This is a genomic window from Flavobacterium sp. ABG (genome assembly GCF_001027725.1).
Classification (GTDB): Bacteria; Bacteroidota; Bacteroidia; order Flavobacteriales; family Flavobacteriaceae; genus Flavobacterium; species Flavobacterium cupriresistens.
In genome coordinates this window covers 57,672-115,342 of the sequence record NZ_LEKS01000001.1, presented here as the reverse complement: position 1 = coordinate 115,342, position 57,671 = coordinate 57,672, and the positions used below count along the sequence as shown (strand labels likewise).

General features: G+C 34.8%; 50 protein-coding genes and 2 riboswitches (2 of these 52 cut by a window edge). Of the genes, 16 read left to right on the top strand and 34 right to left on the bottom strand.

Going from position 1 to position 57,671, the window contains the following annotated elements:
• The 10 genes from AB674_RS00500 to AB674_RS00450 all read right to left on the bottom strand — a co-directional run.
• A protein-coding gene (locus AB674_RS00500) for a homocysteine S-methyltransferase family protein (RefSeq protein ID WP_047772888.1) crosses the window boundary here: on the bottom strand, positions 1 to 780 show its 5' portion. It extends 222 nt beyond the left edge of the window; 780 of the gene's 1,002 nt are visible here — the first part of the coding sequence; it begins with the start codon at positions 778 to 780; its stop codon lies beyond the left edge, outside the window.
• Between the two features lie 271 nt (positions 781 to 1,051).
• Positions 1,052 to 1,168, bottom strand: a riboswitch (SAM riboswitch).
• 657 nt (positions 1,169 to 1,825) lie between these two features.
• The gene (locus tag AB674_RS00490) at positions 1,826 to 2,053 is read right to left on the bottom strand and encodes a hypothetical protein (RefSeq protein ID WP_047772886.1); all 228 of its coding nucleotides are present in this window, start codon (positions 2,051 to 2,053) and stop codon (positions 1,826 to 1,828) included.
• Positions 2,054 to 2,188: 135 nt separating this feature from the next.
• Positions 2,189 to 3,241: an NAD(P)/FAD-dependent oxidoreductase gene (locus AB674_RS00485; RefSeq protein ID WP_047773255.1), complete on the bottom strand. Its 1,053-nt coding sequence runs from the start codon at positions 3,239 to 3,241 to the stop codon at positions 2,189 to 2,191.
• A gap of 94 nt (positions 3,242 to 3,335) precedes the next feature.
• Positions 3,336 to 3,917, bottom strand: a complete 582-nt coding sequence (locus AB674_RS00480; RefSeq protein ID WP_047773254.1) for a bifunctional precorrin-2 dehydrogenase/sirohydrochlorin ferrochelatase — start codon at positions 3,915 to 3,917, stop codon at positions 3,336 to 3,338.
• 233 nt (positions 3,918 to 4,150) lie between these two features.
• A complete protein-coding gene (gene cobA, locus AB674_RS00475; RefSeq protein WP_047772884.1) occupies positions 4,151 to 4,927 on the bottom strand; it encodes a uroporphyrinogen-III C-methyltransferase in 777 nt (258 codons plus the stop codon).
• Complete coding sequence (locus AB674_RS00470; protein WP_047772882.1) at positions 4,920 to 7,010, bottom strand: HEPN domain-containing protein; 2,091 nt, start codon at positions 7,008 to 7,010, stop codon at positions 4,920 to 4,922. The genes cobA and AB674_RS00470 overlap by 8 nt, the downstream gene beginning before the upstream one ends.
• 93 nt (positions 7,011 to 7,103) lie before the next feature.
• Complete coding sequence (locus AB674_RS00465) at positions 7,104 to 8,348, bottom strand: sulfate adenylyltransferase subunit 1 (RefSeq protein ID WP_047773252.1); 1,245 nt, start codon at positions 8,346 to 8,348, stop codon at positions 7,104 to 7,106.
• 107 nt (positions 8,349 to 8,455) lie between these two features.
• Positions 8,456 to 9,355, bottom strand: coding sequence for a sulfate adenylyltransferase subunit CysD (gene cysD, locus AB674_RS00460; RefSeq protein WP_047772880.1), 900 nt, complete (start codon positions 9,353 to 9,355; stop codon positions 8,456 to 8,458).
• 98 nt (positions 9,356 to 9,453) lie between these two features.
• Positions 9,454 to 10,164 carry a phosphoadenylyl-sulfate reductase gene (locus AB674_RS00455; protein ID WP_047772879.1) on the bottom strand — a complete coding sequence of 237 codons (711 nt, stop codon included), beginning with the start codon at positions 10,162 to 10,164 and terminating at the stop codon, positions 9,454 to 9,456.
• A gap of 25 nt (positions 10,165 to 10,189) precedes the next feature.
• Positions 10,190 to 11,092: a sulfite exporter TauE/SafE family protein gene (locus AB674_RS00450; RefSeq protein ID WP_047772877.1), complete on the bottom strand. Its 903-nt coding sequence runs from the start codon at positions 11,090 to 11,092 to the stop codon at positions 10,190 to 10,192.
• Between the two features lie 289 nt (positions 11,093 to 11,381).
• On the opposite strand from AB674_RS00450, the gene AB674_RS00445 reads away from it, so the two are divergent.
• Positions 11,382 to 12,164 (top strand): sulfite exporter TauE/SafE family protein, encoded by a 783-nt coding sequence (locus tag AB674_RS00445; RefSeq protein ID WP_047772875.1) that lies wholly within the window; start codon positions 11,382 to 11,384, stop codon positions 12,162 to 12,164.
• 667 nt (positions 12,165 to 12,831) lie between these two features.
• Here the strand turns inward: AB674_RS00445 and AB674_RS00435 are convergent.
• The 15 genes from AB674_RS00435 to AB674_RS22705 all read right to left on the bottom strand — a co-directional run bounded on the left by AB674_RS00435 (position 12,832) and on the right by AB674_RS22705 (position 29,048).
• Entirely contained in the window at positions 12,832 to 13,242 is a 411-nt protein-coding gene (locus AB674_RS00435; RefSeq protein WP_047772871.1) for an RrF2 family transcriptional regulator, read from the bottom strand.
• Between the two features lie 128 nt (positions 13,243 to 13,370).
• Positions 13,371 to 13,871, bottom strand: a complete 501-nt coding sequence (locus AB674_RS00430; RefSeq protein WP_047772869.1) for an RDD family protein — start codon at positions 13,869 to 13,871, stop codon at positions 13,371 to 13,373.
• 90 nt (positions 13,872 to 13,961) lie between these two features.
• Positions 13,962 to 14,477, bottom strand: coding sequence for a hypothetical protein (locus tag AB674_RS00425; RefSeq protein WP_047772867.1), 516 nt, complete (start codon positions 14,475 to 14,477; stop codon positions 13,962 to 13,964).
• A 92-nt stretch (positions 14,478 to 14,569) separates the two neighbouring features.
• Complete coding sequence (locus AB674_RS00420; RefSeq protein ID WP_047772866.1) at positions 14,570 to 15,742, bottom strand: trans-sulfuration enzyme family protein; 1,173 nt, start codon at positions 15,740 to 15,742, stop codon at positions 14,570 to 14,572.
• A 137-nt stretch (positions 15,743 to 15,879) separates the two neighbouring features.
• Positions 15,880 to 16,311, bottom strand: a complete 432-nt coding sequence (locus AB674_RS00415) for an OsmC family protein (protein WP_047772864.1) — start codon at positions 16,309 to 16,311, stop codon at positions 15,880 to 15,882.
• A 27-nt stretch (positions 16,312 to 16,338) separates the two neighbouring features.
• The gene (locus AB674_RS00410; protein WP_047772862.1) at positions 16,339 to 16,974 is read right to left on the bottom strand and encodes a LysE family translocator; all 636 of its coding nucleotides are present in this window, start codon (positions 16,972 to 16,974) and stop codon (positions 16,339 to 16,341) included.
• A 198-nt stretch (positions 16,975 to 17,172) separates the two neighbouring features.
• A complete protein-coding gene (locus tag AB674_RS00405) occupies positions 17,173 to 17,865 on the bottom strand; it encodes a hypothetical protein (protein ID WP_131701503.1) in 693 nt (230 codons plus the stop codon).
• Between the two features lie 231 nt (positions 17,866 to 18,096).
• On the bottom strand, positions 18,097 to 20,511 hold the full coding sequence (gene thrA, locus AB674_RS00400; RefSeq protein ID WP_047772856.1) for a bifunctional aspartate kinase/homoserine dehydrogenase I: 2,415 nt from the start codon (positions 20,509 to 20,511) through the stop codon (positions 18,097 to 18,099).
• A gap of 1 nt (position 20,512) precedes the next feature.
• Positions 20,513 to 21,496 (bottom strand): alpha/beta fold hydrolase, encoded by a 984-nt coding sequence (locus AB674_RS00395; RefSeq protein WP_240478054.1) that lies wholly within the window; start codon positions 21,494 to 21,496, stop codon positions 20,513 to 20,515.
• 77 nt (positions 21,497 to 21,573) lie between these two features.
• A riboswitch (SAM riboswitch) is annotated at positions 21,574 to 21,682 on the bottom strand.
• A 187-nt stretch (positions 21,683 to 21,869) separates the two neighbouring features.
• A complete protein-coding gene (locus AB674_RS00390; protein WP_047772852.1) occupies positions 21,870 to 22,070 on the bottom strand; it encodes a hypothetical protein in 201 nt (66 codons plus the stop codon).
• A gap of 632 nt (positions 22,071 to 22,702) precedes the next feature.
• Entirely contained in the window at positions 22,703 to 23,791 is a 1,089-nt protein-coding gene (locus AB674_RS00385; protein ID WP_047772850.1) for an aspartate kinase, read from the bottom strand.
• A 216-nt stretch (positions 23,792 to 24,007) separates the two neighbouring features.
• Complete coding sequence (locus AB674_RS00380; RefSeq protein ID WP_047772848.1) at positions 24,008 to 25,312, bottom strand: O-acetylhomoserine aminocarboxypropyltransferase/cysteine synthase family protein; 1,305 nt, start codon at positions 25,310 to 25,312, stop codon at positions 24,008 to 24,010.
• Between the two features lie 55 nt (positions 25,313 to 25,367).
• Entirely contained in the window at positions 25,368 to 25,532 is a 165-nt protein-coding gene (locus AB674_RS22710) for a hypothetical protein (RefSeq protein WP_165579335.1), read from the bottom strand.
• A gap of 391 nt (positions 25,533 to 25,923) precedes the next feature.
• Positions 25,924 to 28,770, bottom strand: a complete 2,847-nt coding sequence (locus tag AB674_RS00375; RefSeq protein ID WP_047772846.1) for a TonB-dependent receptor plug domain-containing protein — start codon at positions 28,768 to 28,770, stop codon at positions 25,924 to 25,926.
• Between the two features lie 104 nt (positions 28,771 to 28,874).
• Positions 28,875 to 29,048, bottom strand: coding sequence for a hypothetical protein (locus tag AB674_RS22705; protein ID WP_165579334.1), 174 nt, complete (start codon positions 29,046 to 29,048; stop codon positions 28,875 to 28,877).
• Between the two features lie 277 nt (positions 29,049 to 29,325).
• On the opposite strand from AB674_RS22705, the gene metK reads away from it, so the two are divergent.
• Together metK and AB674_RS00360 are read left to right on the top strand one after the other, a co-directional pair.
• On the top strand, positions 29,326 to 30,576 hold the full coding sequence (gene metK / locus AB674_RS00365; RefSeq protein WP_047772842.1) for a methionine adenosyltransferase: 1,251 nt from the start codon (positions 29,326 to 29,328) through the stop codon (positions 30,574 to 30,576).
• Between the two features lie 105 nt (positions 30,577 to 30,681).
• A complete protein-coding gene (locus AB674_RS00360) occupies positions 30,682 to 32,442 on the top strand; it encodes a DUF4153 domain-containing protein (RefSeq protein WP_047772840.1) in 1,761 nt (586 codons plus the stop codon).
• Between the two features lie 110 nt (positions 32,443 to 32,552).
• On the opposite strand, the gene AB674_RS00355 is transcribed toward AB674_RS00360, so the two are convergent.
• Positions 32,553 to 34,766: a hypothetical protein gene (locus AB674_RS00355; RefSeq protein ID WP_047772838.1), complete on the bottom strand. Its 2,214-nt coding sequence runs from the start codon at positions 34,764 to 34,766 to the stop codon at positions 32,553 to 32,555.
• 308 nt (positions 34,767 to 35,074) lie between these two features.
• On the opposite strand from AB674_RS00355, the gene AB674_RS00350 reads away from it, so the two are divergent.
• The 3 genes from AB674_RS00350 to AB674_RS00340 all read left to right on the top strand — a co-directional run bounded on the left by AB674_RS00350 (position 35,075) and on the right by AB674_RS00340 (position 37,294).
• On the top strand, positions 35,075 to 35,890 hold the full coding sequence (locus tag AB674_RS00350) for a hypothetical protein (protein ID WP_047772836.1): 816 nt from the start codon (positions 35,075 to 35,077) through the stop codon (positions 35,888 to 35,890).
• Complete coding sequence (locus tag AB674_RS00345) at positions 35,890 to 36,504, top strand: deoxynucleoside kinase (protein ID WP_047772834.1); 615 nt, start codon at positions 35,890 to 35,892, stop codon at positions 36,502 to 36,504. The genes AB674_RS00350 and AB674_RS00345 overlap by 1 nt, the downstream gene beginning before the upstream one ends.
• A 421-nt stretch (positions 36,505 to 36,925) precedes the next feature.
• Positions 36,926 to 37,294, top strand: coding sequence for a type II toxin-antitoxin system HigA family antitoxin (locus AB674_RS00340; RefSeq protein WP_047772832.1), 369 nt, complete (start codon positions 36,926 to 36,928; stop codon positions 37,292 to 37,294).
• A 51-nt stretch (positions 37,295 to 37,345) separates the two neighbouring features.
• Here the strand turns inward: AB674_RS00340 and AB674_RS00335 are convergent, their stop codons facing one another.
• The 6 genes from AB674_RS00335 to AB674_RS00310 form a co-directional block, all read right to left on the bottom strand.
• Positions 37,346 to 39,904, bottom strand: a complete 2,559-nt coding sequence (locus tag AB674_RS00335) for a sodium-translocating pyrophosphatase (RefSeq protein WP_047772831.1) — start codon at positions 39,902 to 39,904, stop codon at positions 37,346 to 37,348.
• A gap of 113 nt (positions 39,905 to 40,017) precedes the next feature.
• A complete protein-coding gene (locus AB674_RS00330; protein WP_047772828.1) occupies positions 40,018 to 40,548 on the bottom strand; it encodes an inorganic diphosphatase in 531 nt (176 codons plus the stop codon).
• A gap of 111 nt (positions 40,549 to 40,659) precedes the next feature.
• Positions 40,660 to 41,259 (bottom strand): DNA-3-methyladenine glycosylase family protein, encoded by a 600-nt coding sequence (locus AB674_RS00325; protein WP_047772826.1) that lies wholly within the window; start codon positions 41,257 to 41,259, stop codon positions 40,660 to 40,662.
• A 117-nt stretch (positions 41,260 to 41,376) separates the two neighbouring features.
• Positions 41,377 to 42,429, bottom strand: coding sequence for an acyltransferase (locus tag AB674_RS00320; RefSeq protein ID WP_047772823.1), 1,053 nt, complete (start codon positions 42,427 to 42,429; stop codon positions 41,377 to 41,379).
• 35 nt (positions 42,430 to 42,464) lie between these two features.
• Positions 42,465 to 44,966 (bottom strand): DUF5686 and carboxypeptidase-like regulatory domain-containing protein, encoded by a 2,502-nt coding sequence (locus tag AB674_RS00315; protein ID WP_047772821.1) that lies wholly within the window; start codon positions 44,964 to 44,966, stop codon positions 42,465 to 42,467.
• A gap of 67 nt (positions 44,967 to 45,033) precedes the next feature.
• Positions 45,034 to 46,011, bottom strand: a complete 978-nt coding sequence (locus tag AB674_RS00310) for a pyruvate dehydrogenase complex E1 component subunit beta (RefSeq protein WP_047772819.1) — start codon at positions 46,009 to 46,011, stop codon at positions 45,034 to 45,036.
• Between the two features lie 478 nt (positions 46,012 to 46,489).
• Between AB674_RS00310 and AB674_RS00305 the strand changes: the two genes are divergently transcribed.
• From AB674_RS00305 to AB674_RS00290, 4 genes are all read left to right on the top strand, one after another.
• Positions 46,490 to 47,236, top strand: coding sequence for an electron transfer flavoprotein subunit beta/FixA family protein (locus tag AB674_RS00305; protein ID WP_047772817.1), 747 nt, complete (start codon positions 46,490 to 46,492; stop codon positions 47,234 to 47,236).
• A 75-nt stretch (positions 47,237 to 47,311) separates the two neighbouring features.
• Positions 47,312 to 48,280 carry an electron transfer flavoprotein subunit alpha/FixB family protein gene (locus tag AB674_RS00300; protein WP_047772815.1) on the top strand — a complete coding sequence of 323 codons (969 nt, stop codon included), beginning with the start codon at positions 47,312 to 47,314 and terminating at the stop codon, positions 48,278 to 48,280.
• 166 nt (positions 48,281 to 48,446) lie between these two features.
• A complete protein-coding gene (locus tag AB674_RS00295; RefSeq protein WP_047772813.1) occupies positions 48,447 to 49,070 on the top strand; it encodes a bifunctional nuclease family protein in 624 nt (207 codons plus the stop codon).
• A 76-nt stretch (positions 49,071 to 49,146) separates the two neighbouring features.
• Positions 49,147 to 49,998, top strand: coding sequence for a thymidylate synthase (locus tag AB674_RS00290; protein WP_047772811.1), 852 nt, complete (start codon positions 49,147 to 49,149; stop codon positions 49,996 to 49,998).
• A gap of 29 nt (positions 49,999 to 50,027) precedes the next feature.
• Here AB674_RS00290 and AB674_RS00285 read toward each other — a convergent pair whose 3' ends face one another.
• Positions 50,028 to 50,324 carry an isoamylase early set domain-containing protein gene (locus AB674_RS00285; RefSeq protein WP_047772809.1) on the bottom strand — a complete coding sequence of 99 codons (297 nt, stop codon included), beginning with the start codon at positions 50,322 to 50,324 and terminating at the stop codon, positions 50,028 to 50,030.
• 244 nt (positions 50,325 to 50,568) lie between these two features.
• Here AB674_RS00285 and AB674_RS00280 point away from each other — a divergent pair, with 244 nt between their 5' ends.
• The 4 genes from AB674_RS00280 to AB674_RS00265 all read left to right on the top strand — a co-directional run bounded on the left by AB674_RS00280 (position 50,569) and on the right by AB674_RS00265 (position 53,664).
• Positions 50,569 to 50,916: a 2TM domain-containing protein gene (locus AB674_RS00280; protein ID WP_047772807.1), complete on the top strand. Its 348-nt coding sequence runs from the start codon at positions 50,569 to 50,571 to the stop codon at positions 50,914 to 50,916.
• An 11-nt stretch (positions 50,917 to 50,927) separates the two neighbouring features.
• Positions 50,928 to 51,410, top strand: a complete 483-nt coding sequence (locus AB674_RS00275) for a dihydrofolate reductase (protein WP_047772805.1) — start codon at positions 50,928 to 50,930, stop codon at positions 51,408 to 51,410.
• 813 nt (positions 51,411 to 52,223) lie between these two features.
• The gene (gene ubiE / locus AB674_RS00270; RefSeq protein WP_047772802.1) at positions 52,224 to 52,955 is read left to right on the top strand and encodes a bifunctional demethylmenaquinone methyltransferase/2-methoxy-6-polyprenyl-1,4-benzoquinol methylase UbiE; all 732 of its coding nucleotides are present in this window, start codon (positions 52,224 to 52,226) and stop codon (positions 52,953 to 52,955) included.
• Position 52,956: 1 nt separating this feature from the next.
• Positions 52,957 to 53,664: a porin family protein gene (locus AB674_RS00265; RefSeq protein ID WP_047772800.1), complete on the top strand. Its 708-nt coding sequence runs from the start codon at positions 52,957 to 52,959 to the stop codon at positions 53,662 to 53,664.
• Positions 53,665 to 53,673: 9 nt separating this feature from the next.
• Here AB674_RS00265 and AB674_RS00260 read toward each other — a convergent pair whose 3' ends face one another.
• Positions 53,674 to 54,402 carry a TrmH family RNA methyltransferase gene (locus AB674_RS00260; protein ID WP_047772798.1) on the bottom strand — a complete coding sequence of 243 codons (729 nt, stop codon included), beginning with the start codon at positions 54,400 to 54,402 and terminating at the stop codon, positions 53,674 to 53,676.
• Between the two features lie 37 nt (positions 54,403 to 54,439).
• Between AB674_RS00260 and AB674_RS00255 the strand changes: the two genes are divergently transcribed.
• Complete coding sequence (locus AB674_RS00255; RefSeq protein WP_047772796.1) at positions 54,440 to 56,995, top strand: BamA/TamA family outer membrane protein; 2,556 nt, start codon at positions 54,440 to 54,442, stop codon at positions 56,993 to 56,995.
• Between the two features lie 61 nt (positions 56,996 to 57,056).
• A protein-coding gene (gene fbaA / locus AB674_RS00250; protein ID WP_047772794.1) for a class II fructose-bisphosphate aldolase crosses the window boundary here: on the top strand, positions 57,057 to 57,671 show its 5' portion. The gene runs 453 nt beyond the window's last position; the window shows 615 of its 1,068 coding nt (coding positions 1–615); it begins with the start codon at positions 57,057 to 57,059; its stop codon lies beyond the right edge, outside the window.

Genomic DNA, 57,671 nt, shown 5'->3' with positions numbered 1-57,671 from the left:
ATGTTGTGATAATGTTTTTAAATACGGTTTCAATAAATCGGCTCCTAAGGCGCAATTGAATCCTACACTTAACAACGGTATATGTGATACTGAAATCAAAAAGGCTTCTACAGTTTGTCCCGAAAGTGTTCTTCCTGAAGCATCTGTAATCGTCCCCGAAACCATGATCGGAATATCAATATTGCGTTCGTCTTTTACTTCTTCAATAGCAAAAAGTGCTGCTTTTGCGTTTAGTGTATCAAAAATCGTTTCTACTAAAAGCAAATCGCATCCGCCATCCATTAAGGCTTCTACTTGTTGTTTGTAAGCTATTCTCAGATCATCAAAAGTTACGGCTCTGTATCCCGGGTCATTTACATCGGGTGACATACTTGCCGTTCTGTTTGTCGGCCCGATTGAACCGGCTACAAAACGAGGCTTGTCTGGGTTTTTAGCGGTAAATTCATCGGCTACTTCTCTGGCAATTTTTGCTGATTCGTAGTTTAATTCGTAAACCAAATCTTCCAGAAAATAATCGGCCATACCAATTGTGGTTCCCGAGAAAGTGTTTGTCTCGACGATGTCCGCGCCTGCTTCATAATAAGCGGCGTGAACATCTCGAATTGCTTGTGGTTGTGTTATGGATAGTAAATCGTTGTTTCCTTTTAAGGGATGTTGAAAATCCTTGAAACGCTCTCCGCGAAAATCTTCTTCCGAGAAATTATAGCGTTGTAACATGGTTCCCATTGCTCCGTCAAGGATCAGGATATTTTTTTTTATTGCTTCTTGTATTGTTGACATATCGTATTTTATTTAAACCTGACGGGTTTTTAAAACCTTTCAGGCTTAGCTTCTTATTAATAATTCCAAAAGTTCACTATTGTGACTCTTTAGCCCCGATTGAAGTGGAAATCCTTTTGTTTTTTCTTTAAAAACAAAAGATTGCAACAGAAAGCGGGAACCCATGACGGCAAAAAAGACGTCAATGATTCGCTCATGATACCAAAATGAATTCGGTAAAATAATATTATAAGGTTGTCAGGAAAAGTTTTGAGAAATACTTTATGTATTTGTGTTATCTATCTTAAATACCGTGTTTGTTGGTATTAAGTAGAATGTAGCACCTTCTTTATGATAAAGGGTTGCTAAGGTTTCATTGGGTCTTTCCCTCCGCCTTTCGTGATAACTGTCAATAAAATTATGAACAGTGCAAAGTAAAGACATAACCTTAATACTTGCAAGTATTAACGCTATTTTTTTATTTAAGTTTCTAAGGGTCTGAGGAGCTAAGATTCTAAGGGTCTTCGGGTCTAAAACACTACACTGGAAATTTATTTTTAGTCTTTAGGATTCTGTTTTGTTCCTCTAAAATTAATAATTTCTATACGATTTAAATTCTTTACTTATTTTGGAAACTAAGTGCCTATTTAAGTTTCATTGGAAAGAATTTTAAATCCGTTTTATCCGTGTCTTCGTGATAACGAATCTGTTCAATCCGCGTGTGAAATTAAGTTGCAATCACCATATGCAAAGATTATGTAGAATTGGACGCGGATTATACGGATTTGAAATAGTAAAAACGCTGACAAAAACGGATTCCTTATGTTGAAATATTGATCGATTAAGATGAAGTACTTTTAATTTTACATGTAAAAATTCAGTGTACTTCTTTCTTCTTTTGCATAATTTAAAAGAGTTTAAAATTTATTCAAAAAAAGATGTAGCTTATTATGTAATGTGTTGCTTTTTATCTCTAAATTCAAGATTTCTTTTACTGTCCATTTGGCTTCCAAGTAATCAACAACGCTATTAAAACCTTTAATGGCCTGTGGTGTCCAAATAAATTTTAATGCCATTTTGAAAATCTTTTCATAACCTCTTCATGACTTGTAAATTCTCCGTTATTCACCTGATCCAGTCCAATTTGAATTTCTGCTTGCTCTGCCTCGGATAACGCATCAAACCAATCACTTTGACTTGCTTTCAAAACCGATTCCAGCTTTTCTAAAACACGCTCATCTTCAACCTTAACCAATTGCTGAATAAACTGATATTTTCTAGCTTCTAAATCCATAATAATTAAACTTTTATATAAACAAAGGTACAAATAAAAAAAAGCTCAAACTATAATTACAAGTTTGAGCTTTACAAATTAAAATCTAAAAATCTCTATCCCACAGCTATCGGGAGAGAAAATCAGTATCATAAACTACACGATTGCCTTAACAACTGCTTTCGGGGCCTCTTTACGAGTTCCGTCAAAGCCGTCAACACCGGAAACGGTAGTGTATTTTAAAACGTATTTTTTACCGGGATTAATGATTGCATAAGCCGCTTGACACATTAAAGTCGCTTCGTGGAATCCGCAAAGAATTAATTTTAATTTCCCCGGGTACGTATTAACGTCTCCGATAGCGAAAATTCCAGGAATATTGGTTTGGTAATCTAATGCATTATTTACTTTAATCGCGTTTTTCTCGATTTCTAATCCCCAGTCAGCGATTGGTCCTAATTTTGGAGTCAATCCGAAAAGTGGAATAAAATAATCGGTTTCTATTTTACGGTGTGCTCCGTTTTCTTCGATGTCCAAAGATTCAACATGTTCCGCACCATTAATTCCGATTACTTCTGCCGGAGTAATTAATTTAATTTTTCCTGCTGTTTTTAATTCCTGTACTTTTTCTACAGAATCTAAAGCTCCTCTAAATTCATTTCTACGGTGAATTAAAGTTACTTCTGAAGCTACATTGGCCAAGAAAATACTCCAGTCTAATGCTGAATCTCCTCCTCCTGCAATGACAACTTTTTTATCTCTGAATTTCTCCGGATTTTTAATGAAGTATTTTACTCCTTTATCTTCATAAAACTCGATATCTTCTATAAGTGGTTTACGAGGCTCGAAACTTCCTAATCCTCCTGCGATGGCAATTACCGGCGCATGAAATCTGGTTCCTTTGTTTGAAGTAACGATAAAACTTCCGTCTTCTTGTTTTTCGATGGTCTCAGCACGCTCTCCTAAAGTATAACCTGGCTCAAACTGCTTAATTTGCTCCTGTAGGTTATCAATTAAATCCCCTGCTAATACTTCCGGGAATCCGGGAATGTCATAAATAGGTTTTTTTGGATACAATTCTGAAAGTTGTCCTCCTGCCTGTGGCAGTGCATCTAAAATATGGCATTTTAATTTTAGTAATCCTGCCTCAAAAACGGCAAATAAACCTGTTGGTCCTGCTCCAATAATTAGTATATCTGTTTTAATCATTACACTGTTGTTTATAATCATTCTTAATAATGCAAAGAAACGAATAATTTATTCTATTTTCAATGATTTATATCATTCATTTCTTCTGTTTTTTTTACTCTTTATTTTTTAATGAAGCGGTAATTTCGTTCATCTTTTTAACTTTATCTTCAAAGTTGCCTTTCAGTGTTTTCCTGTATTCATTTAGGTTTTCAACCATCTTATTGATATCGTCCGGAATAACTTCTTCAAAAAACTCTCTTAGCCTTTTGGCTGTGGTAGGAGACTTTCCGTTGGTCGAAATGGCAATTTTTACATTTCCTTTGGTTACGATTCCACCTAAATAATAATCACACAAATCCGGAGTATCGGCAATATTGCAAATCAAATAGCGCTTTCTGGATAAATCATATACTCTTTTATTGACTTTTAAATCATCGGTACAGGCGATCACCATATTGCGTTTTTTCAGCATCTTTTTTTTGAACTTCGCCTGGGTCAATTTAAGCGAAGGATGATTTTCTGCCAAAACTTTAATCTCAAGATGAAAGTGTTTTGCCACCACCTCAACATTGGCATTCGGACTCGATTTCAATAAAAAAGAAAGCTTTTCCAGTCCAACATTTCCACCGCCCACAATAAGAACATTCAAATTGTGTAATTTTAAAAATATTGGATATAATTCGTTTTGTTCCATTTTAATTCCTTTACATCGCATGAAAGTACGATGTTTTCTCTTTATTGTGCAATTTCTTTTGGCTTATTGCTCGTTTTTGTCGGGTTGAAATTCGACGGTATACATTTATTTTTTTTTTATCACCTTTTGTTTGTCGGGTTGAAACCCGACGCTACAAATTGATTTCTTTGATTTCTTTTGGCGAAAATAATTCTTTTGATCTTTTTTATTTTTTGTCGGGTTGAAGCCCTACGCTACATGATGATTTCTTTTGATAGAAATTCTTCGTAGCATCCTTTTAATTTATTGCTTTCGCGAACAACTTCTCCGAGAACGATAATGGCAGGTGAGCTTAATCCTTTTTCTTTTACAATATTCAAAATAGAATCTACCGTTCCTACGCCTACTTTTTCATCGGCAGTGGTTCCGTTTTGAATAATCGCAACCGGCAAATTTCCTTTATCCTCTTTTTGAAACAAATGGATAATCTGAGACAATTTGTGCATTCCCATCAAAATCACCACGGTTGCAGAAGATTGCGCCGCCAATGCTACATCTGAAGATAATTTCCTGTCTGATGTTGTTCCTGTAATGGCCCAAAAACTTTCTGAAACACCTCTTTTGGTAATCGAAATTCCCTGACTGGCAGGCACCGCAACTACCGATGAGATTCCCGGAACAACAAAAGTTGGGATTCCGAAACTTTCTACAAATTCAATTTCCTCACTTCCGCGTCCGAAGACAAAGGGATCGCCGCCTTTTAGACGTACTACATTTCCATACGTTAAGGCATTATCTACAATCAACTGATTGATTTGATCTTGCGTATAGGCATGGTTCCCCATTTTTTTTCCGACAAAAATCGTAATCGCGTCTTTTGAAGCGTGAGAAAGAATTTCCTCGTTTGCCAATGCATCATACAAAACCACATTCGCTTCAGCAAGTGCTTTAACGGCTTTTAGCGTAAGCAGATCCGGATCTCCGGGACCGGCGCCTACTAAAGTTACTTTGGGTTTGATTGTATTAAGCATTTTCTAATTCTTGAGCTCTATATTTTTCTATGGTATCAAAAAAAGCAATTCCTTCCTGAATGTATTGTTTTGCAAAAGCTTCCGAAGGCTCTGTCTGATTGATTTGATATACTAATTCTTTGAATGTTGTTGCCAATTTAATTTTAGCCGTTACAACAAATACATTGTCAAACAAATCAACAATTCCTGCGTGATTGTTTGTTTTTTCATTTTCGGAAAGCAATAAGGCTTTTGCCCCATTTACAAATCCTGCATAAGCATGATAAATAGCATCAGACCATTTTCCTTCGTCGAATGATTCTTGTGCGAATGTTAATTTGTCTTTTGCTTCTAATAACAAAGTAGCAACCAAATCTATCACAACACCGGCACATTCTCCAACTCCAACTGCTTTTACATAATTATCTGCATTACCCCAATCTACAAAATCACCTTCTGTTAAATTGGTTACATCTGCTAAAGGTTTTAATATTTCGTAGAAGTATTTTTCTCCTTTTTCATCGTAATAATTTAGAAATTTCTGTCCGTTTGCATGGGTATCAAAATCGTTTAAAATAGTACGCAAGGCATCTGGTCCTCTGCGGCTTGGAATTTTGATTACTTTATCGGCAAAACGTCCTTCTCCATTTCCTAATCTTCCACCGCCTAATAAAACCTGTAAGGCCGGCGCTACCAATTTACCGGAGTTTATCGACATTCCCTGAAAACCAATAGCTGACATATTATGTTGTCCACAAGCATTCATACAACCACTGATTTTTATTTCAATTTCGCGGTTGTTTCTGTATTGTGGATATTCTGAATTAATCACTCTTTCTAATTCTTCTGCTATCCCGGTACTGCTCGCAATCCCCAAATTACAAGTGTCAGTACCTGGACACGCAGTAATATCCGCCGTAGAATTATAGCCTAAATGAACAAAGTCCAATTTGGCTAATTCCTGATAAAAGAAAGGTAAATTCTCTTCTTTTATATGGCGAAGTACTATATTTTGGCGTAATGAAAATCGCAATTCATTTGCTGCATAATTTTTAATTAAATCGGCTAATAATCTTGCTTTATCTGTGTAAAAATCACCTAATAAAACTTTGATTCCAATCGAATAATATCCTTTTTGTTTTTGTGCAATTACATTTGATTCTTTCCACAATTCATAAGCAGCCGTATCAGCAATAGTAACTTGCGGTACTTCTAATAACGGTTCTGGAATTGGACCATCAAAAGCAGTAGTATCAATTTCATAGGTTTGAAAAGCAAGTGCTTTTTTCTCTTTTTCGACTAAATCCAAAAAGACATCTCTACCCATTTCTTTGATCAAAAACTTCATACGTGCTTTCATTCTTTTGGCACGTTCACCATATCGGTCAAAAATACGAATGATCCCTTCAGCTGTTGGAATGATTTGGTTTGCCGGTACAAAATCTGAAAGCAATTCAGCGTGAGCCGGTTGTGAACCTAATCCACCACCAAAAACGATTTTAAAGCCGCGTTGTCCGTCAACGATTTTTGGAATAAATCCTAAATCATGCAGGTAACTCAAAGCCGTATCTTCATCAGAAGAAGAGAACGAAATTTTAAATTTACGTCCCATTTCCTGACCAATAGGATTTCTTAAAAGGTATTGAAATAAGGCATGTGCGTAAGGCGAAACATCAAATGGTTCGTTTACATCTACACCTGCTAATTCGCTTCCTGTAATATTTCTAACGGTATTACCACAAGCTTCACGCAACGTAATATCATCTTTAGCCAGATTAGCCCAAAGTTCCGGAGTTCGGTCCAGACTTACATAGTGAATCTGAATGTCCTGACGCGTTGTAATATGCAAACGTCCTGTAGAATATTCATCTGAAACTTTAGTAATACGTACCAACTGTTCGCTCGTTACTTTACCATAAGGCAATTTAATACGAATCATTTGAACGCCTTCCTGACGTTGCCCGTAAATTCCTCGTGCTAAACGAAGACTACGAAAACGCTCATCATCAATTTTTCCTCCACGGAATAAGTGAATCTTTTTTTCAAGATCGATAATTTCTTTCTGAACTATCGGATTTTCTATTTCTGTTCTAAAACTTTCCATTTTCTTTTTTGCTTTAGGCTTTAGGCTATACGCTTCGAGCTTTTTTAACTTTGTTTTTTTCGCTTAAGGCTTATTGCTTAAAGCCTAATGCATCTATCGAATAAATCCTACTCCTGCCGTTGTGTTGGTTGCGGTATCAATTAAGATAAAAGCACCGTTTGATTTATTATCATTATAGGCATCAAAATATAAAGGCTTGCTTAATTTGATACTTACTTCTCCAATTTCATTTATCGCTAACTGTGTCGCCGGAGTATTTCCTGAATAATCGGTTGCGATTGTATTTTTGATACTTTCTACCTTTGCCAGAACACGGTTTGTGTTGTGTTGCACAATGTATTTTGTTCCCGCAACCAGTTTTTTACTGTCCATCCAACAAACGGTTGTGTTGATGTCTTTTTCAATTTTTGGAAGTTCTGATGATTTTACAATCATATCACCTCTTGTCACATTGATATCATTTTCTAATTCGATTGTAACCGAAGAACCTGCAACGGCTTCGTCAAATTGTTTATCGAAAAAGTGAATTTTACTCACTTTTGATTCTGTTAGTGAAGGCAAAACAGTTACTACATCCCCAACTTTAATTGAGTTTCCATATAATTTTCCGGCATAACCTCTAAAATCGTGGTACTCTTCTGTTTTAGGACGAATCACAGTCTGAACCGGAAAACGTGCTTTTCCAGCTTCGTAAACATCATGAGAATGCAATCCTTCTAAATGCTCCAAAACCGTTTGTCCGTCGTACCAAGTCATATTTTCTGATTTATCGACTACGTTTCCGCCATTGATCGCACTTAATGGAATATAACTTACATTTTGTTCTTTGAAAGTACTTTTAGCATTTAAGGCTTGAAAATCGGTTTTGATTTTATTGAAAACTTCTTCCGAATAATCCACTAAATCCATTTTGTTGATGGCTACGATTACCTCTTTTACACGCAATAAATTATTGATAAAAAAGTGACGGTACGTTTGCTCGATAACGCCTTTTCTGGCATCAATCAAAATGATCGAAACTTGTGAAGTCGAAGCTCCCGTAACCATGTTTCTGGTATATTCTACGTGCCCCGGAGTATCGGCAATAATGTAACTTTTCTTAGCAGTCGAGAAATAAATATGCGCTACATCAATCGTGATTCCTTGCTCTCTTTCTGCCACCAAACCATCCGTTGCTAACGAAAAATCAAGATAATCGTATCCTTTTTGTTTGCTGCTTTTTTCGATTGCTTCGATTTTATCTGTTGTCAATGATTTTGTATCATACAATAACCTTCCGATCAAAGTACTTTTTCCGTCATCTACACTTCCTGCTGTTGCTATTTTTAAAACGTCCATTCTGTATTGTTTTGTTTCAGGTTTCAAGTTTCAGGTTCTTCTGAAAACTTATAAATCTGTCTGTTTTTTTGAATTTTACTTTTCTCTACTTTTAATTTTTAATTGGATTAAAAGTATCCCTGTTGTTTTCTTTTCTCCATTGCCGCTTCAGAACGTTTGTCATCAATTCTGGCGCCTCTTTCAGAAATAGTAGAAGTTCTGATTTCTCCCACTACTTGTTCAATGGTCTCTGCATAAGATTCAACAGCAGCAGTACAACTCATATCTCCAACGGTTCTAAAACGAACAATTCGTTCTTCGATTTGTTCGTCTTCTTCCTGGTACACAAAAGGAGAATGTGACCAGATCAAACCGTCTCTCAAAAAAACCTTTCTTTTATGTGAGAAATAGATTGATGGGATCTCGATGTGTTCTTTCTCGATATAACTCCAAACATCTAATTCCGTCCAGTTTGAAATTGGGAAAACGCGAACGTTTTGACCATTTTCTATTTTTCCATTCAAAATATCAAATAATTCAGGACGTTGATTCTTCTCGTCCCATTGACCGAAATCATCACGTACCGAAAAAATACGTTCTTTTGCTCTTGCTTTTTCCTCATCACGACGTGCTCCACCAATACAAGCATCAAACTTAAATTCTTCGATTGCATCTAAAAGTGTCGTAGTCTGCAAGCTGTTTCTACTGGAATATTTTCCGGTTTCTTCTACTACTTTTCCTTCGTCAATAGCATCCTGAACATTACGAACAATTAATTCTAATCCTAATTCTTCAACCAATTTATCTCTGAAAGCAATTGTTTCAGGAAAATTATGTCCTGTATCAACATGCAAAAGAGGAAACGGAATTTTAGCAGGGAAAAATGCCTTTTGCGCTAAACGTACTAAGGTTATAGAATCTTTTCCTCCAGAAAAAAGCAAAACCGGTTTGTCAAACTGTGAAATTACTTCTCTGAAAATGTATATTGCTTCGCTCTCTAAAGCGTTTGTTTTTAATACTGAACTCATTGTATTTTGTTTAATGTTTAAAGCTTCAGGGGTCTGATTCCTCCTAAAATCTCGTAAACTATTACTATCTATTCTCTTTATTCTTTGCTCTATTCTCTTTACTCTTTCTTAGCCCCGTGCAAACCACATTCTTTATGGCTTGATTCCCACCACCATCTTCCGGCTCTGATATCCTCTCCGGGAAAAATGGCTCTTGTACAAGGTGCGCATCCAATACTTACGAAACCTTCTTTGTGCAGGGCATTCTGTGGGACATTAAATTCTTTCAAATGATTCTCCACTTCTTCTAAAGTCCATTTTAACAGGGGATTGAATTTTATAATTTCGAAACCTCCATCATATTCAAACAGATTTAAGTCGTGTCTGTTTTCTGACTGCTCAGCTCTTAAACCTGTAATCCAAACTGAATTTCCTGCTAAAGCTTTCCGCAACGGAACCACTTTTCTAATAAAACAGCATTCTTTTCTATTTTCAACCGAATCATAAAAACTGTTTGGTCCTTTTGTCTGAAGTAAATTTTCTACTGCTGCCGCTTCCGGAAAATAAACTTCGATCTGTTTTTTGTATTTTTTTAATGTCCTGTGAAAAACATCGTACGTTTCCTGAAACAATCTTCCGGTATCTAAAGTAAACACCTTGATTGCCACATCATTTTTGAAGATAAAATCAGTTATTACTTGATCCTCCTGTCCAAATGAAGTCGAAAAAATAACTTTCTCCGGATATTCCTCAGCCAGAAAAGCTAATGTTTCTTCCAGTGAAAAATCTTTTGTTTTTGCTTCTAATGACGCTATAATTGCTGTGCTCATATTCTCTTTCCTTTTCTAAAATATTTTACAATAATTTAGACAATGTTTTTAAACTCAATAAAATGATTAGTATTCCCACTGCGATCATCATTGGTTTTCTTTTAATTTTATTGACCAAATAAGCCGCTAATGGAGCAGAAATCACCCCTCCTAAAATTAGTCCTATAATAACCTGCCATCCGTGGATTCCTCCAAAAAGCATAAAAGTAATACCGCTTGCAAATGAAACCGCAAATTCGGCAGCATTTACAGATCCAATCGTGTACCTCGGGTTTCTCCCTCTTCCTAATAAGGTAGAAGTTACAATTGGTCCCCAGCCTCCGCCACCTACTGCATCCATGAATCCTCCAAAAGTGGCCAAAAAACCTAATTTTTTAGTTTTCTTTTTAATGATGTTTTTCAACAATGCTTTTCTAATAATAATTATTGCCAAAACAATCATGTAAACGGCGATAAATGGTTTTATAACTTCTCCGTCAATTACATCTGACAATAAATACGCTCCTATAGCTGAACCCAAAACACCCGGGATCAATAAATTCTTTACCAGTTTTTTATTAATGTTCCCAAAACGGTGATGCGAAATGGCTGATGCTCCTGTTGTAAACATTTCAGCGACATGAACTCCTGTACTACTAATTACAGGCGGTACTCCGTAGGCTAATAAAAAAGAAGTCGAGGTCGCTCCGTATCCCATTCCTAAAGTTCCGTCTACCAACTGGGCAAAAACACCAATTAGAAAAAAAACTAAAAGCTCCTGATTAAGACCTTCTACAAATCCATTCCAGGAAAACTCAGCATAGTGATTGTAACCAAGTGTTAGCAGCAGACCTACTAACAATACAACCGGTACAAGCACCCATACTCTTTCTTTTAAAGACACTTCGGCTTTTAATGCAACTGTACGTACTTCTATTCCTTTTTCCATATTTCTTTTAAAAAATCCATTACCCTATCGGCTTACTAGATTACTATGCAAAATTAGTATTTATTTGTAAATAACAAAACAATATTTTGATTTTTTACTTTAATTAACAACCGCATCCCAAACAATTAAAACAAAACTTACTTATTTTGACAAAATAAAGGTAAATTTAAAAACTGTAAAACACGCAAACAATTACAAAACAAAGATTTAACAAGCACTTCTAAAATAGTCTACCACATCGATAGGATTATTATAAATTACTTCTTATTTTTGGCAAAATTTTTTATTTATGGATTTTCAGATAGGTCTTGTAGTGGCAGGTTTATTCGTTGGTTTTGTGGTGGGAATGACTGGTGTTGGCGGCGGTTCGCTCATGACTCCTATTTTATTATGGTTTGGCATTCCACCAACAACCGCTGTAGGTACCGATTTATTGTATGCTGCTTTTACCAAAATGGGAGGGGTATATGTTCACAATAAAAAGAAAAACATCAACTGGAAAATCACCGGCTGGCTTTCTTTAGGCAGTGTACCGGCGGCTTTATTAACTTTATGGATATTGGAAAGCATCAAAACCGATGTTACCGCTTTAAATGCCTTAATCAAATACAGTCTGGGCTGGGCTTTGCTTTTTACTTCGATAGCAATTTTGTTTAAAAAGAAGATCATGCAATTTTCTCAAAAACATGCCGGAGACAAATTCCACTACGAAAGCACAACTCAGAATATTTTAACGGTTGCTATTGGTGTATTATTAGGAGCGACCGTAACCCTTACTTCGATTGGTGCAGGCGCACTGGGAACTGTAACTTTATTTTTTCTATACCCTCTCTTGCCAACTCCAAAATTGGTCGGAACTGAAATCGCCCACGCCGTTCCCTTAACTCTTGTTGCCGGAATTGGACATGCCTCAATGGGGAATTTAGATCTAGGACTACTGGGTCAATTGCTATTAGGATCCCTTCCCGGAATTTACATGGGAAGCATGTTAAGCGGAAAAGTACCTGATCTATTCCTTAGAAATGCCATTGCCATCATGTTGTTTATGGTAGGCTACAAATTAGTTTTTTAACCTTTTACTATTTCATTTTCCTAAAAATAATAGAAAAAAGTTCTCTATACCCAAAAAACCATTTCAGTGAGTTCGCTCAAGGAAATGGTTTTTTTATTGATTCCTACTTGGCGATATTAAACCATATAAGTCATGTAAGTTCATTTAAACTAAACTTATATTAACTCCTATAACTTATATGGTTTAAAAAAAAATTATATGTTCCAAACTAGTTTCCTCCGTTTTTATAAATTAAACCTAACAGGTTTTAAAAACCTGTTAGGTTTGGAATTCATCGAAAATAAGTCATATAAGCCCATTCAAACTAAACTTATATTAGCTTACATCACTTATATGGTTAAAAAAATTATATGTTCCAAACAAACTAGTTTCCTCCGTTTTTATAAATTAAAGCTGACAGGTTTTAAAAACCTGTTAGGTTTGGAATTGATCGAAAATAAGTCATATAAGTCCATTCAAACTAAACTTATATTAGCTTACATCACTTATATGGTTTAAAAAATTATACGTTCCAAACAAACTAGTTTCCTCCGTTTTTAAAAATTAAAGCTGACAGGTTTTTAAAACCTGTCAGCTTTAGTATTCATCGAAAATAAGTCATATAAGTCCATTCAAACTAAACTTATATTAACTTACAACTTATATGGTTTAAAAAAAATTATGCGCTCTAAAAAGCGATATCCGCCAACGAATTACTTTCTAATATCTTTAATGTATTATCTCTCACTTCCGTCATTAAACGACGGGCAGCACAGGTAGATTCATCGTCACAGTCATCGCATTTTTCGTAGAAATTGTGACTCGCGCACGGAAGTAGTGCAATCGGTCCCTCCAAAATTCGGTATACTTTGGCCATGCTAATATCTTTTGGATCTTTGATCAGATAGTAACCGCCTCCTTTTCCTTTTTTTGCTCCCAAGAAACCGGAATTCCTTAGAAGCAATAATATACTCTCCAGGAACTTAATCGAAATATGTTCGCTTTTTGCAATTTCAGCAATTTGCACAGGATCATTATTCTCGCGTCTTGCTAAAAACGTCAAAGCTTTAATTCCGTATTTTGTTTTCTTTGAAAGCACTTATTAAGATTTTAGAATGTTGATTTTAGATTTTTTGTGCTAAAATGACAGCATATTTTTCAACAGCAAAAATAGGCTATTGCTATAAGAATAACAAAAGAATAAAAAGTATGACGCTGACGAACTTATTATTCGTTTTCCTTAACTCCGATTAATTCAAATTCTTTAAATGTTTTTATGCTTTCTTTTAAAGCCTTATTACCGACTACATAAGTATCTGAAAAAGAATCATGCCAACCTCTGCTGCCTAAAAAAGAAAAAGCATCAAAAGGGATTAAGCGAGATAGACTTCTTTTAAAAATTGCTCCAAAACCCGGTTTTTCACCATTTTCATCAACGACAACAGTTCCCGTGATAAATTTCCCTATTGATCTTCCGAAAAGACCTTCTGTAAACACATAATAAAGTATCGATATTATTACAAAAACAAGTTGTGACTCCAGATCGCTTATGTTAATCAACCATTCATTCAGGCCATCCCATTCTAACAGATTGGACAAAATCGCAAAGATAAAAGTTATGACAAATGCAGAAAGCATAATGAAAATGATATCTAAAATGTAATTTAAGAAACGACTTCCATTAGAAGCTATTAAATTGTCATCAAGAATATAAGTAGTGTTACTCATGTTAAATTGGTTTTAATTAAGGTTATGTTTTGTTCGCGACAAAAATATACTTTTTGTATAAACAATTATGGAAAAGAAAGAAAAATCAACTTAAAATTCACTGCAAATGACAACCATATTCTTTTCTATTAAATACAACTGATGCTCTTGATTTTCGAAAACATAATTTGAAACATTCAAATCCGAAAACCATTCAGCATTCGGTTTATTCCGGTCATTCTCTCCAAAATACAACTTGATTTTGCAATTGGGAATCTCCGTTTCAAAACGCAATCTAGTTGACGAAACCGCCACCAACTGCTTTACTTTTAAACCAAGCAACGAAGCTTTCCAGCCAATTGTTCCTCCTATGCTAAAGCCTAAAATAGTCACTTCTTCTTTTTCAAAATCCAATAAAGTTTTAACCGCCTTATCAATTCCTCCCTTTAAAAATTGACTATGAATATCACTTTCATCGCAATCAGAAGCATTTATTCCGCCTAATTTCAGAACATCATAATAGTGAACATCAAATTTAGACGCTAAGGTTTTACTATACGGTTTTATCCATTCCGGGCTTTCACCTCCAAATAAATCAGACAAGAGCAACAATCTTGGTTTTACCATAATGATGTTTTAAAAACTAAATTTAAGATACTAAAAAAGGCTATTCATTTGTAAAACAGATAGCCTTTTAAATTTTTAAAATTATAATACTTTTAAGAAAGTGCTTGCTCTAAATCTGCAATTACATCTTTTACGGTTTCTAAACCTACAGAAACACGCACTAAACCTTGTGTGATACCAACTGCCAATTGATCTTCTTCAGACAATTTACTATGCGTTGTTGAAGCCGGATGCGTTACAATTGATCTGGTATCGCCAATATTAGCGGAAAGAGAGCAAAGTTTAATTTTGTCCAGAAATTTTCTTCCGGCCTCGATTCCTCCTTTGATTTCAAATGCAATAATATTACCTCCTAAAAGCATTTGTTTTTTGGCGATTTCATATTGTGGATGTGATTTCAAAAATGGGTATTTCACACTATTCACATTTGGATGTGCTTCTAAAAACTCCGCTACTTTTAATGCATTTTCACAATGTTTTTCTACACGAATTGCAAGCGTCTCTAAACTTTTTGACAAAATCCAGGCATTAAACGGAGATAAAGCAGGGCCTGTATTTCTTGAAAACAAATAAATCTGTCTGATTAAATCTTCACTTCCAACGGTCACTCCTCCTAAAACACGACCTTGACCGTCGATTAATTTAGTTGCCGAATGTACTACCAAATGCGCTCCAAACTTAATGGGCTGCTGAAGGTATGGCGTTGCAAAACAGTTATCAATAATTAAAATTAAATTGTGTTTTTTAGCGATATCACCCAACAACTGCAGATCAATTACATCTACACCGGGATTTGTAGGCGACTCTGCGTATAATATTTTAGTATTCGGTTTAATGAAACTTTCAATTGTTTCCGGTTTATTAATGTCAAAATAAGAAGTTTCAATATTCCATTTCGGGAAATAAGTCATAAACAACGCATGAGTTGAACCAAAAACACTGCTTGCCGACACAATATGATCCCCCGCATTTAATAAAGCCGCAAAAGTAGAATACACTGCTGCCATTCCCGTTGCAAAAGCATAACCGGCTTCTGCCCCTTCCATTTTGCACACTTTATCTACAAATTCAGTTGTATTTGGATTACTGAAACGGCTGTAAATATTTCTTTCTTTTTCTTCTGTAAAAGAAGCACGCATGTCCTCTGCATCTTCAAATACAAAACTTGACGACAGGTACAAAGGTACCGAATGTTCTAAATACTGAGATCTCTCTAATTGTGTTCTAATGGCTTGCGTTTCGAAACCAAATTCTTGTTCGTTCATTTTTTTTTGTTTTTCAGAGGACTATTTCACAGCGTTACACAAAGCAAACACTGAGTTGCACCAAAGATTTTAAAATATCTTTTAATAGCCTTTCAATTATTTAATAGCTAGTCAAAATTATCTAATTCTCTAATTGACTAATTTTCTAATTCTTTATCGTTTAAAACAACTTTGTATTTTATAGTTGCTGTTGGTTCAACCGTTTTGGCAACGGAGCAATATTTCTCAAAAGAGAGTTGTGCAGCACGATAGGCCTTTTCCGGATTGATATCTCCTTTTAAATAAAAAACCACATTGATTTCTTTAAAAGGTTTTGCTTCGTCTATCTGAACGCGAAGTCCTTCTACCTCAGCGTCAAAAGAAATTATTTCCTGACGTTGTTTTTTTAAAATCGAAATCATATCGATAGCACTGCATCCTGCAACACCCATTAAAACAAGCTCCATTGGACTTGCGCCTAAATCACTTCCTCCAAATTCTGCCCTGCTGTCTACATCGATTACATGACCGCGTTCATTTTTTATTTTAAAATGAAATGCGTCATTTACTCTGTTTAAGGTTACTTTCATTTTTTTTTATTTTAATCTTTACTTTAATTATTTTGCTTTTGAAAAGGCCATTTTAATTGCCATTGACATTAAAACTCCTGCCATAAACCATTTCTGAACCTTTAGCCACATTGGTTTTTTAGCGAAAAAAGAAGCTATTTTTGCTGCCGTTAGTACGATTATAAAATTAACCGTGAAACTCACCAAAACCTGTGTTACACCAAGTTCCAGGCTCTGTGTCATAATCGATCCGTAGGCCGGTTTGATAAACTGAGGAAAAAACGATAAATAAAACACCGCAATCTTAGGATTTAATACACTTGTTAAAAATCCGATACTAAATAGCTTTTTTGGTTTATCTATAGAAAGGTTTTCATTCGGTTGAAAGAGATTCTTTCCGTTTGGTCTCACCGCCTGGAACGCCAAGTATAACAAATAGAGAACTCCTGTAATTTTAAGAATATTATACGCCATCGGAACAGCAAAAAGTAGCGCTGTAATTCCAAAAGAGACCATGATAATATGAACAAAAAAACCAAAAATAATTCCTGCCAACGATAGTATTCCAGCTTTTTTACCTTGAGTAATAGAGCGCGAAATCAAATACATCATATTCGGTCCCGGTGTAATTACAAGTAATAAAGCCGCCAGGATAAAAATAATAAGTTCGTTTAATGGTATCATTTTTTTTCTTTTTTATTTAAATATATAGTCCGGTTTGTCTTTTCAAAAAAAGCTCAGAACTTAACCCAAACCACGAAGCAATTCGCAGCTGTTTTTCAGATCCGTTTTCTACAAACCATCATAATTCTCTATCATAGAAATCGCAACAACTTTCCAAAAAATCTAAAGTCTTCAATCTAAAATCAAAAACCTCCGTACTTATTTCTTTTTGGTCTTTGCTTTTGCTTTTGTCTCCTGCACTTTGGCTACTTCTTTTTTATTACAATTATTCGTCTCGTAAAGTTCAATTATACGACCGGCCAAAGTATTCTTTTTGAAATTTTCTTTATTAACCGCTTCCAAAAAAGCAGGACAATCTTTAAACTGAATACCTGCGATATTCCTCACGGCCTTATCCATCCCTACATTCACAGACATCATTGCTGACAACATATAAACATAAAATACACCATCTTCCTTCTCTTTTCCCATGTACAGCATTGTACCGCCACCTGAGCCTGTTGAAGTTCCTGTCGCCGGATTGTATCTAAGAGTCGATTGAAGCGCATCTACCGTAAGCTTAATTCCTTTCGAATAAATCACGTACAACCAAGATTTATCGGAGCTTTTTTTTACTCCTTTTTCTCCTTTATCCTGAAGCACAAACAATCTTTCTGCTTCATACTTATTTCCGTCTTTGTCAACGTACTCCACTTTTTTGAGTTCTTTACTCAAAATTTTCTCCGTATCTCCTTTTTCAGTGAGTCTGAATTTAACTTTAGAACTGTTTATTTCAACAAGTTCGGCGAACCCTTTTTTAACGGTTCCGTTTTCAAAAGTCAGAACGGCTTCATAGTATTTTGCCTGCATCGTAAAAGAGATCAGGCAAAAAAGGAAATAGATTTTTTTCATTTGTATAGGTTAATTCATTTGGGGGGCAACCAGAATCTGTAATGTTCAGATTCTTTCTATTCTTTCGCCCGTTGAATGTTATTTAACACATAGAAACATAGATTTTAATTTCCTAACTATGTCTCTATGTGTTCCAATTAATTCCACGCAACGGGTTATTTTTTATATTTTTTTGAGTTTAATTTTTCTTCTTTGTCGAAATAACAAGTTAGCGAATAAATCTAAAATCTCTTACTCTTTATCTGACAATCTCAAAATATCACCAAAAACGCCTCTCGCGGTAACGGCAGAACCTGCACCGGCCCCTTGTATTACGATTGGTCGGTCTCCGTAAGATTCTGTATAAATTTCAAAGAAAGAATCAGAACCTTTTAATCCGCCTAAAGCAGTATCTGAAGGCACAGAAACTAATTTTACTTCCAGAATTCCTTTGTCATTTTGTAAATCTCCGGACAATTCTCCGATATATCGCAACACATGATTTGGTTTTTGATCGGCTTTAATCTTCTCATAAATCGGATCAAATTCTTTTAGTTTGGTTAAGAAGTCTGAAACGTTTCCTTCACGTAAATGTTCCGGTATTAAATTTTGAATTGAAATCTCTTCGAACTCATTTTGCAAATCCAATTCTCTTGCCAGGATCAATAATTTTCTACCTACATCATTTCCGCATAAATCCTCACGCGGGTCCGGTTCTGTGTAACCATTATCAATTGCCTCTTGCAAAATCTCACTAAACGGAGCTTCTTTTGCAGAAAAATTATTAAACAAATAACTCAAAGTTCCCGAGAATACTCCTTTTATTTTAGTGATATTTTCACCCGAAAGGTGCAATAATTTTATCGTATCAATTAATGGTAATCCTGCACCAACATTGGTTTCATACAAATAATTCTTCTGATTATCTGCCAATGATTTTCTCAATTCTTTATAGAAACCATAACTTAACGTATTGGCCACTTTATTAGACGAAATCAAATCAAAACTGCTCTCAATCAAGGAAATATAGTTTTCAACAAAGGAAGCACTCGCCGTGTTATCAATCGCAATTAAGTTCTCCAAATGATGCTTATCTGCATAGGCAATAATGTCATTAATAGTATACGAAACTCCTTTATCCTGAATGTCATTTTTCCAATCTGAAGTGACTCCATTTTTATTTAAAAGTACCTTTTTAGAATTGGCAATTGCAAAAACATTCAATTTGATGTCTTTGCGTTTTTCAATAGCACCAGTAGATTCCAGAATTTGATTGATCAAAGTTCCTCCAACCAATCCATGACCGAAAACGGCAATATTGATTTTTTTAGAAACTCCGAAAATCTCTCCGTGAATTACGTTTAAGGCTTTATGCAATTCTGATTTTTTAACTACCAAACTCACGTTTTTACCCGTAACCGTGTTGTTAAACAAAATCGGAACAATTTTATTTTTGATTAAAGCCGTGTAAGGCTTATGAAAAGTACTCAGATCCTGACCAATAATAGAAATAACCGAAACATTGTCTGTAACTGTAATTTGGTTTACGTCTTTAGAATAAAAATCATTCTCAAACTCTTTTTCCAGTTCGATCATGGCAGTAGTAGCTTTATCTGTTGCCACTACCAAACCAATTCCTCTTTCAGAAGATCCCTGAGAAATAATACTCACACTGATATTGTGATCACCCATTACTTTAAAAATACGAGCATCAACTCCTGATTTTCCAAGTAATCCGCGACCTTCAAGATTTACTAAAGATAAGTTCTCTAAAACAGAAAGTGTTTTAATTCCTTCTTTTGCAGACTCTGAAGTGATTAAAGTTCCGCGGTTTTCATGGTTAAATGTATTCAAAATACGAAGCGGAATACTTTTTTCCAACAACGGAATTATTGTTTTGGCATGCAAAATAGTAGCTCCGAAATTGGCCAATTCGTTTGCTTCATTAAACGATAAATATTCGATTTTTTTAGCATCGGCAACCAAATCAGGATTTGCAGTATAAATTCCGTCAACATGCGTAAAGTTTTGAAGCTCTTCTGCATTTAAATAATTTGCTAACAACGAAGCGGTATAATTACTTCCGTTTCTTCCTAAAGTTGTCGTGTCATTATTGTTGTTTGAACCGATAAAACCGGTTACAATATTCACTGTTGATCCGTTATGTTCTTTGAAATAATTGATTACATTTTTCTTTGAAAGCTGTTCCAAAGGCTGAGCATCACCAAATTTCGAATCCGTTTTCAGTAAATCTCTGGTGTCTACAAAATTAGCAGGAACTCCTTTTTCAATCAAAATTGCCGTCAATAATTTAGCCGAAAGCAATTCGCCTTTAGACAAAATCTGGTCTTTGATTTTATTGCTGTAATCTCCAATCAGACTTACGCCTTCAAAAAGTTTATCCAAAATACTGAATTCTTCAGACAGATCAACTTGTGGGTAATCTGAAACCTGGTACGTTTTAAAACTTTCTAATAACGGTTTATAGTTACCGTTTTTAGAAGCAATACTTAAAATATCTTCTAATTCATCAGTAGCATTTCCGCGGGCAGAAACGACAACGGCAATTTTTTCACCCTGATTGATTTTATCTGTAATAATGGAAACTACTTTGTTAAGTCCTTCTCCGTTTGATAACGATTTACCGCCAAATTTTAATATTTTCATTTTATTTTTTTATTGTTTCTGCCTTAAAAATATCGGCAAGTAAATAATCTAGTTGTTTGTACTCTATTAAAAAAGCGTCATGTCCGTGTACTGAATCTATTTCGCTATAAAAAACATTGTCTTTGAATTTTATTAATTCCTGATACGTTTCCTTATTTTCTTTTGCTGTGAAAAACAAATCTGAATTGATTCCGATAATATGAATCGCTGCATCCGTTTTAGATAACAACGTTTCAAAATCGGCGCTGTTTCTGGTAATATCTATCGTTTTCAACAATTGATTCATCAATTTATACGAAGACAATTGATATCTTTTTTGCAATCTTTCTCCGTGATGTGCCAGCCAGCTTTCAATATTAAAAATAGAAAGGTCTGAATTGATTGTACGTTGAAATTTTTCTTTGAATGATTCGGGAGAGCGGTAACACAACATAGCGTGAATTCTGGCATCTTCTATTGGTTTTGAAGAATTGTTCAGGATTTGCTCTTGTAAGTAACAATTTGCAATCATCCAGTCTGTCGATTTCCAGTCTGTTGCAATTGGTATTAAGTTTTGTGTGATAGCGGGTTCTAAAGCCAGTATTTCCCATGCAATTCCACCTCCTACAGAGCCTCCTATTATGGTATGAAGTTGCTCTATTTTTAAGAAATCGAGTCCTTTTATAAAAATCCTCGCAATATCACGGGCTGTAAAATCCTGGTAATTTTCTATTAAAAAAGAATCATTCCCATTGCCGGGAACATTAAACGCTAATACCGTATAGACATTAGTATCAATTGTTTTTCCTTCTCCGATCAGGTCATTCCACCAACCGTTTTCACCTGTGACCTCAGCGTTTCCTGTCAGGGCATGATTGACCAAAACGATAGGCGCGCTATAGAGTGGTAAGCCCGAAATCGTAAAACTTAAGGGTAACGAATGATAAACTGCACCATTTTCGGTGGTGAAATTTTGTATGCTAATAAGGGTTGGTATATTTTCCAATTTCAAATCTGTTGTATTATTGATTTGTATGAGGAAATATTAGAAAGAAAGTCTAGACGAAACTAGAAAAATTCTTATTGTTATCTTTCCACGTTTGGGCGTGGTAGAATGCAGCACCTTCTTCGAATTAACGAAGGGTTGCTAAGGATTCATCGGGTCTAATCCCTCGTCCTTTCTTTATAACATTTCAATACGTTTTTGAACTTAACGGTGCAAATTAACTACTATTTTCTTAAACAAGCAAATTTATCTGAACTGAATCTTTTATTTTATGAAAATAGTTTAATCTGAAACTATTATACGCAAAAAATTACCGAACAATATGCCCAGTAAAATTAAGCCGGTTTCACCCTATTTTATGACTCTTTTCGATTTAGATGAAAAGGGTTTCATTCTCTTTAGAATACATTAAAAACAACAATGAATTTGGTGCTTTTTTTTCTGCATTTTTATCCGTTTCGGTAATTCCAAAACTTGGGTGGATCAATTCGTTTGTTGGTGGCGGGTTGTTTCTTTTTGTCCTGCCGTTTTTCAATCTAGAAAATGTTCTTGCTAAGTAGTTTGTTGCACTCATGATATTTAAGTTTTAGTTCAGTTGTGTATTATTATGTTTATTAATCTTTTACTATTTTGTTAAGGCAACCCGATGGAATAAAAAAACCCTTTTGGTTTCAGATGCCAAAAGGGTTATAAGTTTTACAAACTTGTATTTACTTTTGGAATCAACAGACGTATGCGCAAATACTTGCGACATTAAACATCTTATTCATCTGTAACGATTGATTCATCTGTGATTTATTTGTTATCTTAAAAAAATTCTGCATTTCGTATAAATTTAAAAAGCCTCTCAAAAAATTCTGGGAGGCTTTGCTATATTTTTTATTGTATTACAATATTAAGCAAAAGACATCCCCACGGTTTTAACCGAAATGACACAAAACATTTTGTAGGCATTTAAATTCATGTGATTAGTAGCTTTTTGGGTTTTACAAATATCAGAATAATAATTTTATTACACAAATGGAAATGAAGAATTTAATTACTAAAAATGTTAAAAAACATTATTTAAATGTTAAAAAATAGCTTCTAAAAGCAAAATTTCTTAAAAAAGCCATAAAGGGCCTTAAAAAATAGGTTTACACACTCCATATCAACTCTGCAAATCAGTTTATCAAAGAACATTTTTCAGTGTTTTAGCTCTTATACTTACAACCAAACAGCTTCTTTATTTCTGATTTTTTCAGCCACTTTCAGGATGTCGGTTATAATGCCGCGCGAAATTGCCTGCTTACAAGCCGAGGCACTTTTAATCACAATCGGCACAGCCGCATAAGATTGGGTGTAAATTTCAAAAATCGTATCGGAACCTTTCAATTGTCCGATAGCAGAAGTAATGGGTTCAGAAACCAATTTGACTTCCAATGTATTTTTCTGAACATCAAATTCTCCTATATAACGAAGCACATGATTGTCTGACTGGGTAATTTTTGCAATTTTGAAATACCGGTCCACCGCTTCTTTATTAAGTGTACCATTTTTCTCCAGATGCGCCTCTTCGATCAACGGATTGATTTTTATATCCGAAAGTTCAAAGTCCTGCCCTATTTCCCGTGTTAGAATCAATAGTTTCCGTGCTGTATCATTTCCTGATAAATCCTCCTTAAAAGTAGAACGCATTAATCCTAAAAGACTGGCATCTTTTAAAATAGAAGAAAAAGTAGTCTCCTCTGAAGAGAATTGATTAAAAACATAACTCAGATTATCGGAGAAAACACCGCGAATTTTAGTGATTTTTTCTCCTGAGTAATACAAATCTCTTAAAGTCTGCAAAACCGGAACTCCTGTATCTACCGAGGTTTCATACAAAAACTCTTTATCGTACTTTTTAAGATTCTCTCTTATTTCTTTATAAAGCTCAATAGGCAACGTATTGGCTTTTTTATTTACCGCGACAATATTAAATCCGTTTTGAATTAAGGTATTGTAATGGCCTATCAGTTCCTCACTCGCCGTTGCATCAACAGCGATCAGATTTTCAAATTCATTTTCTTTTGCAAATTCAATAATATCTTCCACTCTAAAAGGCACTGCCAATTCTACAAAATTGGTTTCCCAGGCGTACCCGACACCTTCTTTTTCAAAAAAAGCTACGGTAGAATTGGTGATAATCGGAAAATGAAAGTCAACATTTTTGTTTTGCAGAAAAAACTCCTGGCTTTCGATAATCTGATTGATTAAGGTACTTCCGATATTACCGATCCCGAAAAGGACAATGTTTATTTTAAGCTTTGACATAATTTTTAATTTTAAAATGACTCAAAAACAGAATTGTTTTTAATTAATTTAACCATATAAGACATTTAAGTTCCTTTTACTACTCGACCTTAGCTTACCTGAACTTATCGTACTTATATGGTTTAAACTTTATATAGATTTTGCTTTTATAAAAAATCACCTCTAGCAAAAATCATATTGCTAAAGGCAATTTTTCAAACAAAAAACAAAAAAACCTTAATTTTTATTGATGCTGTATGCCTCTTTTTTAACCGTTGCGAAAACGGTTTGCAAATCAGCGATCAAATCCTCAATATCCTCAATTCCGACAGAAAGACGAACCAAGTCTTTAGAAACTCCTGTTTCTGCTTGCTCCTCCTCTGTCAATTGTTGGTGTGTTGTACTTGCCGGATGAATGATTAGTGACTTTGTGTCTCCAATATTGGCCAGAAGAGAAAACAATTTTGTTTCGTCAACTACTTTTTTAGCTGCTTCAAAACCGCCATTCAGTCCAAAAGTGATGATTCCGCTTTGTCCTTCAGGCAAGTATTTTTTGGCTAAATCAAAATATTTACTGGACTCTAATCCCGGATAATTTATCCAGGCCACCTCATCTTGTTTCTCTAGCCATTTGGCCAAAGTCAAAGCATTTTCGCTATGTTTTTTGATTCGGATTGGCAATGTCTCTAATCCCTGAATGATCTGGAAAGCATTAAAAGGACTCAAAGCTGAACCAAAATCCCGCAAACCTTCAATTCTCGCTTTTGTGATAAAGGCAGCATTTCCAAGCGCTTCATGATACACCAAACCATGGTAACCCGGAGAAGGTTCTGTAAATTCAGGGAATTTTCCGTTTGCCCAATCAAAAGTTCCGGCATCAATAATAGCGCCTCCTAGCGAAGTTCCGTTTCCGGCAATATATTTGGTCAAAGAGTGAATTACAATATTTGCTCCGTATTCAATTGGTTTTAGCAAATAAGAAGTGGCCACCGTATTATCGACAATAAAAGGCACTTTGAAGTTTTTAGCTTCTTTCGAAATGGCGCCCAAATCCAATACATCTAATTTTGGATTCCCTAAAGATTCTACAAAAAAGGCTCTTGTATTTTCTTTTGCCGCTTTGGAGAAATTTTCTGCTTTTGACGGATCAACAAACGTCGTTGTTATGCCTAATCGGGGTAAAGTTACTTTCAATAAATTGTAAGTCCCTCCATACAAACTGTTTGATGCTACAATATGATCTCCGGATTTTAACAAAGTCAGGAACGTTGTTGCGATTGCAGCGGTTCCCGATGCGGTAACGACTGCTCCAATTCCGCCTTCGAGCGCCGCCAGTCTTTGCTCTAAAATGTCGTTTGTCGGATTGTTTAATCTGGTGTAAATAAATCCGGCTTCGGCAAGACCGAATAAATTGGCTGCGTGATCTGAATTGTTAAAAACATACGATGATGTCTGGTAAATAGGCACGGCTCTTGTTCCTGCATTTTTAGTAACATCGTGTCCAGCGTGTAGTGCGTTTGTTGCAAATTTTTGTGTGCTCATAATTTCTTAGTTTTTAGTGTTGTTAATAGTATTTTAGTTTGTTATTGATTTATTTTTAAAAATAAAGGTCTTCTTCTTCTACTGCATACATTTGAAATAGTAATGATTTGTGTCCTTCCAGGCTCAACTCTTCTTTTACTTGAGTTACTTTCTCTATAATGTTGCTGTTTATTTTAAAATCTGTTTCTATTGCTTTCGAACTTTTAGCTGTGGTTTTCATACTTGTAATTTTTTAAAATGATGAAATAAAAAAAGCCCTTTTGGCTGGCTTACCAAAAGGGCTTATAGTTTAACTATAACAAAGATTTTATCTTTCACTTTTGGCAACAACAGACCGGAACGCATTTACGCATCATACAACACATTATCATTTTGTCTGCTATTGTTTTCATTTTATAAAATTGTATTAATTAAAAACTTTTAGATTTTTTTAGTTCTACTAGTTTGATAGAGTAAATATAGTAACTATTTTTTAACTACCAAAAAAAAATGTATAATTTAACATTTAAAAAGAATTAAGCTACATAAATTTTGCCCCAATCCTTTGTAAACCCCTTTCAAATCAAGCTTAAAGCAATTTTGAATCTGAAAGGGATTTTTTTATATTTTATTTAAAACTTGAACCCTAATCGCGCAAAAACAAATCTTCCGTTTAATCCAAATTGCGAAACGGCTCTTGAATAAGCAAATTGATTTGCGTTACTTAAATCGGTACTCGGTGCAGGAGACAAAGTTGGGGTTGTATTGGTAAAGGCAGGTGTTGAAGGATTGTTACGGTCCGGATATACATCTCCTATATTATTAACCCCAAGCGTAATTCTGAACTTCTCATTAATCTGATATCCTAAAGACAAATCGGTCACAATTTTTGCGCTGTATTCCGGATGTTCGTACACAGAAGAAAATCCGTCTAAGTTCACATCTGTTGCTCCCGGATCTGTTACCTTTCCGAAATAGCTGTTTCTTAAATAAATATCCAATTTCTTGATATTAAAAGTGGTGGTCAAATTTGCCTTCAACTTTGGAATTGCTTCTTCCAAATAAACTCTGCTTGACTCCGGAAAAAACGAATATTTAAAAGGCTCTCCTCCTGCATCAATAATAGACTGAGGAACATTTAAATCTCCTACTCTTTTGGTTTCATTATAACTAATCGCAAAATCATTTCTGATTGTGAAATCAGCTACTACATTATACTTCTGAGAAATCACTACATCTATTCCTTTTGTCTCAGAATTGATTCCGTTTGTCCAGAATGAGGCTCTTTCTACTCCTTTTAAATCAAATGCTTCCTGAAACAGGGTCAATGCTTCTGCTTGTTCCGGTGAGGTAGCACCCGTAATTTGCGCGTCTGTTGGTCTTGCATATTGTCCTGTTAAAACAATTCGGTCATCGATTCTTGTAAAATAGGCATCGGTAGAAATGGTGATATTGGCTTCCGGAATTTTAAACGTAAAACCGGTGCTGATACTTTTAGATTTCTCCGGTTTTAAATTTGCTACACCAATGCTTTTTGCCGCATCGGAGTCATTTGTAAAATACCCCACCTGGTATGGAGCACCATTGATAAATTGAGTAGAGCTGGTTTCAAAATATTTTTGTTGCAATGAAGGTGCTCTAAAACCTGTTTGTCCAGAAATCCTCCAATTGATGAAATCATTTAATTTCAAAAGTGAAGCCAATTTAAACGTAACCGTGTTTCCAAAATCAGAATAATTTTCGAAACGTGCTGCTCCGTTTAAAAGCCAGTTTTCGGTTGAATTTAATTCTAAATCTACATAAGCTGCCACACTTTTTCTGTCTTTCTCTTTTGCATCGGTAGCTTGAAATCCTGAGAATCCCTGCGCTCCTGCTCCACGTTTGTTCCCGAAGAAATCAGTCACAATTAATGGTGAAGTTGTTGGCAATGTACCGGAAACAAAATTTCCGTTTACGTCATATAATCCATAAGAGGCTTGTTCTCCGGCTTTAATCTGATAGTTTTCATATCTGAATTCTCCACCAAAAGCAACATTCAATCCTTCTAAAACATCGAGTTTTTTACTAAAATCTAAATTGGTTGTACTTTGTAAAAATGAAACTTTCCCTGCATCAAAACTAGATGGAGATTGTGTTCCCAAAGTTGCATTTATCGTATTGTTTGCTCCGTATTTAAAAGAGTTGGTTCCCAGATTGGAACTGAAGTCAGTATCAAAACCAAACAATTGCGTTGTAATTCCCGCAGCAGCAGAAGCGTCTACGATATCTGATTCTATTTCCGGCAAAAATCCATTTGAATATACCTGAGTAAAAGCTCCCGAAGCATTTGGAAGTCTGTTAAAGGCGTATGATTTTCCGTTTCTGTAAGACAGTCCTCCAAAGGAATATAAGGAAGTAATCTCAGTCAAAGGATATTTAGCATTGAAATACAACTGCCCTGTTGCCAATTCTGACTGACCTACACTCATATTATAGTCACTTCTTTGCTGTCCTCTGTAATTCAATTCATTATTCGTTACATCGAAATTTAAGGCAGTTTGCATCTGAGCAATTGTGCTCGCAGAAGAAATCGCAGTTTGCTGTGCCGGTGTAAAATAACTTACCTGTGGTGCATATTGCTGTAATGTACTGATGATTTGTCCTGAATTTGGCGTTGCATTAATATTACTAAACAACGAATTGACCTGAACGCCATCTTGAGCCGCTCTGTTTTCGACAGCGTTATAGGCATTAAAAATAGGGTTACTTCTAATTCCCGCACGACTGGTAGCCTGTCTTGTTACGGCACTTCCGGTAACATTCAGATAACTTCCCTGTTTTCCTAAAGAGGTACCGTAGTTTAAGTCTAATTGTAAAGATTGTCCGTCACTTCCTCCTTTAAAATTATTGGAGCCCGAAGATACATTTGCCCCGTACTGAATATCTCCTGAAACGTATTTTGCATTCTTTTTCAATACAATATTGATTACTCCGGCGATGGCATCCGAACCGTATTGCGCGGCAGCTCCATCTCTTAACACCTCTATTCGCTCGATCGCGTAAGACGGAATTGCATTTAAATCAGTTCCGACAGAACCTCTACCCGGTGATCCGTTTATGTTTACCAAAGCACTTGTATGTCTTCGTTTGCCATTCACCAGAATCAAAACCTGATCGGGACCTAAACCCCTTAATTGTGCCGGATCAACGTGATCTGTTCCATCTGCAGTAGAGGTTGGATTACTGGTAAAGGATGGTGCAACATAATTTAATATTTGGGTTACACTGGTTTGTGGAGCCCCTTTTGTTATTTCAGCTATATTGAATACATCAACAGGAACAGGTACGTCTGTTTTTACTCTGTTTTTACTTCTTGACCCCACTATTGTGATTTCTGACAGTTCATTGTTTTGTAAAGTATCTTTTTCTTTTTTGTTCTCCTGAGCATACAATCCCGAGATGGTAGCCAAGCCAAAAATTAATAGTAATTTATTTTTCATTGTATTTGAATTAGGTTTTTTTATGCTGTTTGTTATTGAATGTTGCTTATTATTTTTATTTCGTTTTCGACAAAAAAAAACCTCTGCAGATTGGCAGAGGTTCTTTATATATAGCTGAAAACATAGTCTACAATAGTCTCTCTGCGGAAGTTTCCGGCATCATACAAGACATATTCTTTGAGATTGATTTCATGTTTATTTTGTTTTCTTTCGTTTTGATGGGGCAAATTTGCGGACTTTTTTTGGAACCACCAAACAAAAACCCAAAATATTTCCATTACCCTATCGAATTAGTATGTTATGTTAAATTTCTGTACAATAAATAAAAAAAACAAAACTTTAATTTGTCAATCAAAATGGTTTTATAACTTTGCACCCGAATACAGAGGAAAAATTTGAACTGATTGCAACCTCTTCATAATGAAATGGTTCGTTATGAATACTGAAATGTTTTGATTTCAGTAGTAAAAAATGCTAAAGCAGGAACTCTCCTTTAGCATTTTTTAGCAATTTTTTTACCTCGCTTAATTTTAATTATCTAATTAATAAATTATTATGGCTTATTTATTTACGTCAGAATCTGTTAGTGAAGGACATCCAGACAAAGTTGCAGATCAAATTTCGGATGCATTAATTGACAACTTTTTGGCATTTGATGCTAACTCAAAAGTAGCATGTGAAACTTTAGTTACAACTGGTCAGGTAATCCTGGCTGGCGAAGTAAAATCCAATACCTATCTTGATGTTCAACAAATCGCTCGTGAAGTAATCCGCAAAATCGGTTACACTAAGAGTGAGTATATGTTTGAAGCAAATTCTTGTGGAATTCTTTCAGCAATTCACGAACAATCTGCAGATATCAATCAAGGTGTTGACAGAGCTAAGCCAGAAGAGCAAGGCGCTGGGGATCAAGGAATGATGTTTGGTTACGCAACTAACGAAACAGAAAATTACATGCCTTTGGCACTTGATTTATCTCACAAATTATTACAGGAATTAGCCATCTTAAGACGCGAAAACAAAGAGATCTCTTATTTACGTCCTGATGCTAAATCACAAGTAACTTTAGAGTACAGTGATGATAACAAACCAACACGTATTGATGCTATTGTAATCTCAACTCAACACGATGATTTTGATGAAGAGACTGCCATGTTGGCTAAAATCAAAAAAGACATTATTGATATTTTGATTCCAAGGATCATTGCAAAAAATCCAGCTCACGCTCATTTATTCAATGATAAAATCCAATACCACATTAACCCAACAGGAAAATTCGTAATTGGAGGACCTCACGGAGATACTGGTTTAACAGGAAGAAAAATTATCGTTGATACTTACGGTGGAAAAGGAGCTCACGGTGGTGGTGCTTTCTCCGGAAAAGATCCAAGTAAAGTAGACAGAAGTGCTGCATATGCTACACGTCATATTGCTAAAAACTTAGTTGCTGCAGGTGTTGCTGACGAAATCTTAGTACAGGTTTCTTATGCAATTGGTGTTGCTCAACCAATGGGTATTTTTATCGATACTTACGGAACTTCTAAAGTAAACTTAACGAATGGTGAAATCGCTAAAAAAGTAGAGGCTATCTTTGATATGCGTCCTTACTTTATCGAACAACGTTTGAAATTAAGAAATCCAATTTATAGCGAAACTGCAGCTTACGGACACATGGGACGTAAACCTGAAACGGTAACAAAAACTTTTTCTGCTCCGGGAGGAAACGAAAAAACAGTTACTGTTGAGTTATTTACATGGGAAAAACTTGATTTTGTTGACCAGGTAAAAACTGCTTTTGGATTGTAATTTCAATCTAAAATCTATATAAAAAAAGGCTTTCTAAAAATTTAGAAAGCCTTTTTTTATAGCTGTTTATTTACTTTCTTTAATGTTTAAAATAACAGTTAAAATATGAGTAAATTACCTTCGTTACAAAACGTCATAAAAGCCACACAAAGAACAGTGCTTCGATTCCCTCTGGAAACGCTCACTGCCATTCTCGGAACTATTTTCGCTATAATTCTACAAGAAAAAAAATATGGTGGACCACAGGAGTTTTACATAAAAGCAGTCATGAGCTGCTCGCTTTGTCTGATTTTATTTCTTTCAGTCAGTTTATATTTCCAAGCTTCAAAAAAAAGCAATTTATTACGTTTTTTAAGCAGTTTTATTCTAGGCAGTTTACTTATTGCGTTTGTTTTTAGTTTTAAAAAAAATATTACGGATGTAGAAGCTCAAGAATTTTTAGTCCTCAATATTGCTTTACACTTACTGGTTTCCTTTGCCGGCTTTTTACCTAAAACTTACCATCAGGAGGAATTTTGGGAATTCAACAAACAACTTTTTCTCCGAATTCTGACTGCCGGACTATATAGCATGGTTCTTTACTGCGGTTTGGCATTAGCCATATTGGCGATCGAAAAACTGTTTGGTTTTGAATTTTACGATCGAATTTATCTTTATATCTTCTTTACTATTACGGGCGTTTTCAATACCATTTTCTTTTTAAATGGGGTTCCTGAAACTAATAATCAGGAAAATCCATTACAATTGAGTTATCCAAAAGGTCTTAAAAACTTTACTCAATTTATATTATTACCCTTGATAAGTCTTTACCTGATAATTCTTATTTGTTACGAAGCCAAAATCCTGATCACACTATCATTACCCGTAGGTTGGGTTTCTTATCTTGTTTTAGTATTTGCTATTTTTGGAATCCTTTCTTTTTTACTGGTACATCCGATTGCAAATGAAAAAGGCAACCTTTGGATGAAAACCTTTAATCGTTGGTTCTACTTTTTACTAATTCCTTTACTGGGTCTCTTGTTTTGGGCTATTTTGTACCGAATCAACTTGTATGGTTTCACACACGAAAGGTATTATGTATTGTTATTGTCGATATGGCTGGGGGTTGTTGTTTTATATTTTTTAATTCAAAAGCAACCTAAGATTAAGTTCATTCCGATAAGCATGTGCCTTGCAGGATTATTTTCTATTGTTGGACCGCAAAGTGCTAATTCGGTTTCAAAAAACAGTCAGCTATCTCGATTTCAATCTTATATACAAAAAGACAAAGCAAAAAAATTAACCTTTGAACAAGAACAGGATTTCAGCAGCATTGTATCTTTTTTAGAGGAAAATTATGGCGTTGAAATTATGGTTCCTTACGCTGAAAAAGAATTAAAACCACTGCTTAAAAAGGATAAATTCCCAAGTGATTACGAAATAATGAAAGCACTGGGTTATGAATACAGATCAATGTATGAAGAAAAAGAGGATACTTCAATAAATTATTCTTATTATGAAAACGACCAAACTTCGATACAAAACATTCATGGTTTTGACATGTCTTTCCATTTATCAGATAACAGTAAGTTTGAATGTATCGACTGCATAAAAATTGAGAATAAAAGTTATTCCATTTACGCCAAAACAAAAGACTATGGTACTGATTTAACTATTAATGGAGAGGTTGTTCCTTTAAAAATTATTCCTTTTATTAATGAAAATACCGGCTTTGGATCGCATCCAACAGATCAAAAAATCACCCAACTAATAGAGACTGATAAATACCGTATTCTGCTTACTTATCTTAATGTCTCCGGAGAATTAGAGAAGAAGAAAAAAGTCATTACTTATTATCAAATAAAAGTAATGATTGGTGTCAAATAACAATTGTTGGTCGTAAACAATAAGTTTAGGCGGTAAGCTTGAAGCCGAAATCACTAAAAAAAACGCGACAGATTTAAGAAACCTGTCGCGTTTTTTTAATAAATTAAATTCTAATATGTACCGTTTTGCATTTTTTCCAGAACTACTTTCATTTCGTTTACTGTTTCTTCGTCCTGAACCGTACCGGAGTACTGCAATGCTTTTTCCTGAGTTTCGATCCCTTTTTCTTTTTGTCCGTCTTTATAATACAACTGCGCTAATGTATCTAAATAGTACGGATTGTTTTTCGTTATAATCAGACTGTATTCAGACCAATCAATTGCGGCTTTTACAAAGTCAATGTTTTCCGGTTCTGAAACTACTTTCCAGGCAGCTGAATTACACAGTTCAGAGTAATATTCTTTTAAGGAATTCCATCCATCAAAAGAATATTCATCAGAAGTATTAAATGTCTGGTACAATCCGTCTAATCTTTCAAACGGATTACCTTTTTCTAATGATAAATACTCTTTAAAGAAACCACCAAACTCTTTCGTATAGGCAGGCTCCTCTTCCAAAATAGCAAAATAACTTTTATAACAAAAAAAGCTGCCCTTACCGGATGTGATTAGCTTTTTATAAGTCTTAATGATTTGATTCTTATTTGCTTTCTCCGAACTTTCATCCCCTAAACCATACCCATTTGTCTGCAAAGCGGTTGAAATTTCATCCGTTAAAGAAACGTTTAACGGTCTGCTATAGCCTGTTCCTTCCAGACCTTTTGTTGCTTCAATCGCATCATAATGTTTAATTAAATAATCAATCGCAAGAAAATCAGTACCGTTAAACATTCTGTCTTCATTAAAAAACAACTTATAAAATCCTTGATTCTTAATTTCCTGCAGGATCGCTTCAACCAAAAGCATGTTCGGCTTCGTATCTTTTTGATGTGTTTCAATTAATTTTTTCCAGATTTGTAAAACCTCCTTTTTATTAAACGTGAATTTGCCCAACTTAAAACCTGTCGAAGCTATTTCATCTATCGTCTCACCACCAGCCTCATAATCCTTCAAAATGGAGACTTGGTTAAAAGCCGAAACCAGCTCAGCATCTGTTGCTTTTTTATTTCTGATTACCTTATTAAAAGTATACAAAGCATTGGCTTTCTCCAGTTTTTTTGGAAACCCATTATAAAAATTAAACTCTGCTTTTTCGTCTTCTAAAGTAGTCTTCGAACTAGTCAAAACAGCACCATCACCATTTAAAATAGCCACAGCAGGATTATTTAACAACTTATTCTTTTTAAGCCAATTTTTATCATCAGCACTCGCTAAATAGTAATTAAAAACATCAAATTGAGCGTTATAAGCATCGTACATATTAGCTGAAACTTCTGCTTCGCGTTCTTTCACAAACTGATCAAAATCGGCTTTCGCAAAAGAATTCTCATCGTTTGAATAAACGACCAAAAATTTTGTTTTTGCATTTTTAGTTGCTGCAATAGCATCCTTTAAATTATTTTCGATTTTAAGTTTAAAATCGAACTTCGGAGACTCATATTCATTCTCATTTATACCGGCGATACTATCCGAAGTAACGGCTTCGACACCAAAACCTTCATCAACCAAAGCCTCTTTGCCCGGATAAGTCCAATTAGCAATATTTTGGCTTTCAAGAGCTGTAACTTTTACTTCACTATCTAATTTCTGCTCTTTTTCATTTACAAAAGTCAACGGGTTCTTCCCTCCTTTATCTGATATTCGAAGCCCATTGGTTTTCCTGTCCAAAAATCCGGAAATTTTTAAGTCACCCGAAAGATCCGAATTGTATTTAATGGTTACTTCTGCAACATCCTTTGGCAAAGCGTACTTACAAAGTTTAGTCTCAGTTTCGTGACCTTCTAATACTAAATATAAAAAATCGCTTTTATCAATATCAAATATGAGGTCCGCCTCTCTCCATTCCGGATCAATTTGGGTCTTAATATCTGAAAGTTTTTGATATTGAACGGCTTCATTTCCTTTCTGCGTTCCTATGTAAAAGGGATAAAAAGAAGAATCTATAAATTTAATTTTAATTTTTTTCGCCTTCTTATCCTTTACAAAAGCAAGATCAAAACCTTCCTCTACACTCTTATTTTGAGAGAACAATAAGGAATCTCCTTTTATATTGTAATCGCCGGAATACAATATAAATTCGTACTTGTTATTCTCTAATAAATTTAGTTTGATTTTTTGTCCTCTGTTTGTTGATAGATAACTTCCTTTCTCGATACTTTTTGTTTGAGAAAAAGAGGCCGACATTAAACAAATGAACAGTGAAAAACTCCATATAAAATTGCGCATGCTTCTATTCTTTTTGGATTGTTAATTTTGCGCAAAGATATTTCATTCTTACTCAAATTACAGTCACAAAATTCTATTTTTTAGTGATTAAAATACTACAAAAACTCTATTATCTCAAAAACACTTTATACGCGGCGGAATAGTCTATTTCAAAACAAAACTTAAAGACGTCCAGACCTTTACCCTATCAACTCCTGAAGCTATAACATAAACAGTAGCATTCTAAAAAGGTCTTGCCACAAAATCTAATCTCCTACGCTATTTCTACTATAGTTTTTTGTAATTTGGCTCTTAGAAACCAGAGTATCATGAGCCAAACAGTGCGCCGTTTTTTAATAATCTTTTTTATCGCCGGTTACTCCACAGTATTCTTTGCGCAAGGCCAGAAAATAAAGCCTGATACTATTTCTCATTTAAAAATTGATGCTGATGAATTTCTGGGATACGATTCTTTTGGGTATTATTATTTGATAAAAGATAATGTCTTTCGAAAAATTAAAGGCAATGAGACTTTTGAGTACAAAAATGTTTCTTTAGGAAATTTAACTAAAGTCGACCTGCAAAATCCGCTTAAAATGGTTTTGTTTTACGAAGACTTTAATAGTGTTATATTACTCGATAATCAATTGAATAAAATCACGGAGATTAATTTTTCTCAAAACAATATCCCAATTGTAGTTCCGTTTATAGGTATGTCAACGCAGAATCAACTTTGGGTTTATAACACATTAAACCAACAAATTGGACTTTTCGACTATCTGAAGAATGAATATAAAATCGTTTCGACTCCATTGACCGAAACGATCCAATATTATCAAACCGATTTTAATGCTTTTTATTGGATAGACAAGAAAAACAACTGGTTCTCCTGCGATATTTTCGGAAAAATAACAGCTCTGGGGAAAGTCCCTGATTTTGATAAAATCGAAATTATTGACCAACACCAATATATTTTCAGGACAAACAATTTATTGTATTTTAAAAGCAGTTCAGATACAAATTCGAGTACAATTTCTGAAATAGAAATTTCAGAAAAAACCTTTGATAAATTCTGCTACAAAGACCAAATTTTATCTATTTTTACATTTAAAGAAATCATCAATTATAAAATCGTAACACCGTAATGCACATAGCAATAGCAGGAAATATAGGCGCTGGTAAAACAACATTAACCAAGTTACTGGCCAAACATTTTAAATGGGAACCTCATTATGAAGATGTGGTAGACAACCCGTATTTAGATGATTTCTACCATCAAATGGAACGTTGGTCCTTTAATTTACAGATTTACTTCTTAAACAGTCGCTTCCGTCAGGTATTGCAAATTCGCGAAAGTGGTAAGAAAATCATCCAGGACAGAACGATTTATGAAGATGCTCATATTTTTGCTCCCAACTTATATTCGATGGGATTAATGACCAGTCGCGATTTTGAAAACTACACTTCCTTATTCGAATTAATGGAATCGTTGGTGAAAGCACCCGATTTATTGATCTACCTAAGAAGTTCTATTCCTAATTTGGTTGGACAAATTCACAAACGCGGACGCGAGTACGAAAACTCCATTTCGATCGAGTATTTAAGCCGTCTGAACGAAAGGTACGAAGCCTGGATTCAGACCTACACAAAAGGAAAATTATTAATTATCGATGTTGACAACATCAATTTTGTTGATAATCCCGAAGATCTGGGAAATATCATCAACCGAATTGATGCCGAATTGAACGGATTGTTTTAACAGCAAATCAGACGAATATAAATCCCCCTTATTCAAAAAGTAAGGGGGATTTTTAGTTTACAACTTATTGCTTATTTTTAGAGACTTGAAATAATTGGATTAAGATATCAAGTTCAAAAGTTGTAGAGCAATAAAAAATTGGATGTAAAAAATTAGCTTATTTAAAAAAAACACTCCGTTTGTCATTTCGACGAAGGAGAAATCACACCAGGATTTCCGCATAGTGAGTGACCATTCTTTGTCGAGTTACGTGTGTGATTTCTCGTACCTCGAAATGACAAACGGAGTGTGTTTTGATCTTAATCCAAACAATTTTCGAAGCTACAGAAAATTAATTACGATACTCAAATTGTCTACATTCTATTTGTTGGAATTCATGATGAATACCACAATCTAAAAGACATTAAAAACTTATAGCAATATGGAAATAAAACCTATAAAAACAGAAAAAGATTATGACTTAGCACTTGAAAGGGTAAATACTCTTTTCAACGCTAAACCAAATACCAGTGAAGGTGATGAATTAGATATTTTGGTAACACTTATAGAAAAATATGAACAAATACATTATCAAATTTCTGAACCCGATCCAATTGAAGCCATAAAATTTATGATGGAGCAAAATGGCCTTACAGACGCAGATTTAGGAGTTATCTTAAATAGTCGCTCCAGAGTATCTGAAATCTTTAAGCGCAAAAGAGCTTTGACCATAAAACAAATTAGAATTTTAAACGAGGCCCTTCACATCCCTGCCTCAACTTTAATTAAAGAATACGCCTTAAATCAATAAAAAATGCCTCTGGAAATCCAGAGGCATTTTTATTTTTATGCCACAGCACTTTTATTTTGCTGCTTCAATTTTTGCTTTAACTTCTTCTTCTGTTCCTTCAAAAACTTCCGTAGTTGTTTTTCCGTTTTCCGTTTTGGTCACTGTTCCTTTTGTAACACCATCTACGGTAGATAAATTAACCTCAAGACGTTTTTTCTCATATTTACTTGTATCAAAACAATCTGTTTTTTGATGTACATATTTTCCGTTTGCATCAAAATTAGCCAGACATTTTGCAGTCTCTTCCGGTGTGCAGCCTTTTTCTTTACACATTTTAACACATTCTTCTTTGGTCATTCCTGCCATTAAAGATTCATCACCACATTTCGAATGTCCTGCATGTATTTCCGTTTTTTTGCAACAGGAAGCAGCCATTCCGGCTGTATCTGTACCGTGTCCTTCTCCTAAGATTGGTGCAATGACCAAACCAATCAAACAAGTCAGTTTAATTAAAATATTCATTGATGGACCTGAAGTATCTTTAAACGGATCTCCAACTGTATCTCCGGTTACCGCTGCTTTGTGCGCATCCGATCCTTTATAAGTCATTTCACCATTAATCATAACTCCGGCTTCAAAAGATTTTTTAGCATTGTCCCAGGCACCTCCTGCATTATTTTGAAAAACAGCCCAAAGTACACCCGAAACAGTAACACCGGCCATATATCCTCCAAGCATCTCAGCAATTAACTGATTGTTATCGGCATAAACCAATTTTCCTAACAATACAATTGCAATAGGAAAACCAATGGTTAAAATTCCAGGCAACATCATTTCGCGTAAAGCTGCCTTAGTAGAGATTTCAACACATTTTCCATATTCCGGTTTTCCGGTTCCTTCCATAATTCCAGGAATTTCCTTAAACTGACGACGTACTTCGTACACCATGTCCATTGCTGCTTTTCCTACCGAATTCATGGCTAAAGCCGAGAACACTACCGGAATCATTCCTCCTACAAATAACATTGCTAAAACGGGTGCTTTAAATATATTGATTCCGTCAATTCCTGTGAAAGTCACATAGGCCGCAAACAAAGCCAATGAAGTCAAGGCGGCTGAAGCAATCGCAAATCCTTTTCCGGTTGCAGCAGTTGTATTTCCTACTGAATCTAAAATATCTGTTCTGGTACGAACTTCTTTTGGTAATTCGCTCATTTCTGCGATTCCTCCGGCATTGTCAGAGATTGGACCAAAAGCATCAATTGCCAACTGCATTGCTGTAGTGGCCATCATTGCTGATGCCGCTAAGGCTACTCCGTAAAACCCTGCTAACGCATAGGAAATCCAAATGGCGGCTGCGAATAATAATACGGTTGGAAAAGTAGAAATCATTCCTGTAGCCAAACCTGCAATAACATTGGTTCCTGCTCCTGTTGATGATTTTTGCACAATTGCCAAAACCGGTTTTGTACCTAATCCTGTATAATATTCTGTAACGGATGAAATGGCTCCACCAACTACTAATCCAACCAAAGTAGCATAAAAAACTCTCATTGAAGAGATCTGTTGTGCTCCTTCTCCAAAGAATTCCATTGTCATTACTTCAGGTAACATGTGTTTTACCAAAAAGAAACAGGCAATTGCCGTTAAAACAATCGAAACCCAGTTTCCTATATTTAATGCTTTTTGTACTTGTGCTTCTTTTGCATTATCATCTGAGATTTTTACCAATGTTGTTCCGATAATCGAAAATAAAATTCCGAAACCGGCAATTGTCATTGGCAATAAAATTGGGCCTATTCCGCCAAAAGCGTCCTGAATATTTCCGCCCATATCTTTAATCACATAGTTTCCTAAAACCATTGCGGCTAATACCGTTGCAACATAAGATCCGAATAAATCGGCTCCCATACCGGCAACATCACCTACATTATCTCCTACGTTATCTGCAATTGTTGCCGGATTACGAGGATCATCTTCCGGAATTCCGGCTTCAACTTTACCCACTAAATCAGCACCAACATCGGCAGCTTTCGTGTAAATTCCACCACCAACTCTGGCAAACAAGGCGATTGATTCTGCTCCTAATGAAAATCCGGCCAATGTTTCCAAAACAACGGTCATCGTTTCTGTATCTTTCCAAACTCCATCGGAAAACAGCGTAAAGAAAATTATAAAAAAGGTGGTTAAACCTAAAACTGCCAAACCGGCAACACCCAGTCCCATTACCGTTCCTCCTCCAAAAGAAACTTTTAAAGCTTGCGGTAAACTTGTACGGGCAGCCTGAGTGGTTCTAACGTTAGTTTTAGTAGCGATCTTCATCCCTATATTACCAGCGTAAGCAGAGAAGAGTGCTCCAAAAATAAAGGCAACTACAATTAATAAATGTGTTTTAACTCCCGGAATAAAGGTAATTCCTGCCAATGCAACACTTGCAATAATCACAAAAATTGTCAATAATCGGTATTCTGCTTTTAAGAAAGCAAGCGCCCCTTCATAAATGTGATCTGAAATCTCTTTCATTTTGCCGTCGCCGGCATCTTGTTTTAAAACCCAACTCCTTTTTATTCCCATGAAAAGTAATCCTAAAACTGCCATGACAATTGGCAGGTAAATCATAAATGCATTCATAATATTGTAATGGTTTTTTGGTTAATAGTCAACAAACTAGCAAAACGAATTTAAACAAAAAAGCAATACTCCTGACGGAGTATTGCTTTTTTTATAAAATACAAAGGTTAAAATTATTTAATACTAAACAATCCCTCTGGTTTATTTTCGATATCATCAAAACGTTTTGTGCACTCTGCAATAATAGCAAATGCTTCGTTTACATCTCCCCATCCTTCAACATCAACCTTTTTGTTTTCAAGATCTTTGTAAACCTGGAAGAAATGCTCGATTTCTTTTACTAAGTGTGGGTTTATGTCTGACAAGTCTGTTAATGAGTTCCAGATTGGATCTGAAACAGGTACACAAATAATTTTCTCGTCTGGTCCTTTATCGTCTGCCATGTGGAAAACACCGATTGGTTTTACTTCCATAACACATCCTGGGAAAGTTGGTTCAGTTACCAAAACCAATACGTCAAGAGGGTCACCGTCAAGTGCTAAAGTTTCCGGAATAAATCCGTAATCAGCCGGGTACATCATTGAAGAGAATAACATTCTGTCGAAACGCATTCTTTTAATTTCAAAATCGTACTCATATTTATTTCTGCTTCCTCTTGGTATTTCGATTAATACATCGAAAGTTGTTAGTTTGTCTGCGGTCATTTTTGTTTTTTATTAATTCTATAATTTCGGTTGCAAAAGTAACTAAAGAATCTATGTTTACAATAAAAAAACCGCTTAAATTATCTGCATTATCTTTTAAAAAACAAGCATTTAATAGGTAATTTTTCTATTTCGCTTATTTAAGTAATAATGCCAGAGCAAATAGGTCGCATAAGATCGGTAAGGACTCCATTGCCGGGCATGAATTTCCATTTCCTGTTTATCATGAATATCCAACAATTCTTTGATGGTATTTACCACTGCGATATCTCCAAGCGGAATTAAATCGGGCTCCTGCAAACAAAACATCAGATAGATATCAATAGTCCAGTTTCCGATTCCTTTTAGCCTTATGAGCTCCTCACGTACTTGTTGCGCCGATTTTATCGCTAAACTTTCAATGTCTAATTCTCTGCTTAAAACAGCTTCCGCTAAAATTTTGATATACAGTGTTTTTTGACGACTCACACCAAGGGCTCTAAACTCTTCGTCAGACAAAACAGCCATTGTTTCAGGATTACAGATGGTATAGGCTTTTATTTTCAAGAATGTAGCTTTTGCTGAATCTATAGAAACCTGCTGCTCGAGTATGAGCAATACTAATGTTTCAAAACCTTGTGGACGTTTTGGAATTGGGGGTAATCCGTATTTATCAATTATTTCCTGAAATATTGGATTTTTACCGGAGAGGAAATCGATAGCTTCTTGCATAAGGTGGATTTTAGCGTCTTCCAAAATTAACTAAAATTATGGATTTATTCTATGCGAAAACATTGAGTCATCAAATTCCAAACGGCCTTGTTATCCTACATTTTTTTCTATTTTCAATTATCCTGAAATATACTTTCCATAAGGAAGTCTATTTACACAATAGATAATTAATGCTGATATAGACAAACATAAAGCACTAGTAATTGGAATTGCCAAAACAGGATTTATAAAGTCATAGTCAATACCCAAAGACACCAAAAATCGAAGAACTAAAATATGAACCAAATAAATTCCATAACTATAGGTATTTATAAAATTGATTATCTGAACAAGGACAGGATTTGAAATTTTTGAATTTTTAAAGTAAATAAACAATCCAGCAGAAACAATTACAATATTAAAAGTCAGCCCTCCATAAAAATATTCATTAAAACGATTCTCTGCAACTGATAAAAAATAAGTACCAAAAATGGTGACGATTATACCTAAGAAAAACAACAATAAAGAAATTTGCTTGAGTGTTTTTACATCATATTTAAATGACTTAATTGACAAATAATACCCTAAGATCAGATAACCCAAAAAACCCGCAAAATAGGTAAAATCAACATTAATTCGAAATTCACGAAAAATAGGCTGATTTAGAAATAAAGTAAAAACCCAGATCGCTATAAAGTACAGTATCTCTTTTTCATTGGCATTCTGAACCCATTTACTTAGGATTGGCATAAAAAGATATATCCCAATAATCATGTAAATATACCATAAATGAAAGGAACTTCCTGTTGCAATCAGATTAAGAGCCAGTTTACTCCCCTCTAATAATGACATCTCAGGATGCACTAAAGAGGCGTCACGCAAAGCCAATAGCACATAAAAAAAACTCCAAAAGAGAAAAGGTAAAATAATTCTGGAGAACTTCTTTTTCAGAAAATCACCTAATTCGTATTTTTTGTTGAGCATTAACGCTCCGGTGAGCATCAGGAAAATCGGCACACAAAAACGAACTATGCTGTCATATACATTTCCTGTCCACCAAACAAAATTGGAGATATTCCCATATTTATAAAGGATATCACACGCTACATGAACAAAAATTACGCTAATAGTGGCTAAAACCCTAAGATTAGTTGTCCAATTTAAATTACTAGTTTCTACAGTTGTACTCATAGAAACTAAATTAACAAAAATATATTTACCTTTTACTAAAAATAAAAGCCGAACGATCCTTTTACTGCAAATTTATTTGCATCAGGTGTATTTAAGTAACTTCCTCTCCAAGAGAAATCGATTCGGAATACTTTGAATATATTTCCAATACCGGCATTGTACTCCCAATACACATTTTCCGGTGCATTATAAGGCTGCTGTGAGGCATTTATAGCTCGGTTGGCATTAGATATAGTACCGTGAACGGCTTTTATCCCTACAAACTCTCTCCAGTTTAATTTCCTCATAAAAGGAACTCTGGAGAACAATCTTCCACCAAAATCATGGTTCCATTGTAAAGTAGTATACTGATCCGTTATGAATTCATAGAAATTCAAGTTACTAAAGGTATTCTCAATCGTAAAATAAGTTTGATTTCCCGGTATTACACTCATTAACCCCAGCGGAATAGTTTCGAAAGTTTTCCCGGTTTCAAGAATAATATTCGATCTTCCTAAAGGTCCGATAATAATGGGTTGCTTGTAGAACAATTGAATTTTTTCGTAGGCAAAATCACTGTCTAAAACACCTTTAAGTCCATAACTGAAATTAACAAAGAAATGACTAAAAGGGCTATCAACAAGTTTTCGTTCTACACCAAAACCAATCGTTTTGCGATTTGGCATAAATTCGAATTGAATGTTTGCTTCGAATTGTTTTACCGCACTTGCTACAACTCCGGCAGGATTTGCAGTTGTTGGCAAAGTCGTATAATAATCTAAACTAAACGTTGGCGAAGCCGATTCTAATGTTCGATACGAAACACCGGCCTGGAAAACGAAATTTTTCAATGGTTCCATTTCGAAGGAAACATTGCTTAAATTGATATTCGTTAATTTTCCGTTACTGCCTGTTGTAAACAAAGCTGAGGACGCAAAACTTCTTCCTAAAATGTCATTGGTTGTAGTTAAACTGGCACCAATCTGCTCGATGTCCCGCCTGTTTCCTCCAGAGATAATGATTCGGTTTTTCTTATCCAACATCCATTTTCCGGAAACACCATATTTAAATTTATTGTCATCAAAACCATACGCCGTGTATGCCTGTATACGCCAAGGATCGTTTGGCCCAAAATAGGTACGACCTCCTACACGCAAACGCAAACCTTCGACTTCATTGTACCCAAATGTGGAGAAAATAGGTCCGTAATCAAAGTTTTTAAACTCGACATAACCACTTCCTAATATCGAAACTAAACTATAAAGTTGCTTGAATTTTTTAACTGTTTGCAACGTGTCAAGCATTTTATAAATACCGGCTTCGTCTTTATTTAGTTTTTCAAAACGATTTTCTTCCCAAAATTCAGGTGGGCGGTCATAAACCACGTTGTCTATAAAATTGACTTCTTCTTTATAAAATTTATCGGGCTTAGGAATATTAAATTTATGATTCCTGAACAGTGTGGTTCGTTTACCATAAACTCCTTTTGATTTCTCTTTTTTATTCAAAGCAAAATCAGACATCATATAGTCACGGGTTAACAGAAAAACGGAGTCATTTTGCACATCAAATTCCTGTTCGATATAAATGTCTTTTACCCAGTTAATATTGGCGCTTTTGGTAACGGCCATATTTATTTTTTTGATGGCAAAAGTGGTGTCATTTACCCAAAAATCTCCTTTAAAAGTCAGTTCATTTTTACGTCTTGGATAAAAAACAATGTTGTAACACCATTTTTTATCGATATAAGTACTGTCTTTCAATACATAGTTATACACATCAATTCCTGTTCTTGAAAGTGGGCTCGTAAAGCTCTTATCAAAGAATTTCAGATGGTTATCGTAAATATTGTAATCGGAATAAAGATCCTTTACAAAAGCCTGAATTTGCTGATTACCATTAAATCCTGACGTTTTGTTTCCGGTAATATTTTCTTTTATTTTCTTAATTTTGTTGTCCCCGTAAACATCGTACACCGATTCGCTTATAAAAATAGGCAGATAGGTTTTTCCTGTAACTTCAGAGGTATCAACGTGTTTGAATACAAACTCCATTCCTTTAAAGAGTTTGTTTTTCATGAAAGCACTGTCAATCGTATTCATATCGAATTCGACTTTTTCGTACTTCTGCATTTGATATTGATTGAACTGGTACAAACCGTTTTTACGTTTTCGTTCCCATATTTTCCTCAAAATATCCAATGCCGGATTGTTCTTTTTGGATGTTTTTCCTGTAAAAATAACAACTTCATTAAGCGCTTCCGCTTCACTTAAAACAATCTTAAAATCATAATTTACCGCTTTCTCTAACGTAATTTCTTTATCAGAAAATCCTGCCGAGCTCACTAGTAAAATCGTATAGGTATTAGGGGATTCCAGATAAAAACGTCCATCTTCATTAGAAACAATTCCTGTACTTGAGCCTTTAAAAACAACATTGGCAAACGGAATTGGCTGATTAGATTTGTCTAAAACAATTCCGCTCACTTTAGTTTGTGCAGTAGCGATATTCACAAATGCAAATACAAAAAACAGGCTAAATAGAATTATTTTTTTCATCATCTGGTAAAAAAAAACTTCATCAATTAAATATGACTGATGAAGTTTTATAAGTGTTGTTTAAGAACTATTTGTACATTACTTTCTTTACTGCTTTTACAACGTCAGCTGCGTTTGGCAACCAGTCTTTTAGTAAAACAGGAGAGTAAGGTGCAGGAGTATCTGCAGTTGTAATACGTTGAATTGGCGCATCAAGGAAATCGAACGCTTGTTCCTGAACGATATACGTTATTTCAGAGGAGATACTTGCAAATGGCCAAGCTTCTTCTAAGATTACTAAACGGTTTGTTTTTTTAACAGAAGTAAGAATAGCATCTTTATCCATAGGACGAACTGTTCTTAAATCGATGATCTCACAAGAGATTCCTTCTTTAGCTAATTCATCAGCAGCAATAAAAGCTTCTTTGATGATTTTTCCGAAAGAAACAATCGTAACATCTTTTCCTTCACGTTTAATATCAGCAACTCCTAATGGAATCGTGTATTCTCCGTCCGGCACTTCACCTTTATCACCATACATTTGCTCTGATTCCATAAAAATTACAGGATCATTATCACGAATAGCTGATTTTAAAAGTCCTTTTGCATCATAAGGAGTTGAAGGTACAACCACTTTAAGACCCGGAGTATTAGCAAACCAGTTTTCTAAAGCTTGTGAGTGAGTTGCTCCTAATTGACCTGCAGAAGCAGTTGGTCCACGGAAAACGATAGGCACATTAAATTGTCCACCTGTCATTTGACGCATTTTAGCAGCATTATTTATAATTTGATCAATACCAACTAAACAGAAGTTAAAAGTCATATACTCTACGATAGGACGACAACCATTCATAGCTGATCCTACTGCAATTCCTGTAAAACCAAGTTCCGCAATCGGAGTATCAATTACTCTTTTTTCGCCAAACTCAGCAAGCATTCCTTTTGAAGCTTTATAAGCTCCATTGTATTCTGCGACTTCCTCGCCCATTAAATATATGGATTCATCGTGACGCATTTCTTCGCTCATCGCTTCACAAATGGCCTCTCTAAATTGTATTGTTCTCATATTTATATTGTATGTTGAATTTTCTGAAGAGCAAAAATAAATATTTTAAATAACTTAAAAGCATAAATTAAATTTAAAATCACAGGAACTTCACTCTCGCTTTAGGTTTTTACTCTAAAAAAAATATTGAGATATTTACGAAATCGATATATTAACGTTTTTATTCTTTAAATAGTATTTTAATAACAAACTCCATTTTATTTGTTTGATTACAATTAAAAAATACAAACTATTTTAAAACTACGCCATAAATCACATCATTTTCATCGATTATCAGACAACACAAGATTGCAAAATCCCTAAGAATCAACAAAAAAGAATGTATATTTGTTTTTGTTTTCCGATGAAAGGTCATCGAAAATGCGGAATCCTCGAAATCGTAATAGTTTTCAAAAAATATTATGCATGCATAGTATATTATTTCGATTTTAATTTCTAAATTTGTAAATGAATATTATAACTATAAACTATCATACTTATGAAAATATTAGTTTGCATCAGCCATGTGCCTGATACTACTTCAAAAATTAACTTCTCAAATGGTGACTCAGAATTCGATACCAATGGTGTACAATATGTAATTAATCCTAACGATGAGTTTGGTTTAACACGTGCAATCTGGTTCCAGGAACAACAAGGAGCTACAGTAACAGTAGTAAATGTTGGAGGCCCTGATACTGAACCAACTTTACGTAAAGCTTTAGCAATTGGAGCAAACGAAGCAATTCGCGTAAACGCAAACCCAACTGATGGTTTTTTTGTTGCAAAACAACTTGCTGAAGTAATCAAAAATGGTGGTTACGATTTAGTAATTGCCGGAAAAGAGTCTTTAGATTACAACGGAGGAATGGTTCCGGGAATGATCGCAGGAATTACAGGTTCTAACTTTTTAAACTCTTGTACCAGCATAACAGTTGAAGGTAACAATGTAAAAGCCGTTCGTGAAATTGACGGAGGAAAAGAAACTGTAAGCACTACTTTACCTTTAATTATTGGAGGTCAAAAAGGTCTTGTTGAAGAAAAAGACTTGCGTATTCCGAACATGAGAGGAATTATGACTGCAAGAACAAAAGCACTTACTATTCTTGAGCCGGTTGACGCTCCTGTAAATACAAAAGCGGTTAAATTTGAAAAACCAGCTCCTAAATCAGCAGTAAAATTAGTTGCTCCTGATAATTTAGATGAGTTAATCAATTTATTACACAACGAAGCGAAAGTAATCTAGTAATCAGTATTTAGTCACAGTTTTCAGTTAACCAACTTGAAACCTGAAACTTTAAACTTCTAAACAAAAAATAGTATGTCAATATTAATATATGCAGAATCTGCAGAAGGAAAATTTAAAAAAGTTGCTTTTGAATTAGCTTCATATGCTAAAAAGGTAGCCGAAACTTTAGGAACAACAGTAACCGCTTTAACCGTTAACATTAGTGACGTAAGCGAATTATCAAAATACGGAGTAGACAAAGTTTTAAAAGTAAACAACGACAAATTAGCTGGTTTTACTGCAAAAGCGTATGCTGATGTAATCAAACAAGCTGCTCAAAAAGAAGGAACAAAATTAGTTTTACTTTCTTCTACAACAGACAGCATTTACCTTTCATCACTTGTAGCGGTGTCTTTAGAAGCTGGATTTGCTTCTAATGTCGTTGGTTTACCGGTTAGCACTTCTCCTTTTCAGGTAAAAAGAAATGCTTTCTCTAACAAAGCTTTCAACATTACACAAATCGATACCGATGTAAAAGTGCTTGGTTTAGCTAAAAACTCTTACGGAATTTTCGAAAGCGCTGGATCTGCAACTGAAGAAGACTTTAACCCAACTATTGGAGACAATGACTTTGGAGTAAAAGTAGAATCAGTAGAAAAAGTAACCGGAAAAGTTTCAATCGCTGATGCTGACACGGTAGTTTCTGGTGGACGTGGACTAAAAGGTCCTGAAAACTGGGGATTAATAGAAGATTTAGCTGCTGTTCTTGGTGCAGCAACTGCTTGTTCTAAGCCGGTTTCTGACTTAGGCTGGAGACCTCACAGCGAGCACGTTGGACAAACAGGAAAACCAGTTGCAACTAACCTTTATATTGCAATCGGAATCTCCGGAGCTATTCAACATATTGCAGGAATCAACTCCTCTAAAGTAAAAGTAGTTATCAACAACGATCCTGAAGCGCCTTTCTTTAAAGTAGCAGATTACGGTGTAGTTGGAGATGCATTTGAAATTGTACCACAATTAATTGAGAAACTAAAAGCTTTTAAAGCACAACATTCTTAGATCTCAAAATTCTCTATAAAAATATAGCTGCCTAAAAACAAGATAATCGTATCTTTGCTTTAGGTAGCTTTTTTGTTCCATATTTTTTGATTAAAATTGCACCTTTATTTTTCAATCAAAAAAAGTATTAAAATGAGGCATTAATTGCCCTTTTTTACCCACATATATGAGTCTAGTAAAACTATCCATAAAAGGAATATCATACAGTCAAACTCAAAATGGTGCTTATGCCCTTATTTTGAATGAAGTCGATGGCGAAAGAAAACTTCCCATTGTTATTGGTGCTTTTGAAGCCCAATCGATTGCTATTGCCTTAGAAAAGGAAATAAAACCTCCTCGCCCATTAACGCACGATTTATTCAAAAACTTCGCAGAAAGATTTGATATTGTAGTCAAACAAGTCATCATTCACAAACTTGTTGATGGTGTTTTTTATTCGAGTTTAATTTGCGAAAGAGACAAAATCGAAGAAATCATTGATGCCAGAACATCTGATGCGATTGCTTTAGCATTGCGCTTTAACGCTCCAATTTTCACTTACAAAAACATACTGGATAAAGCCGGAATTTATTTAAAATCAAATTCTGCAGACACCGATCAGGGTGCTCAGGAAATAGATGATGTACTGTCAAATCCGGAGACTTTTGGACGCGAAGAAGAAAGCAATCAATCCGGTGATGTTTATGCCAAACATAGCTTACAAGAACTAAACGATCTTCTGGATCAGGCAGTTTCTCAGGAAGATTATGAAAAAGCAGCTAAAATCAGAGACGAGATTTCGAAAAGATAAACATTCTGTTTAATCGTTAAACCGTTTATTTGTGAAATCGATTAAACGATGCAACAGTCAAACGAATAAACCAACTATGAAACAATACTTAGATTTAGTACAACATGTTTTAGAAAACGGTTGTCAAAAAGGAGACCGTACAGGAACAGGAACAAAAAGTGTTTTTGGCTACCAGATGCGTTTTGATTTAAGTGAAGGTTTCCCAATGGTTACGACCAAAAAGTTACACTTAAAATCGATCATATACGAATTGCTTTGGTTTTTAAAAGGCGATACCAATATTGCTTATCTTCAGGAAAACGGAGTTAAAATTTGGGACGCATGGGCAGATTCAAATGGTGATTTAGGACCAGTTTACGGGCATCAGTGGCGCAATTGGAACAGCGAAGAAATCGATCAGATCTCTGAATTAATTACCGAATTAAAAACTAATCCAAATAGCCGAAGAATGTTGGTTTCTGCATGGAATCCTTCGGTTTTACCTGATACAAAAAAATCATTTGAGGAGAATGTAGCAAACAACAAAGCCGCTTTGCCGCCCTGTCATGCCTTTTTCCAGTTTTACGTAACAAGTCCTGATGAGACTAAAGGAGAAACAAAAGGAAAATTATCCTGTCAGCTCTACCAACGAAGTGCCGATATCTTTTTAGGAGTACCTTTTAATATCGCTTCTTATGCACTCTTAACGATGATGATCGCACAAGTTTGCGATTTGGAACAGGGAGAATTCATTCACACTTTTGGAGATGCACACATCTACAACAATCATTTTGAACAACTGGAACTGCAATTAACACGCGAACCAAAACCATTACCAAAAATGATTTTAAATCCGGAGATTAAAAACATTTTTGATTTTGATTACAAAGATTTCACCTTATTAGATTACGAACCACACGCCGGTATAAAAGGCAGTGTTGCTGTATAAATACAAAATCCGCTTTTTAGCGGATTTTTTTATACTACCAGTACACTATTTTCGCTTCCTGCGAAATCATTCCATTGATACGAGTCTGCTTCGGGATCATTAACATAACTTCCGTCAATTACATATTTAAACTCGTAGATCGAATCTTTAACCAAGTCGTAAGTAGCTTTAAAAGTTCCGTTTTTCAACTTACTCAAAGTACCTTCCTGGGCATTCCAATTGTTAAAATCCCCAACCACAGCTACCGCACTAGCCTCTTTAGCATCAATTGAAAATGTAACTTTACATACCGGTTTTGTTTTTACAAACTGTTTTTTCAAAGCCATAACTATTTAATTTTTAGATTAGTACACCTAAATTACACAAATTCAACTGAACATTCAACATCGGGAAAACCGATTTATGATAATATCAAAAAGGGATTCTATTTTTTTCTCTATTCCTAATTAATTCCATCTTTAATTTTGGATTTCAGATAATTAACTCTTTTAAAAATAAATAATCCATGTTCAAAATATTGTGATTTCAAAATAAATTCTAACTTTATAATCTCATTATTTTTTAAATCTTATGGAAAAAGAAGTGCACGAACAATACGAGTATGCCAGAAGAAGAATCAGACAGAAAAAAGTATTATATTTTCATTTCGTCCTTTTTCTTATAGGCAGTTTGTTTTTATTTATTGCCAATAGGTTTTTTGGATTTGGTGTTACCACTACCAATCAAAATTGGTGCGTTTGGGCGATTACAATATGGCTTTTTATATTTATACTCCATTTTATAAAAGTCTATATAACAGACCGATTCATGAATAAAAACTGGGAAAGAGAACAAATTGACAGACTTGTTGCTTTACAACAAAAAAGAATCAGTCAATTAGAATCAAAAATAAACGAGGATACCGAAAATAAAATTTAGTTCAGAATACCATGATTATAATGATAGCGGCAGTTGCCGAAAACAATGCTCTTGGAAAAAACAATGAATTGGTTTGGCACTTACCAAATGATTTCAAAAGATTTAAAGCGCTTACAACGAACCACCATATCATAATGGGAAGGAAAACTTTTGAGAGTTTTCCAAAACCTTTACCAAACCGGACTCATGTGGTGATAACGCGTCAGGAAAACTATCAGCCCGAGGGTTGCATTGTAGTAAAAAGCATCAGTGAAGCAATCGCAAAATGCCCAAAAAACGAAGATTCTTTCATTATTGGAGGAGGAGAAATCTATGCCCTAGCAATGCCTTTTGCTGATGTTTTAGAAATAACAAGGGTACATCACAGCTTTGAAGCGGATACTTTTTTCCCTGATATCAATAAAGACGAATGGCTGCTAGTAGAATCTGAAACTAATCTAAAAGACGAAAAACATCTTTACGACTATACTTACGAAACTTTCGTTAAAGCATAAAATTAAAAAACATCCTCAAAACGAGGATGTTTTTAATAAAAAATGATCTCCAACTTAGGACTATTCAAGAGTAGAATTTGATAAAAATAACAATCATCTGACATAAATGATTGTTATAAAATTGGATTCGATTTTTTTGAGACACTACTCAAAAAAAGCCTTTAACACCAAATACCACGAAGGCATTAAAGGCAAAGAAAATTAAAATTTCCAAAAACAAATTTAATCCTAAGAACGTATTGCGCTTTAAAAAGAGTATCACTACAAGAGCCATACTTTAAAAAACTACTACAAGAACAAATAAATAACAAGCACGGGGAAATTCATTTGATTTAAGTCACTAAGTTGTCAATAATCATTACAAATTCAGATTAACAACAGAACAAAATTGGCCATAAATTCTTACCCCCACAATACCCACTTACCGTGATTTTTGTAAAATACCCTTTTATGGTTAGGGTAAAAAAACCAATACGGATCAAGTTCAGAAGCTGTGGGGAAGTAAAAATTACAACGCTTTTTTCATAAAGAGAAACTATCTTTAAAACTTTTCTGCCAATTCTTTCCTATGCATAAAACACTTCACTTTCGCCTCTTCAAATAAAGATGAATTCCACAAGAAGCTAAAAGTAAATCTAAAATGAACTTACATCACTTATATGGTTTAAATACACCCTCAGTTAACCCCTATTTTGGAACCTAATCCGCCAATACTTCGCTAAATTTCTCCTTTTCTGAAACATTTGATTTACAAATTAAAAAACTGAATTACAGTTAAAGAAGATTTGTATTATATTTGCGTAAATAAAAAAAATGTCTGAAAAAATAACTCCGTATAAAAACTCTACATTAGGCAAAAAAGAACAAGTTGCTCAAATGTTTGATACGATCTCTGGGAACTATGATAATTTAAACCGCGTAATTTCATTTGGAATTGATATTAAGTGGAGAAAGAAGGTATTAAAAATAGTTTCTGATACTAAACCAAAAATCATCCTTGATATTGCCACCGGAACAGGTGATTTAGCTATTTTAATGGCACAAACGAATGCAGAGAAAATCATTGGTTTAGATATTTCAGCAGGAATGCTTGAAGTTGGAAAAAGAAAAGTAGAGGAAAAAAAATTATCAAATGTTATTGAGTTAGTTTTAGGAGATTCTGAAAACATCCCTTTTGAAGACAATCATTTTGATGCCATCACTGTTGGTTTTGGTGTACGAAACTTCGAAAATCTGGAAAAAGGTTTTGCTGAAATCCTAAGGGTTCTAAAGCCAAATGGTGTATTTGTAATTTTAGAAACTTCTGTACCGGACAAAACACCTTGCAAACAAGGCTATCGTTTTTACACGAAAAATATACTTCCACTAATCGGAAAATTATTCTCAAAAGACAATTCCGCTTACGGTTATTTATCTGAATCTGCCGCTGCTTTTCCTTATGGTGAAGCGCTGAACAATATTTTACGAAAAATTGGGTTTATAGATGTAGTGGCTATGCCTCAAACTTTTGGAGTTGCAACCATTTACTCTGCTTCTAAGAAATAGTATGAAAAAAACAGTAATCTTAATTTTATTAGCCTTATCGACAAAGGGATATTCACAATTTGCTAAAAACATGTTTAGCAAAGACCCTATTACTAACCTCGAAAACTGGCAAAAACAACGAGTCTATTTTGGTTATTACCTTGGCTTTAATAGTTTCGACTTTAAGTTTGATTACAAAAATCCCGTACAACAGGATATTCAGGTAAAAAAAACAACCGGTTTTAATGTTGGAGTTGTTGCCGATTTAAGATTGCAGGAATACATCAACCTGCGCTTTGAGCCGGGCTTGTATTATACCAAGCGTGACTTGTATTACCCACTTCCCGATAAAAAAGATTATTTGAGAGAGGTAAACAGCACCTATATTCATTTTCCATTATTGTTAAAATTCTCTGCTTTGCGAACCGGAAATATCCGTCCTTATTTGGTTGGAGGAATGTCAACAACATTGAATCTGTCCAGTAATGCAAAATCGGAAGATGATAATCACGAGCAAAAATTCAGAGTTAAACAATGGACTGCTGCTTATGAGCTTGGTTTTGGAATTGATCTTTTTACCGAATATTTTATTTTCTCTCCTTCTATTAGGGGTATGTTTGGAATTTCGGATGAATTGATTCGAGACAATCCGGGCACACCAAGTCCTTGGACAGACAATATTGATTCTATGAAATCGAGAGCGATTTTAGTAAATTTCACTTTTCATTAAAACAAAACACTAACTATTTCGTTTAAACTCACTGAGAATAATTGCTGTTGCGGTAGCTACATTTAAACTTTCGGTTTTTTGCAGCTCTCCAAATCTTGGAATTGTGAGTCGGCTTGTAACCCTTTTTTCAATCTCTTCAGAAATACCGTTGGCTTCATTACCCATAATAATGATCCCGTCCTGCGGTAAATTAGATTGATAAATGTTCTCTCCGTTCATAAATGTTCCAAAAACAGGCAATTTTGTTTGTGAAAGAAACGTGTCTAAATCGACATAATTTACATTTACCCTGGTGATAGACCCCATTGTGGCCTGTACAACTTTTGGATTGTAAATATCAACGGTTTCTTTTGAACAAATAAGTTGCTTAATTCCAAACCAATCACACAAACGTAAAATGGTTCCCAAATTTCCCGGATCACGGATATCATCTAACGCCAGGATTAAACCGGTATCGTTAATTTTGTTTTCTGATGGCATTTTGAAAACTGCCAGACAGGTATTTGGAGTTGACAAAGCACTTATTTTCTTAAGTTCCTGCTCATTGATAAGCGTGCGCTTTGAAGAATGAACGGTTTCAAAATCATTTTGCGTAGTATACAAATGTTCTAATTCAAAGTTAGATTGCAAGAGTTCCTGAATCACTTTCACTCCTTCGGCGAAAAATAACTGATTTGCAAAACGTTGCTTTTTTTGATGTAAACCTGATATAAGCTTTATTTGGTTTTTACTAACCATAAAATAATGTACTTTTGAATTAAATATTAAATAACACTTGAAAAAGAATTCCACAAAAATACTAGCATTTATTCTAATAGCAATACTTATTTGCGCTTGTAATGCTGTAAAAAGAGTTCCCGATGGGAAAAGTCTTCTTATTAAAAACAATATTCTTGTTAATGGAAAGTCTACAAATGATGAAACGGCATCTAATCAGATGTATCAAAAACCAAACGGAACTTTATTAGGGTACAAGTTGCGTTTGAATTTATACAACTTAGCCAATTTAAATCCGGATTCTACTTATCAGGCAAAATTCAAAAATAATCCGGGCTTGTACGAGCGCCAGTCGAAACTATTATCTGCAAAACAAGTAGACCGACTTGGGCAGTCTTTTTTATATAAAGGTATTCATGAATTTTTAAAAAATACCGGAGAAGCTCCTGTAATTATTGACACTTCAAAAACAAAAAAAACCTTATTACGTTTGAAATTTTACTATTTCAACAATGGTTATTTTAACGTAAAAACAGCCTATAACATTGACAGTATCGGGCGTAAAAAAGCCAAAATCAATTATAATATTACTACAGGTCCGGCTTATCTTTTAGATTCAGTCAGAACCTCTATTTTAACTCCTGCATTAGATTCCTTATACAAAACGAACAAAGAAACCTCCTTAATAAAATCCGGAAATCAATTTAAAACTTCCGACTTTGAAGAAGAGAAAAATCGTATTACGACCTACTTCAGAAATCATGGTGCTTATTACTTTCAACCCACTTATGTGTCGTATGACATTGACACAATCGGCAAAAAGAACAAGGCCGATGTCAATTTAATTATCAGCAACAATACCATTCAGGAAAAAGATTCCAGTCGTACAGAGCCTTTCAAACTATACAAAATTAGCGATGTAAATATCTATACGGATTATTCGGCAGCCAATTCAAAAGGTCAAATTAAAGACAGCACCACTTACAACAACTTTAATTTATACAGTTACAAAAAATTAAAATACAAACCACGCGCTATTACGGACGCCATTTTTATCACAAAAGGAAGTGTTTTTTCAGACACCCGAACAACACTTTCGTCCCGATACCTGAACAATCTAAAGATTTTTAATTATCCATCTATACAATATGAGGTAGACAAACGCGACTCAACAGCGCAATCTCTTATTGCTAATGTTTTTTTAACACCAAGAAAAAAATACAGCTTCGGCGCTACGCTCGATCTGACGCATTCCAATATTCAAGATTTTGGAATTGGTGCGAGTATCTCTCAAACGATTCGAAATGTATTTAACAGAGCCGAAACCTTAGAAATTTCTGCACGTGTAAACATAGGTTCGTCAAAAGACATGGCCAATCCGAATAACAATTTCTTTAATGTTTCGGAATATGGTCTTGATATGAAATTAAATTTCCCGAGAATCTTATTGCCTTTCGGAACAGAAAAAATCATTCCTAAAAGAATGATTCCATCTACCAGTATCTCCAGTGGTTTTTCGAAACAGAGGAATATTGGTCTGGACAAAGAGAATTTTACGGGAGGACTTGCTTACAACTGGTCGCCTAAGCGATTCAATACAGCGAAATTCGAATTACTTAACGCACAATTTGTACGGAACTTAAATCCCGACAATTATTTTAATGTCTATACTTCTTCTTATAATGAGTTGAACGATATTGCCAACGTCTATAATACAGATCCCACGAATTTAGATGAAAATGGGGATCTGATCATCACAAAAGGAACAACCAATTTCACCAATCAGGTTCTCAACGGACAAACTAGTCTGACCCCTTCAAATCCTGATTACAAGGAAGTGGAAAGTATCGAAGAACGAAGAGTCCGTCTGACAGAAAATGATTTTATTCTGGCCACCAGCTATACTTTTACCAAAACAACCAAAAAAGATTTAGCGGACAATACATTTTATCAGTTTAAAACAAAAATAGAAACCGCAGGAACCTTATTATCTGCTATTTCAAATATTGCAAGCTTACCTAAAAACACCAACGGTAATTACGAAATATTCAACTTAGAATATTCCGAATACATAAAAACCGAATTTGACTATATCAAACACTGGGATTTTGGAAAAGAAAAAGTTTTGGCCGTAAGAAGCTTTTTTGGAATCGCAATTCCGTTTGGCAATTCCGATTACATTCCTTTCTCGCGAAGTTATTATTCGGGAGGTTCAAATGATAATCGTGCCTGGCAACCTTACTCTTTGGGTCCGGGAAGCACAAATGCATCCAACGACTTTAACGAGGCCAATATGAAAATTGCGCTTAGTGGTGAATTTAGATTTAAAATCTTCGGAGATTTAAAAGGAGCGATCTTTGCAGACGCAGGAAATATCTGGAATGTGCTCGATAATGTCACCGATGAGAAAGCAAAATTTGACAACTTAAACGATTTAGCTGAAATTGCTTTGGGAACAGGATTTGGTTTTCGTTACGATTTAAGCTTTTTTGTTATTCGTTTAGATACGGGCTTCAAGACTTATAATCCGGCACATGAGAAGGGAGACCGCTGGTTTAAAGAATATAATTTTGGTCACATGGTTGTAAATTTTGGAATAAATTATCCTTTCTAATGCTAATTAATTCTTATTTTTGCAACCTAAAAACTAAAAACAACTATAAAAAAAATTAACAATGGCACACAACATTAAACCAGGAGTAGCTACGGGAGATCAGGTACAAGAGATTTTTAAATATGCAAAAGAAAAAGGATTTGCACTTCCGGCAGTAAACGTGACGGGGTCAAGTACTATTAATGGAGTTCTTGAGACTGCAGCAAAACTAAATGCGCCAGTTATCATTCAATTTTCAAACGGTGGAGCACAATTTAATGCTGGTAAAGGATTATCTAATGCTAACGAAAAATCAGCTATCGCTGGTGGAATCGCCGGAGCAAAACATATTCACGCTTTAGCGGAAGCTTATGGTGCAACTGTAATTTTACATACAGACCACTGCGCAAAAAAATTATTGCCTTGGATCGACGGTTTATTAGATGCTTCTGAAGAACATTTTGCAGCGACAGGAAAACCATTGTTCAGTTCTCATATGATCGATTTGTCTGAAGAGCCAATCGAAGAAAACATTGAGATCTGCAAAGAATACCTAGCAAGAATGAGCAAAATGGGTATGACATTAGAAATCGAGCTTGGTATTACAGGTGGTGAAGAAGATGGTGTTGACAACTCTGATGTAGACAGCTCAAAATTATATACACAACCGGAAGAAGTAGCTTTTGCTTACGAAGAA

Bases quoted from the DNA above. Each gene is read 5' to 3' on its own strand.
- AB674_RS00265 (WP_047772800.1), top strand. From the start codon at position 52,957: ATGAAAAAAACAGTAATCTTAATTTTATTAGCCTTATCGACAAAGGGA.
- AB674_RS00415 (WP_047772864.1), bottom strand. From the start codon at position 16,311: ATGAAAGTAACCTTAAACAGAGTAAATGACGCATTTCATTTTAAAATA.
- AB674_RS22710 (WP_165579335.1), bottom strand. From the start codon at position 25,532: ATGAAAACCACAGCTAAAAGTTCGAAAGCAATAGAAACAGATTTTAAA.
- AB674_RS00320 (WP_047772823.1), bottom strand. From the start codon at position 42,429: ATGAGTACAACTGTAGAAACTAGTAATTTAAATTGGACAACTAATCTT.
- AB674_RS00275 (WP_047772805.1), top strand. From the start codon at position 50,928: ATGATTATAATGATAGCGGCAGTTGCCGAAAACAATGCTCTTGGAAAA.
- ubiE (WP_047772802.1), top strand. From the start codon at position 52,224: ATGTCTGAAAAAATAACTCCGTATAAAAACTCTACATTAGGCAAAAAA.
- AB674_RS00405 (WP_131701503.1), bottom strand. From the start codon at position 17,865: ATGAAAAAAATCTATTTCCTTTTTTGCCTGATCTCTTTTACGATGCAG.
- AB674_RS00485 (WP_047773255.1), bottom strand. From the start codon at position 3,241: ATGATTAAAACAGATATACTAATTATTGGAGCAGGACCAACAGGTTTA.
- cysD (WP_047772880.1), bottom strand. From the start codon at position 9,355: ATGAGTTCAGTATTAAAAACAAACGCTTTAGAGAGCGAAGCAATATAC.
- AB674_RS00390 (WP_047772852.1), bottom strand. From the start codon at position 22,070: ATGAGTGCAACAAACTACTTAGCAAGAACATTTTCTAGATTGAAAAAC.
- AB674_RS00325 (WP_047772826.1), bottom strand. From the start codon at position 41,259: ATGCAAGAAGCTATCGATTTCCTCTCCGGTAAAAATCCAATATTTCAG.
- AB674_RS00480 (WP_047773254.1), bottom strand. From the start codon at position 3,917: ATGGAACAAAACGAATTATATCCAATATTTTTAAAATTACACAATTTG.
- AB674_RS00280 (WP_047772807.1), top strand. From the start codon at position 50,569: ATGGAAAAAGAAGTGCACGAACAATACGAGTATGCCAGAAGAAGAATC.
- AB674_RS00410 (WP_047772862.1), bottom strand. From the start codon at position 16,974: ATGATACCATTAAACGAACTTATTATTTTTATCCTGGCGGCTTTATTA.
- AB674_RS00315 (WP_047772821.1), bottom strand. From the start codon at position 44,966: ATGAAAAAAATAATTCTATTTAGCCTGTTTTTTGTATTTGCATTTGTG.
- AB674_RS00300 (WP_047772815.1), top strand. From the start codon at position 47,312: ATGTCAATATTAATATATGCAGAATCTGCAGAAGGAAAATTTAAAAAA.
- AB674_RS00350 (WP_047772836.1), top strand. From the start codon at position 35,075: ATGAGCCAAACAGTGCGCCGTTTTTTAATAATCTTTTTTATCGCCGGT.
- AB674_RS00345 (WP_047772834.1), top strand. From the start codon at position 35,890: ATGCACATAGCAATAGCAGGAAATATAGGCGCTGGTAAAACAACATTA.
- AB674_RS00305 (WP_047772817.1), top strand. From the start codon at position 46,490: ATGAAAATATTAGTTTGCATCAGCCATGTGCCTGATACTACTTCAAAA.
- thrA (WP_047772856.1), bottom strand. From the start codon at position 20,511: ATGAAAATATTAAAATTTGGCGGTAAATCGTTATCAAACGGAGAAGGA.
- cobA (WP_047772884.1), bottom strand. From the start codon at position 4,927: ATGCTTAATACAATCAAACCCAAAGTAACTTTAGTAGGCGCCGGTCCC.
- metK (WP_047772842.1), top strand. From the start codon at position 29,326: ATGGCTTATTTATTTACGTCAGAATCTGTTAGTGAAGGACATCCAGAC.
- AB674_RS00490 (WP_047772886.1), bottom strand. From the start codon at position 2,053: ATGGATTTAGAAGCTAGAAAATATCAGTTTATTCAGCAATTGGTTAAG.
- AB674_RS00285 (WP_047772809.1), bottom strand. From the start codon at position 50,324: ATGGCTTTGAAAAAACAGTTTGTAAAAACAAAACCGGTATGTAAAGTT.
- AB674_RS00355 (WP_047772838.1), bottom strand. From the start codon at position 34,766: ATGCGCAATTTTATATGGAGTTTTTCACTGTTCATTTGTTTAATGTCG.
- AB674_RS00310 (WP_047772819.1), bottom strand. From the start codon at position 46,011: ATGAGAACAATACAATTTAGAGAGGCCATTTGTGAAGCGATGAGCGAA.
- AB674_RS00380 (WP_047772848.1), bottom strand. From the start codon at position 25,312: ATGAGCACACAAAAATTTGCAACAAACGCACTACACGCTGGACACGAT.
- AB674_RS00445 (WP_047772875.1), top strand. From the start codon at position 11,382: ATGGATTTTCAGATAGGTCTTGTAGTGGCAGGTTTATTCGTTGGTTTT.
- AB674_RS00330 (WP_047772828.1), bottom strand. From the start codon at position 40,548: ATGACCGCAGACAAACTAACAACTTTCGATGTATTAATCGAAATACCA.
- AB674_RS00430 (WP_047772869.1), bottom strand. From the start codon at position 13,871: ATGAGTAACACTACTTATATTCTTGATGACAATTTAATAGCTTCTAAT.
- AB674_RS00260 (WP_047772798.1), bottom strand. From the start codon at position 54,402: ATGGTTAGTAAAAACCAAATAAAGCTTATATCAGGTTTACATCAAAAA.
- AB674_RS00375 (WP_047772846.1), bottom strand. From the start codon at position 28,770: ATGAAAAATAAATTACTATTAATTTTTGGCTTGGCTACCATCTCGGGA.
- AB674_RS00470 (WP_047772882.1), bottom strand. From the start codon at position 7,010: ATGGAAAGTTTTAGAACAGAAATAGAAAATCCGATAGTTCAGAAAGAA.
- AB674_RS00360 (WP_047772840.1), top strand. From the start codon at position 30,682: ATGAGTAAATTACCTTCGTTACAAAACGTCATAAAAGCCACACAAAGA.
- AB674_RS00295 (WP_047772813.1), top strand. From the start codon at position 48,447: ATGAGTCTAGTAAAACTATCCATAAAAGGAATATCATACAGTCAAACT.
- AB674_RS00425 (WP_047772867.1), bottom strand. From the start codon at position 14,477: ATGGTAAAACCAAGATTGTTGCTCTTGTCTGATTTATTTGGAGGTGAA.
- AB674_RS00420 (WP_047772866.1), bottom strand. From the start codon at position 15,742: ATGAACGAACAAGAATTTGGTTTCGAAACGCAAGCCATTAGAACACAA.
- AB674_RS00340 (WP_047772832.1), top strand. From the start codon at position 36,926: ATGGAAATAAAACCTATAAAAACAGAAAAAGATTATGACTTAGCACTT.
- AB674_RS00465 (WP_047773252.1), bottom strand. From the start codon at position 8,348: ATGGACGTTTTAAAAATAGCAACAGCAGGAAGTGTAGATGACGGAAAA.
- AB674_RS00290 (WP_047772811.1), top strand. From the start codon at position 49,147: ATGAAACAATACTTAGATTTAGTACAACATGTTTTAGAAAACGGTTGT.
- AB674_RS22705 (WP_165579334.1), bottom strand. From the start codon at position 29,048: ATGGAAATATTTTGGGTTTTTGTTTGGTGGTTCCAAAAAAAGTCCGCA.
- AB674_RS00335 (WP_047772831.1), bottom strand. From the start codon at position 39,904: ATGAATGCATTTATGATTTACCTGCCAATTGTCATGGCAGTTTTAGGA.
- AB674_RS00385 (WP_047772850.1), bottom strand. From the start codon at position 23,791: ATGTCAAAGCTTAAAATAAACATTGTCCTTTTCGGGATCGGTAATATC.
- AB674_RS00450 (WP_047772877.1), bottom strand. From the start codon at position 11,092: ATGGAAAAAGGAATAGAAGTACGTACAGTTGCATTAAAAGCCGAAGTG.
- AB674_RS00455 (WP_047772879.1), bottom strand. From the start codon at position 10,164: ATGAGCACAGCAATTATAGCGTCATTAGAAGCAAAAACAAAAGATTTT.